Below are 57,285 nucleotides of genomic sequence, written 5' to 3'. Positions count from 1 at the left end.
CTAACTATCCTTGGTGCAACCGGCTCAATTGGTGCAAGTACACTGAAAGTCGTTGAGCAAAACCCAGATCTCTATTCAGTGGTTGCACTGGCTGCTGGTTCGAATGTTGAAAAGATGCTGGCGCTAGTTGAAAAGTGGAAACCAAGCTATGTTGCTATGGCTTGTCCTGATGCAGCCTCTCAACTGACTGAGGTGTTGTCCGCCAGTTATCCTAACGTAAAAGTACTTTCAGGCACTGAAGGCATGTGTCTGGTTGCTTCTCTAGAGGAAGTGGACACGGTAATGGCTGCTATTGTTGGTGCCGCAGGTTTACTTCCTACTATGTCTGCGGTAAAGGCTGGGAAGCGTATCTTGCTTGCAAATAAAGAAGCCTTAGTGATGTCAGGACAGTTGTTCATCGACGCAGTAGAAAAATATGGCGCTGAGCTACTTCCTGTTGATAGTGAGCACAATGCTATCTTTCAATGCTTACCGAAAAATGTACAAACCCATCTAGGTCGTTGTAATCTGGAAGATAGTGGTATCAACCATATTCTCTTGACGGGTTCTGGCGGTCCTTTCCGCTATACCGATGTTACAGAGCTTGAATCCGTTACTCCTGAGCGCGCTATCGCACACCCTAATTGGTCTATGGGTCCTAAGATCTCGGTCGATTCAGCAACTATGATGAATAAGGGCTTAGAGTACATTGAGGCGAAATGGTTATTTAATGCCTCTCAAGAACAGTTGAAAGTGATTATCCATCCTCAGTCTGTGATTCATTCTATGGTCCAGTACAAAGATGGCTCTGTGCTTGCTCAAATGGGCGAACCTGATATGGCGACGCCAATTGCTTTGACGATGTCTTACCCTGAGCGCACAGAAGCGGGTGTTAAGCCTCTGGATTTCACCAAAGTGGGCGAGCTTACTTTCCTAGAACCAGATTTTAGCCGTTATCCATGTTTAAGATTAGCAATTGAAGCTTGCTACCTAGGACAGCATGCTACAACAGCAATTAACGCGGCAAACGAAATTGCAGTCGATGCTTTCTTGAACAATCGAGTGAAGTTTACCGATATTGCTATTATTAACGAGCATGTTATGAGCAAAGTATGTGAACAACATAACTCTGAGGGCTTAGATAGCTTGGAAAGCCTTCTCGAGCTCGATAATATGTCTCGTCAAATAGCCATTCAATTTATTAAAGAGCAGCTAGCATGACTGGAATTCTGTGGAACTTCGCATCCTTTATTGTAGCGCTTGGTATTCTGGTCGCTGTTCATGAATTTGGACACTTCTGGGTTGCTCGCCGCTGTGGTGTAAAAGTTGAGAAATTCTCGATTGGTTTTGGTAAATCAATCTGGAGTAAAGTTGGCCGTGATGGCACAGAGTACAGCTTGTCTGTCATTCCATTAGGCGGTTACGTTAAGATGCTTGATGGTCGTGTAGACGATCTTTCTGAAGAAGAACAACAATACGCTTTTGATAAGAAGCCATTGTGGAAAAGAACTGCAATAGTTGGGGCAGGTCCTGCGTTTAATTTTATCTTTGCCGTTTTTGCGTATTGGCTAGTATTTTTGATTGGCGTACCGGCAGTTAAACCCGTAATTGGTGAAGTTACTCCGCAATCTATTGCTGCACAAGCCGGAATTGAAACTGGAATGGAACTTAAATCTATTTCAGGAATCAAAACCGCAGATTGGGAATCAGTCAATATGGGTTTGATATCGCATATTGGTGACCAATCGATGACTGTAACGGTTGCCTCTCAAGACGATATCGGCTTTGAACAACAGATGATATTGGATATTTCAGACTGGTCGTTTAACCCAGAAACTGAATCTGCAATGACAACGCTGGGTTTTAGACCGTATTCTCCAGAGATATCGACAGTGCTTGCTCAAGTCATTGATGACGGTGCGGCATACGATGCCGGAGTAGAGGCTGGCGACAAAATTGTTGAGATTAATGGGCAGCCTATTGAACAGTGGCAGTCGGTTGTTGAGTTAATCCGTTCGAATCCGATGACATCCTTGGACCTTGTGGTCTTACGAAATGGTACTGAACAGTCATTAGTTATGACGCCAAAAAGCCGCGAGCTTTCTGATGGTTCCACAATCGGCTATGCAGGTATTGCTCCAGAAGTCGCAGAATGGCCAGAAGATTATCGCTTTGAGTTACAATTTGGTGTAATTGAGTCTGTAGGAAAAGCATTTGATAAAACAGGTCAGATCATTGGGTTGACGCTGACAATGCTTAAGAAGCTCATTGTTGGTGATGTTGGCTTGAATAACTTAAGTGGCCCGATTTCAATAGCTAAAGGTGCAGGGACAACCGCCGATTACGGTTTGGTTTATTTCTTAGGCTTTTTGGCTCTGATTAGTGTTAACTTAGGGATTATTAATTTGGTTCCGCTGCCTATGCTTGATGGCGGACATTTGCTGTTTTTCGCTATTGAGGCTGTTACTCGTAAACCTGTTCCTGAAAAAATTCAGGAAATTGGATACAGAGTGGGAGGTGCAATCCTCTTCTCTTTGATGGCTCTGGCAATATTTAATGACTTTACTCGTCTGTGAATGGTTTCTCACAGGAATTGGTAGTAGCAAGGAATAATTAGAATAAGTATGGCGATTAAGCAAATTCTGTTCGCAAGTCTATTGGCCACTAGCGTGGCTGCGAACGGAGCACAAAACTTTGTGGTTCAAGATATCAAGATCGAAGGTTTACAGCGTGTTGCACTTGGTGCTGCTCTACTCAAAATGCCAGTGCGTATTGGCGATGAAGTGGATGAAAGCGATGTGTCTGAGATCATTCGTGCATTGTATGCTTCAGGTAACTTTGAGGACGTTAAAGTCCTTCGCGATGAAGGTGTTTTAGTTGTTCAAGTGAAAGAACGACCGACTATCGCGAGCATTTCATTCTCGGGTAACAAAGCGATCAAAGAAGAGCAACTTCAGCAGAACCTAGATGCGTCTGGTGTTCGTGAAGGTGAAGCCCTTGACCGCACTACACTGAGTAACATTGAGAAAGGCCTTGAAGATTTTTACTACAGTGTTGGTAAGTACAACGCGACAGTAAAAGCGGTTGTGACGCCTTTGCCTCGCAACCGTTCTGACCTTAAATTTGTGTTTACTGAAGGCGTATCAGCTAAGATCCAGCAAATCAACTTTATCGGTAACGAAGTTTTCTCTGACGCTGAACTCCTAAGTCGTTTCAACCTGAATGTTGATGTTGCATGGTGGAATTTCCTGGCGGATGAAAAATACCAGAAGCAAGTATTAGCCGGTGATATTGAAGCGCTGAAATCTTACTACCTTGATCGTGGTTACCTTAAGTTTAAGGTGGACTCAACTCAGGTGGCGATCTCTCCAGACAAGAAAGGTGTTTACATCACACTTGGCCTTGATGAAGGCGAAGCTTACACCGTTAAAGATGTCTCTTTCCGTGGTGAGCTAATCGGCCGAGAGGCTGATTTCGAAGCGTTAGTGCCATTTGAAGACGGCGATACTTATAACGGCTCCTCGGTAACGTCTTTGGAAGAGAATGTAAAACGAATTCTTGGTGAATCTGGCTATGCCTACCCACAAGTTCGCACTATTCCAGAATTTGATGATGAAACCAAAGAAGTTTCGTTAGTGATCAATGTAGAAGCGGGGAGTCGTATCTACGTTCGTGATATTCGTTTTACGGGTAACAACTCAACCAAAGATGAAGTGTTACGTCGCGAGATGCGTCAGATGGAAGGAAGTTGGCTTAACTCGAGATCGATTGATACCGGTAAGAGTCGCCTGAACCGTTTAGGTTACTTTGAAACTGTGGATGTACAAACCGTACGAGTCCCAGGTAGTGAAGATCAAGTTGATTTGGTTTACAACGTTAAGGAAGCAAACTCGGGCAGCATCAACTTTGGTGTTGGCTACGGTACTGAATCAGGTGTCAGCTTCCAAGTTGGTTTACAGCAAGATAACTTTGCGGGTTCAGGTAATCGTGTTGGCGTAAGTGCCATGATGAACGACTACCAAAAGAACGTGAGCTTAGACTACCGTGACCCATACTGGAACCTTGATGGTGTGAGTTTAGGCGGTAAGATCTTCTACAACGAATTTGAAGCATCTGAAGCGGGCATTGTCGACTATACCAACCAAAGTTACGGTACTAGCCTAACATGGGGTTTCCCTATGGATGAGCTGAACCGTCTTGAGTTTGGTGTTGGCTATACGCACAACAAGATCGGTAACGTTCCGACCTATATCCAAGTTGAACAATTCGCGAGAAGTATTAACCAATATGGTGACGAACACATCCTAACCAATGACTTCGATATCAATATCTCTTGGACTCGTAACAATCTTAACCGTGGTTTCTTCCCAACCGAGGGTAACCACCAACGTGCTTTCGCTAAAATGACAGTACCAGGCTCTGATGCTCAGTACTTCAAAATGCAGTACGATGTAAAACATTACATCCCGCTGACCAAAAAGCATGAGTTCACACTATTGATGCGTGGCCGATTAGGCTATGGTAATGGTTATGGTCAAACGGATGGTAATGATAACTTGTTCCCATTCTACGAGAACTACTACGCGGGTGGTTTTACTACTCTACGTGGTTTTGGTTCTAACTCGGCAGGCCCGAAAGCTGTTTACGGAAGCAGTACGGGTAACAACCCAACCTACGATACCGCTACGGATGATTCTGTAGGTGGTAACGCGGTTGCCTTAGCAAGTTTAGAGTTAATCGTACCTACGCCGTTTGCTTCTGATGAAGCGCGTAGCCAAATTCGAACCAGCGTCTTCTTCGACATGGCAAGTGTATGGGATACCGAGTTCGTAGATCGTGGCGCACCTAACAGTGGCAGCAAGTACTACTACGATTATTCTGATCCAACCAATTATCGCTCATCTTATGGTGCCGCTCTTCAATGGATGTCACCAATGGGCCCACTGGTTTTCTCTCTAGCGAAACCAATTAAAGTTTACGAAGGTGATGATGAGGAATTCTTCACATTTACCATTGGTAGAACTTTCTAATATTTAAAGGACAATATTTTGAAAAATATGATTAAAGCAGCAGGTTTAGGCCTTGTAGTTCTTAGCTCTTCTTTTTTTGCAACAGCTGCCGAAGCTGCGCAAAAAGTGGGTTATGTAAACACTGCACAAGTATTCCAGGCTTTACCTCAGCGTGAAGTTGTTCTTCAAAAAATGCAGGAAGAGTTCAAAGATAAAGCGGCTGAACTACAGAGTATTCAAGCTGAAGCAAAGACTAAGATTGAAAAGCTTAAGCGTGATGGCGAACTACTAGGCCCTGACGAAGTTGAGAAGCTACGTATCGAAGTAGGCCAGCTAGACAGCAAATACAAGATCAAAGCTCAAGCACTAGAAAAAGCAAGCCAACGTCGTGAAGCACAAGAGAAGCAGAAGCTATTCAAAGTGATTCAAGATGCTGTAACGAAAGTTGCAGAGAAAGAAGGCTACGACATGATCGTTGATATTCAAGCTCTGCAATACGGCAAGCCAGAATACAACATCTCTGAGAAAGTAATTAAAGCACTGAAATAAGTTTTATGAAGAATCTGACTTTAGCCGAATTGGCAACGATTACCGGGGGAGAGCTACACGGAGATGGTACTATTACCGTTTCAGCAGTCGCTCCTATGGATAAAGCGCAAGAAGGTAACATTACGTTCATTTCTAACGTGAAGTACAGCAAGCACTTAGGTGACTGTAAAGCATCCGCTATTATGGTTAAAGAGAGTGAGCGTGAACTGTGTAAGACTAACGTGATTGTGGTTAATGACCCTTACGTTGCTTTTGCTAAAGTTGCTCAAGCGCTTGATACTACTCCAGCACCCGCTGCGGCTATTGCTGATTCAGCTTCAATTGCAGGCGATGCAACTATTGGACAAAACGTGTCTATTGGTGCAAACGCTGTGATTGAGTCTGGTGTTGTTCTTGGTGACGATGTAATCATCGGTGCAGGTTGCTTTATTGGTAAAAACGCAAAGATTGGCTCCGGCACTAAGTTGTGGGCAAATGTAAGCATTTACCATGAAGTTGTTATTGGCGATGCTTGTTTGATCCAATCAAGCACTGTCGTTGGCTCTGATGGCTTTGGCTATGCAAACGAGAAAGGCGAGTGGGTTAAGATTCCACAAGTCGGTTCAGTTCGTATTGGTAATCGCGTAGAAATTGGCGCGTGTACAACCATCGATCGTGGCGCGTTAGACGATACTGTGATTGAAGATAATGTTATCTTAGATAACCAACTTCAAATTGCTCACAACGTTCACATCGGATATGGTTCTGCCCTTGCAGGTGGTACTATTGTGGCTGGCAGCACAACGATAGGTAAGTACTGTATTATTGGTGGTGGCTGTGTGATTAATGGTCACATTGAAATCGTTGACGGTGTTACGATTACCGGTATGGGTATGGTAATGCGCAGCATCACTGAGAAAGGCATGTACTCTTCGGGTATTCCTTTACAGCCGAACAAAGATTGGCGTAAAACAGCAACGCGTGTTCATCGTATTGATGAAATGAACAAGCGTTTGAAAACCGTTGAAAAACTTATTGAGAAGAGCGCGGAATCATAATTCCAGCATTTCTAATAAAAGGCTCGCGTACAGCGAGTCTTTTTCGTTTATAATCCTTCTAATTAAATAAAGAATATACATAGGAATACGACTTTGACTACTGAACAGACAACGATGAACATTACTGAAATTCAGGAACTATTACCTCATCGCTACCCATTCTTAATGGTTGATCGTGTGACTAGCTTTGAAAAAGAAAAAACACTGACCGCGATTAAGAATGTCTCTGTTAACGAACCTCAGTTCACAGGCCACTTCCCTCAACTTCCTGTATTCCCAGGCGTGCTGATCTTAGAAGCAATGGCACAAGCCACGGGCCTTCTAGCATTTAAATCTTTCGGTGCGCCTTCTGGTAACGAGTTGTACTACTTTGCTAGCGTAGATAAAGCTAAATTCCGTAAGCCAGTGGTACCTGGTGACCAACTGGTTATCGAAGTTGAATTCTTAAAAGAGCGTCGTGGCATCGCATCGTTTAACGGCGTTGCTAAAGTTGACGGCGTGGTTGTATGTTCAGCTGAACTTAAATGTGCTCGTAGAGAGTTTTAATATGATTCATGAAACAGCGAAAATTCACCCGGCAGCAGTAATCGAAGGTGATGTAACTATCGGTGCTAACGTGACGGTTGGGCCTTTCACTTACATTGCTGGTAACGTGACAATTGGTGACGACACTGAAGTGATGTCGCATGTTGTGATCAAAGGTCATACAACCATTGGTAAAGAAAATCGCATCTTCCCACACGCTGTTATTGGTGAAGAAAATCAAGACAAGAAATACGGCGGTGAAGAGACAACCGTTGTGATCGGTGATCGCAACGTGATCCGTGAAGCGGTTCAAATCCATCGTGGTACGGTTCAAGACAAAGCAACCACAGTGATTGGTGATGACAACTTACTTTGTGTTAATGCTCACGTAGCGCACGATGTTATTGTTGGTAACCACACTCACATTGGTAACAACGCTATCCTTGGCGGTCACGTAACTGTTGGCGACTACGCTGGTGTAATGGCACTTTCTGCGATTCACCCGTTCTGTTCGATTGGTGCTTACGCTTACATTGGTGGCTGTTCAGCTGTTGTTCAAGATGTACTGCCGTACGTGCTTGCACAGGGTAACCACGCTGCTCCATTCGGTCTTAACTTAGTAGGCTTGAAGCGTAACGGATTTGAGAAACCTGAAATTCGTGCACTACAGAAAGCGTACAAAGAATTATACCGTTCAGGTAAAACACTTGAAGAAGCGAAAGCGGCTTTAGTTGAAATGGCAAAAGAGTTTACTTCGGTAGCGCCTATGCTAGAAATGCTAGAGAACTCTGAGCGCGGTATTATTCGTTAATACTTGATGTGGTTATGTACCAATCAATGTGAGTATGACAATCATTACTTCATCAGAATGGTATAACAAAAAGATCGCTACTTGTTAGGCGGTCTTTTTTGTTTTAGGCAACAAGGGAATTGAAAAATATGGCACAGCAAGAAACACAAACCAATAGCTCGGACTTTGTTTCGAATGAACCTCTGCGCGTAGGTATCGTTGTCGGAGAACTCTCTGGTGACACGCTTGGCGAAGGTTTTATCAAAGCAATCAAATCACAATACCCGAATGTTGAATTTGTCGGTATTGGCGGACCAAAAATGAAGGCGCTTGGTTGTGAGTCTCTTTTTGAGATGGAAGAGCTGGCTGTCATGGGCTTAGTTGAAGTACTTGGTCGTTTACCTCGCTTATTAAAAGTGAAAGCGGAGCTGGTGAAGTATTTCACTCAAAACCCGCCAGATGTTTTTGTGGGTATCGATGCACCTGACTTCAACCTAAGACTTGAGTTAGACCTTAAGAAAGCCGGCATCAAAACGGTGCATTACGTGAGTCCTTCAGTATGGGCTTGGCGTCCAAAGCGTATCTTTAAAATTGACAAAGCAACCGACTTAGTCCTAGCTTTCTTGCCGTTCGAAAAAGCGTTTTACGATAAATATAACGTTGCCTGTGAGTTTGTTGGCCACACGCTGGCAGACGCGATTCCTTTAGAACCAAGTAAACAAGATGCTCGAGAGTTTTTAGGTCTTGATCAAGACAAGCAGTGGTTAGCAGTATTGCCGGGCAGTCGTGGTGGTGAGATGGGTTTGATTGCTCAACCATTTATCGAAACTTGCCAGCGTATTAAACAGAAGTATCCGGACATCAATTTTGTTGTTGCGCTCGTTAATGAGCAGCGTAAAAAGCAGTTTACTGAAATCTGGCAATCGACCGCACCTGAGCTTGAATTCACGTTAGTCGAAGATACGGCAACCAACGTGATTACCGCTGCTGATTCTGTGCTTTTGGCTTCAGGTACCGTGGCTCTTGAATGTATGTTACTTAAACGCCCTATGGTGGTTGGTTACAAAGTAAATAAGCTGACGGGTTACATTGTTAAGAAATTGGCGATCACTGAGTTTGTGTCACTGCCGAATATTTTGGCTGGTGAGGAGATCGTGAAAGAGCATATTCTTGAAGAGTGCCACCCAGACTTTTTGTTCCCGTCTGTCGATAAGATGCTATCAGCCGATAACAGTGCCTTGATCGAACGCTTTACCGAGATGCATCATTGGATCCGCAAAGACGCAGACAAACAAGCCGCTAACGCAGTATTGAAATTGATTGACCGACCTTTTGTTGAAGCATAAAGCGCTTACTTACAGAACATTAAGAGATTAGTTATGGCAGTAAAAGAGAAAAAAGAGCTTCCTCCATTTGAATACCCGCAAGGCTACCACTTGTTTGCTGGCGTGGATGAAGTCGGACGTGGTCCTTTGGTTGGCGACGTGGTCACTGCTGCAGTTATCCTCGATCCAAACAATCCTATCGAAGGTTTGAACGACTCAAAGAAACTGTCTGAGAAAAAGCGTCTTGCGTTGCTTCCTGAAATCAAAGAGAAAGCTTTGGCGTGGTCTGTGGGCCGTTGTTCCCCACAAGAAATCGATGAGTTAAATATTCTACAAGCAACCATGGTAGCGATGCAGCGTGCTATTGCAGGACTTAGCATTCAGCCAGATATGGCTCTGATCGATGGTAACCGTGTTCCAGAATTACCTATGGATGGTTTGGCAATTGTAAAAGGGGATTTGCGAGTTGCTGAAATCAGCGCAGCGTCTATCATCGCTAAAGTGGTTCGTGACCAAGAGATGGAAGATCTTGATAAACTTCATCCAGAGTTTGGTTTTGCTAAACATAAAGGTTACCCGACCAAGGCGCATTTCGAAGCGATTGAAAAACATGGTGTAACTGAGCATTACCGTAAGAGCTTTAAGCCAGTAAAACGTGTTCTTGGTATAGATTAGAGCTTTATATTAACTAGAGTTTGGCAGCGAATAAAGTTGCTAACTTGCGGTAGAAAAAAATAGAATACACACAGTTGTAATCCTAGGCTAAAACCTAGAAATCAGGAAAAATAATGTCAGATCCAAAATTTGTTCACCTACGCGTACACAGTGACTTTTCGATGGTGGATGGCCTCTCTAAGGTGCCGCCATTAGTTAAAAAAGTTGCTGAAATGGGTATGCCTGCTCTAGCATTGACCGACTTTACCAACCTGTGTGGTTTGGTGAAGTTTTACGGTACTGCCCATGGGTGTGGGGTTAAACCTATTATTGGTGCTGACTTCTTGATGCAGTCTCCGGAGTTCGGTGACGAGTTGACTAAGCTCACCGTTATCGCAACGGATAATAAAGGTTATAACAACCTAACGTTGCTTATCTCGAAAGCTTACCTTCGTGGTCATGTTCAACATCAGCCTGTTATTGATAAAGAGTGGTTGATTGAACATGCTGAAGGCCTGATTCTTTTATCGGGTGCGAAAGAAGGTGAGGTTGGTAAGGCGTTGCTAAAAGGCAACCATGAGTTGGTTGCAAGTAGTGTCGAGTTTTACAAAACACACTTTGCCGACCGTTTTTATTTGGAACTGATCCGTACAGGACGTCCTGATGAAGAGTCTTATCTGCACTTTGCGCTAGAACTGGCCGAGCAAGAAGACCTGCCAGTTGTCGCGACCAACGAAGTGGTATTTATTTCTGAAGATCTTTTTGATGCTCATGAAATCCGTGTAGCGATTCACGACGGCTTCACGATGGTTGATCCACGTCGACCAAAAAACTACAGCCCACAACAGTACCTACGTAGCGAAGAAGAGATGTGTGAGCTGTTCTCAGACATCCCTGAAGCATTGGAAAACAGTGTTGAGATTGCCAAGCGTTGTAATGTAACCGTTCGATTAGGCGAATACTTCCTGCCTAACTTCCCAACGGAAGGTTTGGCGATTGAAGACTTCTTGATCAAGAAGTCAGAAGAAGGCCTTGAGCGACGTCTAGCGTTCCTATTTCCAGATGAAAAAGTGCGTGCAGAGCGCAGGCCGGAATACGATGAGCGACTCAAGATCGAGCTCGAAGTTGTCAATAACATGGGGTTCCCGGGCTACTTCTTGATCGTAATGGAGTTCATCCAGTGGTCAAAAGACAACGATGTGCCCGTAGGTCCTGGGCGTGGTTCTGGTGCCGGTTCTTTGGTGGCTTACGCACTTGATATCACCGATCTTGATCCACTTGAATACGATCTCCTTTTCGAACGTTTCTTGAACCCAGAACGTGTATCCATGCCCGATTTCGATATCGACTTCTGTATGGATAAGCGTGATCAAGTTATTGATCACGTTGCTGAGATGTACGGTCGTGATGCCGTTTCTCAGATTATCACCTTTGGTACTATGGCGGCAAAAGCGGTAATCCGCGACGTAGGCCGTGTACTGGGTCACCCGTTTGGTTTCGTCGATCGAATTTCAAAGCTTGTACCGCCAGATCCGGGTATGACGCTAGAGAAAGCATTCCTTGCTGAACCTGCATTGCCAGAGCTTTACGATGGCGATGAAGAAGTTCGTGAGCTGATTGATAAGTGTCGCATCCTTGAAGGTTGTACGCGAAATGCCGGTAAGCACGCAGGTGGTGTTGTTATCTCACCCACCACGATCACTGATTTTGCGCCAATCTATGCCGACGCAGAAGGTAACTTCCCGGTAACGCAATTCGATAAGAATGACGTTGAAACCGCTGGTTTGGTTAAGTTCGACTTCTTGGGTCTACGTACTCTGACCATCATCGATTGGGCGTTAGGCCTCGTAAACCCTCGCCTGAAGAAAGAGGGTAAAGAGCCGGTTCGTATCGAGTCGATTCCTCTTGATGACCAAGCGTCATTTAACCTATTACAAAATTCTGAAACCACCGCGGTATTCCAGCTGGAATCGCGTGGTATGAAAGACCTGATCAAACGTCTACAACCGGACTGTTTTGAAGATATTATCGCATTGGTAGCCCTGTTCCGTCCGGGCCCTCTGCAATCAGGCATGGTAGATAACTTTATCGACCGTAAACACGGCCGAGAAGCGGTTTCTTACCCTGATGAAACGTGGCAGCACGAATCGCTTAAAGAGACACTAGAACCTACCTACGGCATCATCCTGTATCAAGAACAGGTAATGCAAATCGCACAGATCCTTGCTGGCTATACGCTTGGCGGAGCGGATATGTTGCGTCGTGCGATGGGTAAGAAAAAGCCAGAAGAGATGGCAAAGCAGCGTGGTACCTTTAAAGAGGGTGCTGAAGCCAATGGTGTTGATGGTGAACTAGCCATGAAGATCTTTGACTTGGTAGAGAAATTTGCGGGCTACGGCTTTAACAAATCTCACTCCGCAGCATACGCACTGGTTTCTTATCAAACGCTATGGCTGAAAACGCACTACCCAGCGGAATTTATGGCTGCGGTAATGACGGCGGATATGGATAACACTGAGAAGGTTATCGGCCTTGTTGATGAATGTTTCCGTATGAAGCTCAAGCTTTTACCACCAGATATCAACTCGGGTCTGTACCGCTTTAACGTCGATGAAGATGGCGCGATTGTTTATGGCATCGGTGCGATCAAAGGGGTCGGTGAAGGCCCTATTGAAGCGATCATTGAAGCGCGAAACAAAGGCGGTTACTTTAAAGACTTATTCGACTTCTGTGCACGCCTTGACCTGAAGAAGGTTAATAAACGTGTTATCGAAAAGTTGATTCTATCCGGAGCCTTAGATAGATTAGGTCCTCACCGAGCGGCAATGATGGCATCTTTGAAAGATGCGGTGAAGGCGGCGAGCCAACATCACCATGCCGAGTCTTTTGGTCAATCTGATATGTTTGGTGTGTTGACCGACGCTCCGGAAGAGGTTGAGCACAAGTATACCCAAGTGCCTAAATGGCCTGAGAAGGTTTGGCTTGAGGGTGAACGTGAAACGCTTGGCTTGTATTTAACGGGTCACCCGGTTAACGCTTACATCAAAGAGTTAGCGAAATACACCAGCTGTCGCTTAAAAGATGCGACGCCAACGCGTCGTGACCAATCACTAACAATTGCGGGCTTGGTGATTGCTGCTAGAGTGATGACGACGAAGCGCGGTACGCGAATCGGTTTGATGACACTTGATGACCGTTCGGGCCGAATGGAAGTGATGTTGTTCTCAGATGCGCTCGATCGCTACGCAGAATTGCTCGAAAAAGACAAAATTGTGGTCGTTTCCGGACAGGTCAGCTTTGATGATTTCAATGGCGGGCTTAAAATGTCCGCGCGCGAGGTCATGGACTTAGGAAGCGCCCGTGAGAAATATGCTCGTGGGGTGTCGATATCTATCGACCAATCCCAAATTAACGGTCAATTTTTTGAACGCTTTAGTCAAATCTTAGAACCTTATAGAGCCGGAACGGTCCCAGTCAATGTATACTACCAGCGTGCCGACGCTAGAGCGCGGTTAACATTGGGCACAGAATGGCGTGTGACGCCAAGTGATACATTACTAGACGAATTAAAACAGCTGCTTGGAAATCGCCAAGTAGAACTCGAATTTAACTAAAATTTAGCTTCGCGAATGCGGAGCTGAATCAACAAGGATTCATAGATGAGCCTGAACTTTCTAGAATTTGAAAAGCCTATCGCTGAACTTGAAGCAAAAATCGAAGCGCTACGTGACGTTTCGCGTCACGGTGGTGACACAGCGGTAGATCTAGACAAAGAAATCGAACAACTAGAGAAAAAAAGCTTAGAGCTTAAACAGAAAATCTTTAGTGACTTAGGTGCATGGCAGGTAGCTCAACTTGCTCGTCACCCTCAGCGTCCTTACACCAAAGATTACCTGGAGCATGCATTCACAGAGTTTGAAGAGATGGCGGGCGATCGCGCTTACGCTGACGACAAAGCTATTGTGGGTGGTATGGCTCGTCTAAATGGCCGTCCTGTTATGGTTATTGGTCACCAGAAAGGTCGTGAGACAAAAGAGAAAGTGATCCGTAACTTTGGTATGCCAAAGCCAGAAGGTTACCGTAAGGCGCTACGTCTAATGGAAACCGCTGAGCGTTTCAACATGCCTATCATTACTTTCATCGACACAGCGGGCGCATACCCAGGTGTTGGTGCTGAAGAGCGTGGTCAATCTGAAGCTATCGCGAAAAACCTAAAGGTTATGGCTGGTCTTTCTGTTCCAGTTATCTGTAACGTTGTAGGTGAAGGCGGTTCTGGTGGTGCACTAGCGATTGGTGTTGGTGACTACGTGAACATGCTTCAGTACTCTACGTACTCAGTAATCTCTCCAGAAGGTTGTGCTTCAATCTTATGGCGTGATTCAGACAAAGCACCACAAGCAGCAGAAGCGATGGGCCTAATTGCTCCTCGTCTTAAAGAGCTTGAGCTTATCGACGAAATCATTCCTGAGCCTCTAGGTGGCGCGCACCGTGACCCAGTACAGACTGCTCAGAACATGAAAGACATGCTAGTTAAACAGCTAGAAGAGCTAGAGCAGTTTGATAACGAAACGCTTCTTGAGCGTCGTTACCAGCGTCTAATGAGCTACGGCTACTGCTGATAGGCTGCCTTATCAATAAGGCCTGCTTAACGTAACAAGTTGATGAAAGGGTTGGACTCAGTGCCAACCCTTTTTTATTATTAAAACATTATCCCTTCACACACGACCTCTTGGTTTATTCGCCTCATGACGCACCTAATCGAAACCTTCACATCCGTACTTAACCAAAGCTCACTTAAGCCTCGTAGGTTGGTGGTCGCTTTCAGTGGTGGTGTTGATTCACGAGTGTTGTTGGAGTTATCCGCTCAATATGCTCAAGCGCACGAGATTGAGTGCCATGCGGTTCATGTTCATCATGGCCTAAGCAAGAATGCAGATCTCTGGGTAGAACAATGCCAAATATGGTGTAATGCTTTGTCTATTCCACTAGCTATTGAGCGAGTGTCGCTGGATGTTAACTGTGGGGAAAGCATAGAAAAGCTTGCCAGAGATGCTCGATACCAGGCCTTCAAACAACACATTCAATACGGCGATGTACTTGTCACTGGTCAACACATCGATGACCAAGTAGAAACTTTCCTGTTAGCGTTAAAGCGCGGCAGTGGTCCGAAAGGCCTCTCTTCAATGGCTGAAGTCATGCCGTTTACTGATGCTCATATTGTTCGCCCTATGCTATCGGTAACCCGAACCGAGATTGAAGCAGCCGCTCATGACATGGGCTTAACTTGGGTCGAAGATGAAAGTAATCAGGATGTGCGTTTCGACCGTAACTTTATTCGCCACCAAGTGACTCCGGTGCTGACCGAGCGTTGGCCGAGCTTTCGTGAGTCGGTCAGTCGCAGTGCTCGGCTTTGTGCGGAGCAAGAGTTATTGCTCGATGAGTTGCTTGAATCACACTTTCAGCAAGCTTTGGGAGATAGCCAGAGCTTAAACATTGAGGCGTTATCTCAACACTCAGACTTGTTACGAGCACGACTGCTAAGAATGTGGTTGAGTCATTGTAATCAAGCAATGCCGAGTCAAAAGCAGCTCAAGCTTATCTGGAATGAAGTAGCGTGTGCTCAGGCGGATGCCAACCCTAAACTGGTGTTGAGTGATGTTGAGGTTAGGCGTTTTAATCATCAGCTCTACATAGTGAAAGAGACTAAAGACTTGTCTAGTTGGCAAGCTGATGTTGGGCTTGGTGATAGCTTGGAACTGCCCGATGGTTTAGGGGATTTACAATTAATGCCATCACAGAGTGATGCTGTATCGAATGGTAGCGATTCACAAAACTTCAGTTTGAAGGACTCAAGCGGAGCGCTACGAGTGATCTTCAGCCCTGAAGGATTATCTGCGCATCCTGTTGGGCGCGGTCATAGCAGGAAGCTGAAGAAGTTGTTTCAAGAGTACCAAGTACCCAGTTGGTTAAGACGCAGAACGCCGATACTAATGGATGGCGATCGAGTGATCGCTGTTTTAGGCTTATTCGTAGATAAAAACTACGAAGGTCAAGATTGTGAAGCGCTTTGGAGCAAGTAGAAAAAGTTTGTGTCACAATTCGACGTCACTTTAATAAAAATAATTAATGGAATATGCAATGAAGAAAATTACACTAGGATTAGTTCTTGGATTTGGACTATTGAGTGGTAACGCTCTGGCGGCTGATGTTGCTGCGGGTCAAGCTAAAGCAGCAATCTGTGCGGCATGTCATGGTGCAGACGGTATCGCAGTGATCCCAGGCTATCCAAACCTTAAAGGTCAAAACGAGCAATACATCGCTTCATCAATTAAGGCATACAAGACCAACCAGCGCACTGGTGGTTTGGCCGCTGTAATGCAGGCTCAAGCTTCAATGCTGAGTGATGAAGACATCGCGAATCTAGCCGCTTACTACGCAAGCCTTAAGTAAAACCTTCTCAAAGCGCTGATTAAACAAGATGATAAATTTCGAGCCAGAGCTTTAAAGCTCTGGCTTTTTTCATTGAATGTTTACTATAGCTAACCGATAATGAGCCATTCGCACAGTTTAAGGGATGAACATGAAAAAGATTGAAGCCATTATCAAGCCATTCAAACTTGATGATGTACGTGAAGCACTTGCAGAAGTGGGTATTACGGGTATGACAGTATCTGAAGTTAAAGGCTTTGGACGTCAAAAAGGTCATACTGAGCTATACCGCGGCGCAGAGTACATGGTCGACTTTTTACCTAAAGTGAAACTAGAAATCGTTGTGACCGACGAAGTGGCTGACCAATGTGTTGATACCATCATCGAGACGGCTCAAACAGGTAAAATTGGTGACGGTAAGATCTTCATTACTGAAGTTGAACGTGTGGTACGTATTCGTACTGGCGAAGAAGACGAAGACGCCGTATAAAAAAACTATTACCCTAAAAGGAGCGTTTATCGCTCCTTTTTCATTTCTGGTAGGGTGTTGTATGTTTAAGAGAACCATCGTTGTTATCACGCTATTGATAACGCTTGCTGTCGTTAGTTTTCATTTTATCTTCGTGATCCCGAATAAACCCAACCTGATCACTTCCTCTCAAAGTACCAGTAACGACATCTACAGCTGCTACCAAAACTCTGCACCGAAAGCGATTGATGTGTCTGATGGCTTAGACATTACGGTGTGGAATATCTATAAGCAAAACCGAAATAATTGGCAGAGTGAGTTAAATAAGCTGTCGGCAGGTAGCGATTTAGTCTTGCTGCAAGAAGCGAGTATGACAGAAGGACTTCGCCAATGGGTAACGAGCGGACAGTGGGGTAGCACTCGTGTGAATGCGTTTGAAGCCTTTGAGCAAAGTGCTGGGGTACTCAACCTAGCAACTCATTTACCGATTGAAGCTTGTGCTTATACTCATGAAGAACCTTGGCTTCAACTGCCTAAATCCGCGCTTTGGTCGCGTTACCAACTAAGCAATGGCGAAGAGCTGGCTGTGATTAATATCCATGCTGTGAACTTTACCTTTGGTACGGAAGATTACGAGGCTCAGCTCAAGAGCTTAACCGACAATCTGCAAAAGTATCGTGGGCCTGTTATTTTTGCTGGGGACTTTAATAGCTGGAGTGAAGCTCGCTTTGCTGTATTGAAAGATGCGTTGGAGAAGGTTGGTTTGACGGAAGTTGCCTTTGAGCCAGATAACAGAACTCAGTTCATTACAGGGCTAGTGCTCGACCACGTATTCTATCGAGGGCTAGAGGTAGAAAAAGCAAAAGCGCCTATTACGGACGCTTCTGATCATAACCCTATGCGAGTGACCTTTAAGGCTAAATAGTTATTAGCTATTGGAGCTTAACTATTCGCACGGTGGTTACGTTGGGTAATCTAACGGAGCAAATAGGCTAGAGAGTTTTCGCTAGCCTTATCTCTTCAACTTAAAAGATTAAAATGTAGAGCGCCCAGATTAGGTAGTAGCCAACCCATGGTAAGCCTGAAATCACAAGCGCTTGCCCGCGTTCAAACTCAGTCCACGTTAATACCGCAGCATAACCTAGCACGATGTACCATGGCAGAAGCAGTGGTAATGAGCTAGAAAACTGTGACCAATCATTGGTTAGCGGTAACTTGATTAAGCCATTTAAGCTGTTCAAGTCGGCAGCGTAGTTCATCACATGTCCATGCTTGAGTATCAGGCTTGCGTAGCTTGCTACATCACCTAAAACAGCTGGGAATATAACAACCGATGCCGCTGCAAACCATCGCCAAAAGCTGTGCTGATGTTGGCTTGGCTTGGTTGCTAGGTTAAACCAGAATGCCAATAGAACGATGGTTAATGTTCGGCCAAATACGTCGCTGATGATTTCACTTGCGAGTAAGGTATTGCTGTCAAGTAACGCCAATTGGTCAGGGTTCGTTTGAGCCAGTTGCTGCGATAGCTCTGCACTTAACCATGCAAAATCTACATTCGAAAAATAGGCACCCCAAAATAAAAATGGGCTGAGCATTAATACGACGTAGGGTTGCCATCCCCAAGCACTTCGCTGATAAAGCGCTAAGAAACAAGCTGTTGGCGAACGGAATATATCCAACAGCATGACGAGTGGGTTACTTGACGGGTTCATACACTTACCTTAGTTACATCAACATACAGCTTCAGTTTTTGTCCTGGCTGTAAGTATTTCTTGTTCTGCAAAGTGTTCCATTTTACAACATCTGCACTTTTAACTTTGAACTTTGATGCAATACCGCTGACTGTGTCACCCGATCTTACGTTATAGAAGATCGTACGGATGATGGCGCCGTCTGAACCATTCTTCCAAATGACCAGTTCTTGACCAACTCTAAGCGTGTCGCGTGGTCCCATGCCATTCCACTTAGCCAGTGATTGGTGAGATACCTTATTTGCGCGCGCAATCGTCCACAGGCTGTCACCACTTTTTACCGTATGATTAAGCTTATATTGGCCTCGACTCTTCGACTGTGTGCTTGCTAGGCGGTTTGAAGCGCTTAGTGCGTACGTTTTGTCGTCTTTGGTTGAGGTTGGGATAAGTAGGTGCTGACCAATACGGATATTGTTGTTGCTCATCCCGTTTGCAGAACGAATCACTTTGCTGGTGGTGTTGTATTTACTCGCCAGTACGCTGATGCTATCGCCAGATTGCACTTTATAACGCACCAACTTCATGCCTTTGCCTTTATTGGCCGCCACTTCTTTGTTGAACTTCTCAACAGAGCTTAGAGGAAGCAATAATTGCTGATGCTTTTCTGGTGCCGTCGCCCATTGGTTATAAGCTGGGTTGTAGCCTTGCAGCTCTTTTACCGGAATGCCTGCGTAGTTTGCCGCAATCGCCAGATCAAGTTGTTCGTCCGGGTTAACCAGAGTCAATACCGGCTTGTTAGGGATTGCAGGAATGTCGATGCCATACTTTTCTTGGTTGGCAATCACGTCAGCCAGTGCAAGTAGCTTAGGTACGTAGCTGCTGGTCTCTTTTGGTAAATCCAAAGAGAAGAAGTCGATTGGCTTACCCAGCTTCTTGTTCTTGCGGATAGCACTGCTTACACGACCACCGCCACTGTTATAGGCAGCAATGGCATGATTCCAATCGCCATCGAAACGTCTGTTGAGGTCTGATAGGAAATCCAATGCAGCATCGGTAGAGGCGGCGACATCACGACGACCGTCGTACCAGAAGTTCTGTTCTAGTCCGTAATCTTTGCCTGTGCCAGAAATAAATTGCCATAGACCTGCAGCGCTGCCATGAGAGTAGGCGAACGCATCGAAAGAACTTTCTACAACCGGCAACAAGGCCAATTCTAGTGGTAAGCCTTTTTCTTCAATCTTAGTGGTGATCAAATAAAGGAAGGGTTCAGCACGTTGTGAGACGGTTTTTAGATGACTAGGGTGCTTTAGATACCAAGTTCGGTAGTAATCGACCTTCTTTTGGTCGGGTACTTCCATTTCAAGTTGCATCGCAATACGTTTCCAAACATCTTCTTGTGTTTGTGGAGTAACGACAGGTGCTTCAACCTTTGGTTCTTCTTTGGTCGCTTCTGATGAAACGTTCGTTTGAGAAACTTCTTTAGTAGGAGATGTGTTGGTTTGCTCGGAAGCTTGGTCTGGATTCTCTGACTGAGTTAATTGGCAACCAGAAAGTAGTAGTACCAAAGCCCAGCTGTACTTAACTCGCATGTTACAGCCTTTTTAATAAACGGCCGATGATAATACTTGCCACCCCCTATGAGTGACAAGTCTGGATTTGTTAAAATTCGTTCTTCCACGTACGTAAAGCGGTGAACACTGACAGAGGATCGGTGTTTTCGGTGCGATTAGACACTGATTTCATTACACTTGGCTCGGTATAGCGCAGGAAGGGGTTCACAAACTTCTCTTGTCTCAAATTTGTGGGGATGGTCGACTTATTTTGAGCGCGAAGTCGGTTCACTTGGTCGCGATATTGCTGTAAATGTTGGTTATCAGGCTCAACCGCTAATGCGAAAGCGATATTGGCTGCAGTGTACTCATGTGCACAATACACTTCGGTTTCTTGAGGGAGCGCTGTGATCTTATTCAGCGCATCGAACATCTGTTGTGGCGTGCCTTCCATGATTCGGCCACAACCCGCAGAGAACAGCACATCACCACAAAACAGTTTGGCATCACCCACATAACCAATGTGACCCGCGGTGTGGCCACTCAGCCCAAGTACTAGAAAGACTTCGCCAAACAGCTCTAACTGGTCACCATCGTCGACAGGGTGAGTCAACGTTGGGATCGGTTCGTTCTTTGGGCCCACTACATCAACGCCAGGGTGTTGCCTTACTAATTCTGGAACGCCACCAATGTGATCATGGTGGTGGTGTGTAATCAAGATTGCATCTAAAGTTAGCTCATGATGTGCCAAGTACTCTAATACTGGAGCCGCATCACCAGGGTCGACGACAGCACAACGGCGATCGCTATTTTGAATCAGCCAGATGTAATTGTCGTTAAATGCAGGTATGCTTTTGATATGTAACATTATTGGTTCTCCAGTCACTTTTAGTGCGACAGAATAAGTGAGACAGATTATTGATGAAGCCAGCACGTAGCAGAAAGAAGTTTGAACGTCCTTACACTTGGGCGCAATTGCACAATGGGGACTGGTTGAGAGAATCTATTCAAACTCGACTCGATGAGTGGTGCCCAAAGCTATTTGGTTACCATATGCTCAAGCTCGGTGGCCTCAGTAGTGAGATTTCTAGCTGCACATGCAACATTCAACATCAAGTAAACCTAGATATCCAGAACCCATTACATAATGTGATAGCGGATGGCTATAATTTACCCTTTTTGGAGAAAAGCTTTGATGTTGTAGTACTGAGTCATCAGCTAGATTATAGCAATGACCCGCATCGATTATTGAGAGAAGTCGATCGAGTGATGATGGACGATGGCTATATCATTATCACTGGCTTCAACCCAATCAGTGTCACTGGGCTTGCCAGTTTGATGCCTTGGCGAAAGAACAGCTTACCCTGGAGTGGGCGTATGTACACGCCAAGTCGAATTAAAGACTGGTTAGGTGTACTTAACTATGAAGTAATTCATTGTGACACCTACGCACTGTTTCCGATGAGTAAGTATCAAGCGATGTGGACGTGGTTGGAGAACAGCTTAGGTGGTTGTGCATCCTTCGCCGGAAGCCAATACTTTATTGTTGCTCGTAAACGTACTTACCCGCTAAAACCCATCAAACCACATTGGCACCTTAAGCGACGTTTCTCGCCTGTTGGAGCCAGTTTTAGAACCAATACGCGCCGTACAATGGATTCAGCCAAAGCGTCATATCCGCTAAAAACAGAAAAAGCCGACTAGTTGTCGGCTTTTCATCTATCAATTCGATTGAGAAATTATAAATCGCTTTCTGAAATGTGCGTCTAATTTAAAAAGCGGTTAGCTTGGTTGATAGCCCGTATCTTCTTGAGTCGGATTCTCCGCTGCATTTCGCGCTAAATCATCACACATTTCGTTTTCTCTGTGTCCCGCGTGTCCTTTTACCCAGCGCCAATCAACGCTATGGCGAGCGGTTTCTTTATCGAGCCTTTGCCACAGATCGGCATTTTTAACCGGTTTCTTGTCGGCTGTTTTCCAGTCACGCTTTTTCCAGTTATGAATCCACTGTGTGATGCCTTGACGCACGTATTGGCTATCTGTGGTCAGAATCACAGAGCAAGGTTCTTTGAGGGCTTGGAGAGCCACGACAGCGGCGAGCATTTCCATGCGGTTATTGGTTGTTAGCGTGAAGCCTTCTGCTAGCGTCTTCTCGACTTTCTTGTAGCGAAGTACGATGCCATAGCCACCGGGACCAGGGTTGCCCAAACAAGAACCATCAGTGAAAATTTCAACTTGTTTCGTCATGATTTGATACTATTACCTCAAGCACATTATCGGCATAGTCTGACACAGTTATCCTTATGAATACCAGTAGCACTCCAGAACAAAGCACGAACGAAAAAAACAGTTCGAACGAAAATAAGCGCATTGTTGTACTCGATACCGAAACCACCGGTATGAATACAGAGGGTGGCCCTCACTATATGGGCCACCGCATCGTTGAAATTGGTGCAGTAGAGATCATCAACCGTAGGTTGACCGGGCGTCATTTCCACGTCTACATCAAGCCCGATCGTGCGATTCAAGAAGAGGCGATTGGCGTTCACGGTATTACCGATGAATTCTTGATTGATAAGCCTGAATACCAAGATATACATAAAGAGTTTCTCGACTTTATCAAAGGTGCGGAGCTGGTGGCTCATAATGCGCCCTTCGATACGGGCTTTATGGACTATGAGTTTGAGAAGCTTAATCCAGCGATAGGTAAAACGGATGACTACTGCAAAGTCACCGATACCTTGGCAATGGCGAAGAAGATATTCCCAGGTAAAAGAAACAACCTAGATATCTTATGTGACCGTTATGGTATTGATAACTCGCACCGTACTCTCCACGGCGCATTGCTCGATGCGGAGATCCTAGCCGACGTCTACTTATTGATGACGGGTGGACAAACTTCGCTGCAATTTAACGCTGGCCAACAAGAAGGCGAAGCAGAAAGTATACGAAGAGTAGAAAGTGGTCGAAAATCCCTAAAGGTTTTACGAGCTACGGCCGATGAAGTAGAAGCGCATCAAAATCGTTTAGACCTCGTCGAGAAAAGCGGAAGCTGCCTTTGGCGTCAGTAGGGAGAAAGTATGTTAAGGGTATTGGCTACCGGTTACTTATTGCTGTTAAGTTTTAGTCTACATGCAGCAACGGAATCTGTAATGAGTTTATTGGACAACCGTTTTCGAGTTGACCCCAGTATTGAACAAGTCACCTTTGTGATTTATCGAGCCGATAACTCTAAACCTGTCGTTTTGGTTCGCCCTGATGGCAAGAAATACTACTCTTGGCGCAATGCTGATAATGTCCGTTGGTACGAAGAATCGTCCATGGACATTATCTCTATCGACAATCCGATGCCCGGCCCTTGGCAAGCGATAGGTAAAGTTTCCCCTAAGAACAATATCAAGCTGCTGTCTCATCTTGTTTTGGATGCTAATGAGTTCCCAGATAAGTTGTATCAAACCGAACATATCAAATTTACCGCTCGTTTGACCTCAGATGGAAAGCCTCTTGTGCTGCGTGATTTTCTGGATCGCGTGAAGCTCAAGGTGACATTTACTAAGTTTGTCGAAAACGAAGAGTCTTTAGTGAGAGAAGCACGCCCAGTGCCTGTTGTTATGGGCGAGTTTGCCGATGATGGCGCTGATCTTGATGAAAAAGCCGGAGATGGTGTGTTCACTGTCTCTTTGCCAATTGATATCGAGCCTGGCAAATACCGCGCGCGTATTACTTCTGGCAATGGCGTGTTTTTGCGAGCGCAAGAACAGGAAGTCTTAGTTTACCCAACACCGATCACCACTACTTTCATTCAGTCTCGAAAAGAGGGCTTACCTCACACTATTGTGGTGTCTGGTGAGCAAGGCATGATCGCACCGAGCTCTTTAGCGGTTCACGTTGAGCATAAAGCACCTGATGATTATGTAACGTACAGGCAGGGCCAAGCTGAAGTCGACGCAATGAAAGTCGCTCTAGAGGTGCCTTACAATGGCGATTTGGGGATTTATAATTGGTCAGGAATGGTTTACGCCACTGATGCTTCAAGTCAGCGCCCGCTGATCTTTCCAATTACCGAGCAGTCGTACAGCGTTGTTGAAGATATCGACTTAGCAGAATCACGACGTCTTCAAGAAGAAGCACTTGCTGAACAGAAGCGTATCGCAACAGAGTTGATGATCCTCCAAAAACGTGAAGATGACAGACAGCGCAGTATGATCATTATTGCGGTGGGGAATGTGGTCGCGATTCTATTGGGCTTATTGATTTGGTTTGTGGTTCGTAAGGTTAAGGCGAAGAAAAAAGCTCAACCAGAGATGCAGCTCAAGGCGCCCAAGTAACTCGCTTAAATGATTATGCTGGCTAGAGAGAATAAGCCGCTAGATAAAGCATTGGAATTTGTGTCAGCGAAATCATGAACAAAAAAACGGGACTCATAGGAGTCCCGTTTTTATTTCTTTTTCTGGTCTTAAGCGACGTTATCAATCGATTGGTCTGGGTACTGCGACTTTGCTGCAAGCTCCTCTGGTGAGAAGTCATCCACGTTAATCGTGTACAGTCTATGTTCCTCAGCGCTAATCAAAAGGTTTGCCTCTTCTTGCGTTAAGATACCTTTCTCAAGCCCCAATTGAGCGACAAGATCAAGTCGTAAGAAGGCACGTTTTTGATGCGTCTCTTTACAAACTTTCTCGAACAGTGGCTCAGCTTGAAGAATCACTTCGAGTGCTTTCTCAATCTTACCTACTGGGTTATGTTCAGTTGCTTCTAAGTATTGACCACGGCCGATACGTGAACGTGTTTCGCTCGGCGTTTGAATAATATGCGCTACTTGGCTATCTAGCTTGTCGTTTGGTGCACGGCGAATGCGACCAAATGGCATTAATACAACACGTAACAGACGACCAACTACTGGATTAGGGAAGTTCGCCAAGAACTCATCAATCGCCACCTCAGTTTGACGTAAGCTATCTTGCATCCCCCAATGTACTAGCGGTAGATCTTCAGCGTGGCTGCCTTCGCTTTCAAAGCGTTTCAGTGTTGCTGAACCTAAATACAATTGACTCAGGATGTCGCCCAGCCTTGCAGATAGGCGCTCTCTGCGTTTCAGTGAACCGCCTAATACAGCCATTGAAATATCAGACAATAGCGCTAGGTTTGCACTGTAGCGGTTCAGTTGTTGGTAGTAACGTTGTGTTTGCTTGTCAGTTTTATTGGCTGGCGTTGGCGTATCTGAACCACGGCCATCGGTTAAACCAAACCACAAGCTGCGGACTAGGTTACTCATAGTAAAGCTAACGTGTCCTGCTAACGCAGAATCAAACTTATCAAGCGCATCGCTGCTTTCAGAATAAGCCGCTTCCATTTCGTTCAGTACGTAAGGGTGGCAGCGAATCGCACCTTGACCATAGATGATCATTGAACGAGTCAGGATGTTTGCGCCTTCAACCGTTATCGCGATAGGTGAGCCTTGGTAGCCACGAGCTAGGAAGTTTGATGGGCCTAAGCAAATGCCTTTACCGCCGACGATATCCATCGCATCAATGATGCTGCGTTGGCCACGGTGAGTACAGTGGTACTTAACGATTGCAGAGATAACCGAAGGCTTTTCGCCAAGGTCGATGCCCGCAACGGTTAGGTTACTCGCAGCGTCCATTACATAAGCGTTACCGGCCAGGCGTGCAAGTGGCTCTTCAACCCCTTCCATACGACCAATTGGTTGTTTGAACTGACGGCGGATACGAGCGTAAGCGCCAGTTGCCAGCGCAGCCGACTTGATACCACCTGTCGAGTTTGAAGGCAGTGTGATACCACGGCCAACCGACAAACACTCAACCAGCATGCGCCAGCCTTGACCTGCCATTTTCTGGCCACCAATGATGAAGTCTATAGGCACAAAAAGGTCATCGCCTTGCGTTGGGCCATTTTGGAACGGAACGTTAAGCGGAAAGTGACGGTTGCCAATCTCAACGCCTTTTAAATCCGTTGGAATCAACGCACAAGTAATACCAAGATCTTGTTTGTCTCCAAGCAGACCATCAGGATCACGTAGTTTAAAGGCTAACCCTAAAACGGTCGCGACAGGAGCAAGAGTGATATAACGCTTGTTCCATGTTAAACGCATTCCAAGTACTTCTTCGCCTTGCCAATCTCCTTTACATACAATGCCGTAATCAGGGATTGAGCCTGCATCTGAGCCAGCTTCCGGGCTAGTTAGAGCAAAACAAGGGATCTCTTTACCTTCCGCTAGGCGCGGCAGGTAGTGGTTTCTTTGTTCTTCTGTTCCATAGTGTTGCAATAGCTCACCAGGGCCTAATGAGTTAGGTACGCCAACCGTCGATGACAATACACTAGAAACACCCGTTAGCTTCTGTAGAACCAAAGATTGAGCGTAAGCTGAGAACTCTAAGCCGCCGTACTTTTTCTTGATGATCATGGCGAAGAATTTATGGCCTTTCAGGTATTGCCATACTTCTGGTGGCAAATCAGCAAGCTCATGAGTGACTTGGTAATCGTTGACCATTTCGCACACTTCATTAACTGGGCCATCTAAAAACGCTTGCTCAGCTTCAGATAGCTTCGGGTCAGCAATGTTCTGAAGCTTCTTCCATTCAGGTTTGCCTTTGAACAGCTCTGCTTCCCACCATACCGTACCCGCTTCTAGTGCTTCTTTTTCTGTCTGAGACATCGCTGGTAGAACTTTCTTAAATAAAGAGAGTGCTTTTTGGCTGATTAAGGTCTGACGAATGGTAGGTACAGCAAAGATCGCAACGGCTAACACGTAGCAAAGCCAGCCAGTGACTGCCACGCCGCCAAACAGTGTTAATGCTACCATTGCGCCAGTTAATACAATTAATGCACGTACCAGACTAACTCTATGGTAAAGACAGACGCCTAAGATGGCGGTCATGCCGAGTAGGGAGAGCAATATGTTCATGATCGATTTCCTTTTCAGAGATCACTTATTGTTATTAAGTTTTAGGTAAGAGGTCTAACCAGTTAAGTGTAAACAAAATATTAAATATTTGTAAAACTCCAAGGTGAATAAAAAGTGATCTCAATAGAGTTAAAATTCTAATTGTGAGAGGTTGGTGGCGAATATTTGGACGGATCGGCAGTGAGACCCTAATAAAGGTGGCAATCTTTGGGCTTAAGTGTCGACACTATTTCATGTTTGTGGGTAAACTCAGCTATAAAGAGGGGAAAACCCTCAGTTCTCATTTCACGCGCTTTAAGTTGCGTCAAAAAAATAAGAGATAAGCCTTATGTACCAAGACCTAATCAAAAGTGAATTAAACGAAGCTGCTGATGTTCTGAACAAGTTTTTGAGTGATGACCATAACATCGCTCAAATTGAAGCGGCGGCAAAACTAATTGCTGACTCATTCAAGCAAGAGGGCAAAGTGCTTTCTTGTGGTAATGGTGGTTCACACTGTGATGCAATGCACTTCGCTGAAGAGCTTACTGGCCGATACCGTGAAAACCGTCCAGGTTACGCTGGCATTGCGATTTCAGATCCAAGCCACCTGTCTTGTGTGAGTAATGACTTTGGTTACGACCACGTATTTTCTCGTTATGTGGAAGCAGTAGGTCGTAAAGGTGATGTGTTGTTTGGTCTGTCGACTTCAGGTAACTCTGCCAATATTCTAAAAGCAATTGAAGCCGCTCAAGCGAAAGGCATGAAGACGATTGCATTGACGGGTAAAGATGGCGGTAAAATGGCGGGTTGTGCGGATATCGAAATCCGAGTGCCACACTTTGGTTACGCAGACCGTATCCAAGAGATTCACATTAAGATCATTCATATTGTGATTCAGCTTGTCGAAAAAGAGATGGAATAATAGTTTTACAGATATTTGGAGCTCAGGTTTGTGGCTCCATTGGTTTTAATAGGGAGTAGATTAAACCATGTGTGAATTGCTCGGTATGAGCGCGAATGTGCCAACTGATATTTGTTTTAGCTTTACTGGTCTTATGCAGCGTGGAGGCAATACTGGCCCGCATCGTGATGGCTGGGGTATCACCTTCTATGAAGGAAAGGGTTTTCGTACATTTAAAGATCCTAACCCTAGCTGTGAATCTAAGATCGCTGAGTTGGTTCAAAACTACCCAATTAAAAGCCAAGCTGTTGTCAGTCATATCCGTCAAGCTAACCGTGGTGGCGTTAATCTAGAAAATACACACCCTTTTACCCGTGAGCTTTGGGGGCGATACTGGACCTTTGCTCACAATGGTCAATTATCCGATTACGATGATCTGGTGAGTGGGCGTTTTAGACCTGTCGGTGAAACGGACAGTGAACTCTCTTTTTGTTGGCTACTGAAACAACTTGAAGAGCGTTTTCCTGAGCCACCTCAAGACATGGAAGGTATGTTTCGTTTCGTGGCTGAGTGTTGCGACAAGCTACGCGAGAAAGGCGTGTTTAACATGTTGTTGAGTGATGGAGAGTACGTGATGACTTACTGTACTAACCATTTGTACTGGATAACCAGACGTGCACCTTTTGGTAAAGCGAGCTTAATTGATGAAGATGTTGAGATTAACTTCCAAGAAGAGACCACACCGAATGATGTGGTGACGGTCGTCGCAACTCAACCTCTTACCGACAATGAAAAGTGGTTTAGGATGAAGCCGGGTGAATACGCACTGTTTCATTTTGGTGAACTGATTGGCAACAACCATCAGGCGTTGCAAGATGTTGCTTACGCACCTAAAAAGGTCGCGAGCCAAGCTCCTACTGAACCATTAAGCTAAACATCTGTTTACTGATAAAAGAAAGGCCGTTTACTGTACTCAATTAGTTAACGGCCTTTTTTGTCCTATATTCTTGGCACTACTCTTCTGCGTAACCGTGCTTACCTAATACCTTATCGTCTAAGACAGCTTGCCCGTTTAGCATTGACAAACGTTCTTCCGCGAACCATTTGCAGACCATAGGGTAAATGCAGTGTTCTTGAGTAAGCACGCGGCTTGCCAGAATATCAGCATCATCATCTTCAAATACCGGAACCTTAGCCTGTAAGATCACTGGGCCACCATCTAGTTCCTCGGTAACAAAGTGAACGCTAGTCCCGTGCTCTTTATCTTGTGCATCAATGGCACGCTGGTGGGTGTGTAGGCCTGGGTATTTCGGTAACAGGGAAGGGTGGATGTTGACCATTTTCCCTGCATAGTGACGAACAAACTCTGAACTCAGGATTCGCATGTAGCCAGCGAGTACGATTAAATCTGGCTGGTAAGCATCGATCTGAACCATCAATTCATGGTCAAACTCTTCACGTGAACCAAAGTCTTTTGGATTCACTGAATGAGCGTCAACACCTGCGGTTTTCGCTCGTTCTAATCCAAAAGCCTCTGCTTTGTTTGAGAAGACAGCTTTAACCGATGCATCAATCATATCGCTATCGCAGGCATCCAAAATTGCCTGTAAGTTGCTTCCGCTTCCTGAAACTAACACAACGATGTTTTTCTTAGAGTGACTGTTTTTATTTGAGTGATTGTTTTTCATAGAGTGGGTCATACGATTGATTAACTGGAGTTTATACCAATCACAGTAAGTAAGTGCTCATAAATAGCGCAGGAAAAAGGCTTGAGAACGAGGCAGAGATTTTAGATAAGTAGTTATCCTACAATCAAAATTTCTAACGACGTGATCGAGCGTTTTAACAAGCTAGGATGACCAGTTACTTACTACGATTGGTATCTATATTACCTACATAAACTAAGGTTTTCTGCGGGCTAAATAGCAAAATGAGGACCATTAGGTCCTCATTGATTAACTAAGTAAGTGAACGTATCACTTATTTGATTTCAACTTGCTCTTCGCCAGCTTCAGCGTTTGCGATCTCACCGATAACCCAAGCGTTTTCGCCTTCAGCTTTCAGTAGTTCAACAGCAGCGTCTGCTTGATCTTTAGGTAGGGCAACAACTAGACCTACACCACAGTTGAAAGTGCGGTACATTTCAAATGTCTCCACGTTACCTTTCTCTTGTAGCCAGTTGAAGATAGCAGGCCATTCCCAGCTCTTGCCATCAATGACTGCTTTAGTCCCTTCAGGAAGTACGCGTGGGATGTTTTCCCAGAAACCACCACCTGTGATGTGCGAGATAGCATGGATGTCATGCTCTGCAATCATCTTAAGCGCTGATTTGATGTAAATCTTAGTTGGTTCGAGTAGGTGCTCACCGATAGTGCGACCTTCTAGTTCTTCACTCTTATCAGCACCAGAAACTTCTAGAACTTTACGAATTAAAGAGTAACCATTTGAGTGTGGGCCACTTGAACCAACAGCGATAAGTGCGTCGCCTGCTGCTACTTTAGTACCGTCGATGATGTCAGCTTTTTCTACAACACCAACACAGAAGCCAGCTACGTCGTAGTCGTCGCCTTCGTACATGCCCGGCATTTCAGCAGTTTCACCACCGATGAGTGCGCAGCCAGCTTGAACACAGCCTTCAGCAATACCAGAAACAACGTCTGCTGCTGTATCTACGTCTAGCTTACCCGTTGCGTAGTAGTCTAGGAAGAATAGCGGCTCACCACCTTGAACGATTAAGTCGTTCACACACATTGCCACTAGGTCGATACCAATGGTGTCGTGTTTTTTCAGATCCAAAGCAAGGCGAAGTTTAGTACCAACACCATCAGTACCTGAAACAAGTACCGGCTCTTTGTATTTCGTTGGAAGTTCACATAGGGCGCCAAAGCCACCAATACCGCCCATTACTTCAGGGCGACGAGTGCGTTTAACAGCACCTTTAATACGGTCTACTAGTGCATTACCTGCGTCGATATCAACACCAGCGTCTTTGTAGCTTAGAGAAGAAGTATTACCACTCACGGGATAGTCCTCGAACTTAAGTTGGATGTGAAAACGGCGCTATTCTAACAGGGCTTGATTACCAAGAGCAAACGTTTGCGCGGTTTTTTTTATTAGAATAAAGATTCTGAAATAACCTTAGAGTTCGTGTATAATCTACAGGTTTGTTTAAATATTGCCGGAGTTGGAAATGAAAGTTGTTGAAGTGAAACACCCGCTAGTAAAACATAAAATTGGCCTGATGCGTGAAGGTGAGATTAGCACTAAGCGTTTTCGTGAGCTAGCGACAGAAGTGGGTAGCCTTCTAACATACGAAGCGACATCAGACTTTGAAACTGAGCGTGTGACGATTAACGGTTGGAACGGTCCAGTAGAAGTTGACCAAATTAAAGGTAAAAAAGTAACTGTAGTGCCAATCCTACGTGCTGGTCTAGGCATGATGGACGGTGTTCTTGAGCACATCCCAAGTGCACGTATCAGCGTTGTTGGTATCTACCGCGACGAAGAAACACTTGAGCCAGTACCATACTTCAACAAGCTTGCATCTAACATCGATGAGCGTATCGCTCTAGTGGTAGACCCAATGCTTGCGACTGGTGGTTCTATGATCGCAACTATCGACCTGATGAAAGAGAAAGGTTGTAAGCACTTTAAGATTCTTGTGCTTGTAGCGGCTCCTGAAGGTATCGCTGCTCTAGAAAAAGCGCACCCAGACGTAGAGCTATACACGGCTGCAATCGATGAGAAGCTAAACGACAAGGGCTACATTGTTCCTGGTCTTGGCGATGCTGGTGATAAGATCTTCGGTACTAAGTAATTCGGCTCCAGCTTAAGAGACTCTGAACAGTATCTTAAATCGCTGAATTAGTTGTATTAATAAAAAGGGAGAGCATTCGATGCTCTCCCTTTTTTGATCTTGTTGGTTTGTGATTCTTTTGAATCTAGCCTTATCGATTGATTAATCGATTTGAGCTTTATCTACCACAGTGTTATCACCTAGCTCATCTGGAAGAACTAGGTTCAGTAGAATCGCTACGATGCCACATAAGCTTACGCCTTGTAGGCTAAAGTCGCCGATGCCAAATGCCATGCCGCCGATACCAAATACTAACGTAATGCCCACAATCACAAGGTTGCGTGATTTGTGTAGGTCAACTTTGTTCTGAATTAGAGTATTCAAGCCTACGGTTGCGATAGAGCCAAACAGTAGAATCATGATGCCGCCCATCACAGGAACTGGGATCGTTTGAAGCAGTGCGCCTAGCTTGCCAACCAATGCAAGAACGATGGCAGTGACCGCAGCCCAAGTCATGATTACAGGGTTGAATGCTTTGGTCAGCATTACTGCGCCTGTTACTTCACTGTAAGTCGTGTTTGGTGGCGCGCCCAGCATAGAAGCTGCAATTGTTGCTACACCGTCGCCAGTGATAGTGCGATGTAAGCCAGGCTTCTTAAGGTAGTCTTTGCCGGTTACGTTAGAGATAGCAAGCATGTCACCAACGTGCTCAACAGCAGGTGCAATCGCAACAAATACCATGAAGAAGATAGCGTTGATGTTGAACTCAGGTGCTGTGAAGTTAGGCAGTGCTAGCCAAGATGCTTGAGCTACTGGCGTGAAATCTACTGCGCCATACACCAAGCTGGTGATGTAACCTGCAACAATACCACCGAAGATTGGTAGTAGTTTAAGGAAGCCTTTTGAGAACACACTGATGACAATCGTTACTAGCAGTGAAATCGAAGAGATCCACAGTGCTGCGTCTGCATCAACAAGCTGAACCGCACCATCACCAGTCTTACCTAGTGCCATGTTAACCGCAACAGGCGCAAGCCCTAAACCGATAACCATGATCACTGGGCCAACCACGACAGGTGGAAGCAGTTTATGGATGAAGCCAACACCACGAACTTTTATTAATGCGCCCATTAGTACATACACAACACCTGCCGCCATAAGGCCGCCCATGGTTGCACCTACACCCCAAGTTTGAATACCAAACATGATAGGCGCGATGAATGCGAAAGAAGACGCTAAGAAGATTGGCACTGAACGGCGTGTAATAAGTTGGAATAAAAGGGTACCGATACCCGCGCCAAAGAGTGCAACGTTAGGATCAAGTCCTGTTAGCAGCGGCACAAGTACAAGCGCACCAAAAGCTACGAACAGCATTTGCGCACCTTGCAAAGCATTTTTCATGATATGTCCTTAAAATGGTCGTTATATGAAAAGTGAAAAATAAAATTCGCGGGATTCTATCACTTAGCAATCGATTGCTACACCAGATAGATCAAATTTATTTATCTTAGTGATGTTTTATAGCCATCTAAGCCCGAAAAATTCCGTTGATAAGTGAGCGATTTATCATGGCCAGGTGATATTTTGTGGTTATTAAACACAGTGGGCGCTATCGACCTTGCCCCACAATCCATAGTTGCTTATCATCTAGGCACAAGATTTGAATATTAGGATCAGTATGCGCTACATAGCATTGTTGTTGATGGGACTATTAGCCTCTCCGAGTTATGCCTTAACTCAAGTAGATATTTTTAGTGCTGAAGTTGCGATTAACGCTGAAGACAAACAGCCAGAACAAGTGGCAAGAAATACAGGTATGGAGCAGGTATTGATACGTGCGACTGGCCAAACTGATGTCGCTTCGAATGAGACGATTCAAAAGGCGATGCGCAAGAGTTCGCAGTACATGTCTCAAATGAGTTTTGGCGAAAGCAATGACCAATCAACATTGCGTATGCGTTTTAACGGCGCTCAAATCCGTTCTCTACTGACTCAAGCACAGTTACCTTACTGGCCTGACACGCGTTCAAACATCCTTGTTTGGCTGGTGGAAGAGGACAACTACGACAAGAACATCGTATGGGAACACTCTAACTCACAGTTGGCCGCAGGCTTACAAGCAAACGCAAAAGAGCGTGGCTTGCCTCTAACGCTGCCTGTGGGTGATTTTGACGATATTACCGGTATTGCGACTTCTGATTTGTGGGGCAGCTTTGTTACGCCAATCAGTAAAGCGAGTCAGCGTTATCCTGTTGATGCTGTGTTGGTGATAAAGGCTCAATCTTCAGGTCTACGTTGGGCTCTATACGATCAAAAACCAAGTCAATTGACGAGTTCACCAACATCGCCTGTAAGTGGTTCGCTATCGGGTAACAGCGCTACGACTTCTAAGAAGTTAGTCGACCAAATCAGTAACTACTACGCAGGCAAAAGTGCTGTGACGGTAGCGAGTGAGTCATCAGAATCGATTTTAACGCAGTTTATTAGCCTGAATAATGCTCAGGACTTCTTCCAGTTGGAGAACGCACTTAAGCGTCTAAACTCGGTGGCAAGCCTAGATATCCTCAAGATTCAGAACAACGAAGTCACTTTCCGAATTCACTTATTGTCGACTCAACAAGAGTTTGAGCAAGAAGTAGCAAGTATTCGCCAAGTTGCGAAGGTTGAAGAATCTTACATTGAACCTGAAGTGAGCCCTGAATTTGAAACGCAAGACAACACCATGTCTGTAGGCGATGATTCAGCAGCTGCTACAGCTAACGAAGCGGACTCAAGTGTTCAAGTCATCAAAGGTAGCGAGTTATCAACTGAAGCGGATGTTGAGCTAACGAACACGTCTGACGTAACGCTAGAAGAATCTGACGCTGTAGAACTAACAGCTACTGCACCAGTGCATGCTAAGCCAAGCTTAGTATACGAATGGGTTCGCTAGTGATTGTCTTCTGACATGACCGATTGAAATGAATTTATGAAAAAAGCCCTGCCAGAGCAATCTCGCAGGGCTTTTTGTTTGTTGTCACTTTTTCTATTGGTACTAGAACAGGACAACTTAATCTAGGTTACTGTTCGAACTTAGCTTTCTCTGTCTTTTCTACTTCAGAAAGGCGCTTAAGCTTGATACCCAACTCTTTGGCTCGAAAGCGGGTAAATAAAATATTACCCGCGAAGCCTAAAGTCGTCAGAAGCAGTTCTACAGCAGCTAATAAGCGCTCGCCACCGTCTACATACAAAATAGTTAATGCGTGTAGGAAGTAGAGCATTAAGACAAAGTTCGCCCAAGCATGCGTATAGGGTTTGCCCGCTAAAATCCCCGGTAATGGCAATAAAAGAGGAACAGCCCAAGCAATAGCAAGTGTTACATTACTCAGGTGAGGGTGTGGTGAAAGCGTCATCTGCCAAGCAACCACCCACAGTAAAAGCAACAAGTTGCCCGCTAATGCAAGGTAGCGAAACAGCTTAGTTTTGGGAGACATCGCCTTCTCTGGCATATACATCATTGAGAGATCCCTTTCTGGTTGATGGCGATACGTGCTAAGCGTTTGCCTAGGTTCTGCGCCAACTCAATCTCTTCTTTGCTAAGCGAAGCGCTCTCTCCTGTACTGCTGGCACCGTAAGGTGTGCCACCAGTTTGAGTGGTGTGCAGCGCAGGTTCTGAGTAGGGAATCCCCACGACTAACATGCCATGGTGAAGTAGAGGTAACATCATGCTTTGCTGTGTCGTCTCTTGACCACCATGCAGTGATGAAGAAGAGGTAAAAACACAAGCGGGCTTATCGATAAGATCGCCATTGACCCAAAGTGATGTCGTGCTATCCCAAAAATGCTTCATTGGCCCGGCCATATTGCCAAACCAAACTGGACTGCCCAGCGCCAAACCATCACAAGAGCGTAACTCTTGTAATGTTGCAATAGGATCGGTTGGTTGATAGCGCGAATCAGGCTGCTCCTCTACCGTGTACACGTGGTTCACCGTTCTTAGCATGGCTTCGCAGTTCGGGGTGGATTCAACCCCTCGTGCAATCTGCCTTGCTAGAGCTTGTGTGTTGCCGTGGCGGCTGTAGTAAAGGACAAGAATGTTAATGCTCATATTGGATTACAGAATCTCTAGCACTTGCTCTGGTGGACGACCAATCTTCGCTTTGTTGTTCGCGACAACGACTGGGCGCTCAAACAGTTTTGGATTGGTTGCCATCGCGGCGAAAAGATCTTCATCGGTAACCGAAGCATCACCAAGGTTTGCTTCTTTGTAATCCGCTTCTTTGGTACGCATCATGTCACGAACACTCTCAAAACCAAGCTGAGTGAACAGTACTTTCAGCTGTTCAACTGTTAATGGAGTCTCTAGGTATTTGATTACCTCTGGCTGTACGCCGTTTTCCTGAAGCACTTCTAGAGTTTGACGGCTCTTTGAGCAGCGTGGGTTATGATAAATCACGACAGACATGGTTCTTCCTCATTATTATTTTTGATTTAATTGTTTAGCTGAAGCCACCAGAGGTGACTTCTTTTTTGTGTAACGTTGAGCTTTCTTTTTATTCTGGTAACGAGCTGTTACCAGTAAACATACTATTGTAGCGATAAGAATCGTTCTCTCTGAATCATTAGCTGATCAATTCGAGCGTCGTAGCGTGCTTGTTTTAGGCTTCCTAATTCTGCGATTTGGCTTGCTTGCGTGTAGTACTGAATCGCTTTGTTCCAGTTGGCTTGCAGAGCCAAAATTTCTGCACGAGCAGCCAGTTCTTCGTCGCTATTACCAAGGCTCGTATTGACTTTTGAAAGAAGGTGCCAGCCATTGGTGTCGTTCGGATTATCGTGCGTGTAACGTTGCAATACGCGAACGGCTTCCTGTAGGTCTTCATTTTCAATCATTGCGTTGGCGTAGTTAATGGTCAGAACCGGGTTGTTTGGTTGACGAACCAGTGCTGATTTAAGTTCTTTAATCGCAATCTCAGGCTTTTTCTGTTCAATGTGCAGATCCGAAATAGCATCTAGATAAAACAGGTTGGTTGGGTCGCTGTTAATCAGCTTGTTCAGAATGGGCTCCGCTTTGTCTAATTTTTTAGAATCTAGGTAAACCAGTGCTTGACCATACTCTAATGACGGAACCAAAGCTTTAGGGGCTTTTTTCAGCTGACGCTCAAACCAATCAAGAGCAGCATCATTATTAATGCCAGCATAGCGCGCGACAATGCGGGCTCTTGCTAAGTGGTAGTCCAGCGATGGGGCCAGTTTCAGTGGCGGATAGCTGCGAGCACGAGCGCGTGAATCGGTAATTCGGTCTTCTGGTAGTGGGTGAGTTAGTAGCATTGGCGGTGGTGTGCTCGCATAGCGATATTCATCAGCCAAACGGCCAAAGAAACGTGGCATGGCATTCACATCAAACCCAGCTTTTGCAAGCGTGTTGATACCAAAGCGATCGGCTTCTTTTTCATTACTACGTGTGTAGTTGATTTGGCTTTGCATATTACCCGCAGTCGTTGCCGTTAGGGCTGCAATACCCGCTTCTGGAGCTGCAATCGCTAGCAATACAGAAGCTGCAAGTGCTGCAATGGTTGCAGGAGAACGGCGAGCTTGATCTTCCATACTACGTGCTAAGTGACGTTGGGTAACGTGCGCGATTTCGTGCGCTAATACAGAAGCGAGCTCACTCTCAGATTGCGCGTGTAGGAACAGCCCTGAGTGCAAAGCAACGTAACCACCAAAGAATGCGAAGGCGTTGATGTTGCGATCACGGATCATAAAGAACTGGAAAGGTGTCTTTACATCATTCGCGTTCGCGACCAAACGGTGACCTAACGTATCGATATATAGGTTTAGAACCGGGTCATTAACGATAGGCTGGCTGCTTCTGATGATGCGCATGTAGGCATCACCATAGATAAGTTCTTGGTCAATAGATAGTGTGCCGCCAGCAGCGGTACCGATATCTGGTAGCTCCAAACTGTTGGTATTCGCCAAAGTTGGGGTGCTTAATGTAGCTGCGATGCATAAGCAAGCAATTGAGCGAGCGCGTTTAAACATATTAGTCAGTAATACTCCGTTTCTTCTGACAGTAAGACAAGTGCGATGCAAATTGGTTCTTTATCTGATTTAACCTTTGCCAAGTGCGTGCGCTATCATGAAGGAAGATGAATGAATGATGGCGCGTTTTCAAAAACAGATTACAATACGACCCTTATAATAAGCATCGAGCTCAAGAATGACACCTAATATTCTAGATTTACGCCAAGAGCGCTGTCCAATGGCGCTATTATTAGCCAAGCGTCACAGTGTAAAGTTAGAAGTAGGGCAAACATTGTCAATTTATGTCTCTGACATCAGCTCGATGAAAGATATTGTTACGTTTTTATCTAAGCAAACCTATGTCGTCGTCACTGAGGTTTGTTCTAATTACCACCATCTCCTCGTCACTAAAAAGGAATTGCAGTCAAATGCTTGAAATGGTCAATCGTTGGTATAAACGACGTTTCTCTGATCCCCACGCTGTCAGTTTGGTTGCCATCATTCTATTCGGCTTTATTACCATCTACTTCTTTGGTCACCTTATTGCGCCATTATTAGTGGCCATTGTGTTGGCTTACTTACTTGAGTGGCCTGTTACCCAACTTCAAAGACTTGGTGTTCCAAGAACCCCATCGGTGATGTTGGTGATCATGATGTTCTTTAGCGTGATGTTACTTGCGCTGTTTGGTCTAGTACCAACGATTTGGGAACAAGTAGGTAACCTTATCAATGATATTCCAAGCATGTATGGTGGCTTACAGAAGTTCATCGCAACCATTCCTGAGCGTTACCCTGAATTAGCAAACCTGCAGATCGTTGAATCGATTGTGTCTAACGCGAAAAACAAAGCGCTAGGCTTTGGTGAAAGTGTAGTGAAAGGCTCTTTAGCTTCATTAGTGAGCTTGGCAACGTTAGCGGTTTACCTAATTCTTGTACCACTGCTTATCTTCTTCCTTTTGAAAGACAAAGAAGAGATGATCAGAATGGCAAGTGGTGTTCTACCTAAGAATCGACGTCTAGCGACCAAGGTTTGGGTAGAGATGAATCAACAAATCTCGAACTACATTCGAGGGAAAGTGTTAGAAATTCTAATCGTTGGTGGCGTGAGCTACGTGACCTTTGCGATTCTGGATTTACGTTACTCAGCACTACTGGCTGTCGCGGTCGGTTTCTCGGTTCTAATCCCGTATATCGGTGCTGCGGCTGTGACGGTTCCAGTGGCAATTGTTGGTTTGTTCCAATGGGGACTAGAGCCTCAGTTCTACTGGCTATTAGTCGCTTATGGCATCATTCAAGCTCTAGACGGTAACGTGTTAGTGCCAGTTTTGTTCTCTGAAGCCGTGAACCTGCACCCAGTCGCGATTATTGTTGCGGTATTGGTGTTTGGTGGACTATGGGGGTTCTGGGGCGTGTTCTTTGCAATCCCACTGGCAACGCTAGTGAAAGCGGTTTGGAATGCCTTACCGAGTCATGCATTAGACGATGACCCTGAGCACTCGCATTAATTAGTGTCTTCGTTTAAGCATTAACGAATACCCATTACGAAGAAGGCCGAATCTCACTAAGATTCGGCCTTTTTAATTTGGTGTGTTTCTGAAGTTTATTTGGTCAAAAGCTTTCTGCAACTTAGTGCCTTAACCGAAACAGACTATTAAGCTTCTTGATTGAAGTAATCGAGAACCACTTCGTGGTGAGTCTTAGTCTTGAACTTATTGAAGACGTGTTCAATCTGACCTTCTTCATCAATGAGGAAGCTAATACGGTGCAGACCATCGTATACTTTACCCATGAATTTCTTCTCACCCCAAACGCCAAACTGTTCAGCAACGCTGTGGTCTTCGTCAGACAGCAGTGTGAAGTTTAGAGATTTCTTCGCAACAAAGTTTGGTAGGCGTTTTACTGGGTCAACACTCACACCCAAAACAACCACATTTAGGTCATCAAGCTGTGCTTTGATATCACGCAGGCCTTCCGCTTGCACAATACAACCTGGAGTCATTGCTTTTGGGTAGAAGTAGAAAAGTACTTTTTTACCTTTGAAGTCACCAAGAGATACGATATTGCCATCTTGATCTGGAAGAGAAAAAGCAGGTGCTGGAACTCCAGCCGTTAGCGTATTCATGACATTTCCTTTTTAAAGACTGTTTTTGATAAAGTTGAGCGAGCCTTGGACTGATAGGCTCTGACACAGCGAATTGAATTCTTCTTGTAGCTGCATCAAATTACATTCTGATTGCACAGAAGCGGTAATAGAGATATGGAATTGGTCGTTATCGAGCTGAACCTTGGACTTATTGATGGTTTGCGCGCTAAGCGAGTCGAGGCCGATGTTTCGGTCTGCGAAGAACTGAGTGAACTGCTCGGTTAGGCCGAGTTTGTCGTCTGACTCAACGAAAACTTCTAGCGTGTAGGAGTTCTCAATAACATCATGAGGCGAGGTTCGCTTCATAATCGTAATCAAGTCGTGCTCTTGGCCAAGCAAGGGCAGGGTGGTTTCAACGCGGGTAATGTTATTTGCCTTTCCAGACAGTAGCATGATAAGCGTAAATTCTTCGCCAAACAGAGCGATACGGCTATCAATAATGTTACAGCCTGATTGGGTGACTAAATGAACCACTTGGTTGCATACACCTGGGCGATCAGTGCCCACAGCTGTGATTACTAGATGTTGAGTCATAAAATCACGTCTCTATATATTCCATTGATGCTTGCATGTTAGCACAGTTAGCCTGAGGAATAAGCGTATGGGCGGGGCTTTTTATGAGGCACCTTGCGTCTAATTGGTAACAAATGATAGGAATATTGAGAACGTTAAAAACAGAGATGACAAAGTGAGGCGACAGCTTACTTGTTACTGACATCCAGTGATGCGCTATCCGCTAGATTGAGCGCAGGTTACCCAAATTTCAGGTATAACGCCGTTAGAAGTCGTTTTACCTCAAACATACGACAATATTTACTGCAGATGTTGCCGCTAAGCCACTTTAATGTCTTGTGTTTATTGATTGGCTTACAGTAACATGCAAAAAGAATAAATTAAGGGAGATAGACATGTTTTCAGGAAGTATCGTTGCGCTAGTTACGCCATTTAACGCAGATGGCGAAGTGGATTTCGACAGCCTTAAAAAGTTGGTTGATCACCATGTTGCTGCAGGTAGTGATGGTCTGGTTGCGGTTGGCACAACAGGTGAGTCTTCAACACTCACAATTGAAGAGCATGTCAAAGTCGTCAATAAGATCGTTGAATTTGCTGATGGTCGTATTCCTGTTATCGCTGGTACGGGTGCAAACGCAACTCACGAGTCTGTGCTATTCAGCCGTTTGCTAAATGGTTCTGGCATTGCTGGTTGCTTGAGCGTAACGCCTTACTACAACAAACCGACTCAAGAAGGTTTGTACCAACACTACAAAGCGATTGCTGAAGTAAGTGACGTTCCTCAAATCCTATACAATGTACCGGGTCGTACTGCTGTAGACTTGTTACCAGAGACGGTTGCTCGCCTTGCTGAGATCGAAAACATCGTTGCACTTAAAGATGCGACGGGTGATCTCGACAGAATTGCAATTCACCGTGAACTTTGTGGCGAAGACTTTATCTTACTAAGTGGTGATGACTTAACAGGTCTAGAATTTGTTAAGCGTGGTGGCGATGGCGTGATCTCTGTAACTAACAACGTTGCAGCCGCTGATATGGCAACCATGTTCAAACTGGCGAAAGAAGGTAAGTTTGAAGAAGCAGAAGCGATCAATGAGCGTTTGATGCCTCTACACAAGAATTTGTTCGTTGAGTCTAACCCTATTCCCGTAAAATGGGCGGTTCATAAAATGGGTCTGATTGCTGAAGGTGGCTTACGTCTACCGCTGACTGAACTGTCAGAACCAGCTCAACCTGTTGTTGCTCAAGCAATGACTGAAGCGTGCATTTACTAAAACGTATGAAGTGATGCCGAAGCGAACCTTCGGCATTTAGGAGTATAAATGAAGTATTCTCACCAGCTAGTGATTGGGTCACTGGCTGTTTTCGTTCTTACAGCATGTTCTGGCAGCCCGACTCAACGTCGCCAAGCCAAAGATGATTTCGAATACTTAGAAACACCTGAGTTTTCACAATGGCAGTTGCCTGAAGATGCTCAGCCTCAGTTCTACCCAAATTTTGACATCCCAAGCGGTGAATTCAGTGGTGGTACAGGTCGTGAAGTGGATATTCGTCCACCGCAACAAGTGCTTGAGCTGATCCCTGGAGCTCGTGCTGAGCGTCAAAATGGTGAAGTGACACTATGGCTTCTTCGTGCTGAAGAGGCAGACCGTGTATGGCAAACCGCTGTAGACATGCTAACTCAGCGTGGCATCGGCATCCGTGAGCAATCAGAGAATGAGATTGAGACTGATTGGGTAACTTGGGTTTCTGAAGATGAAGATGTAGAGATTGGCAGCCGCTACTCTATCTCTCGCTTCCAAGCAAACAACCGCCATGGCTTCAAGATTAACCTGATTGATTGGCGTGAAGGCTCTGCAGAGAAGCCAGTAACGGCAACCAATAAAGAGCGTTACAACGCGTTCCTAACCAACCTAGTAATGGCTAAGTACGATGAAAACCTTCGTGCTGAAGCGGCGCTGAAAGCGCAAGAGTTGGTTAAGCGTATTCCGATCTCAATGGGTGCTGACCGTAGTGGTTTCCCTGTGATTATTGCTCGTACTCCATACAATGTATTTTGGCAGCGTCTGCCAAGCTTGTTGCCTGCTATGGGCTTTGAGCTTGAAGAGCGCAACCAGTCTCAAGGTACAGTGAAAGCTAAGTACGCCGCGCCAGATGATGAATTCTGGGAAGAAATTGGCCTACAGCCTATCGACTTAGCGCCAGGCACTTACAACTTCCTATTTGGTGACCTTGGCAACCGTACGTCGATCAACGTAACGGATGCGTCAGGTAAACCAGTAGAAGAAGAGCTGCTTAAATCAATGGTTCCTGTACTCGCGCATATCGCAGACCAAACCAAAGATGACAAAGAAGCGAAAGCTGAGTAGTCGAAATTAAGCCGTTTTAGAGCTGAGTAAAATCAGCTCTGTGATGAGCTAAAGCCAATAAAAAAGAGGACACACTGTGTCCTCTTTTTTTGTATTCGTTATCTGCAATCTGTTGGTCAATAAGGCGAGTTTACCAAAGCAAAAAAGCTAAACGTCTTTGCTGTCTTTGGACTCTTCTTTTTGAGCTTTCTCTTGATTCTGCTTATCTAAGCGATTGAGCTTATCTAAGTCTCGCTCTGTTTTACCACGACCAGTCAGATCCATATTGGCGGTCTGCTTAAGAGCTGCGATGTTACCCACCACAACGCTAACTACGATGATGATGATAACCCAAGGGTTTGTAAGCCACTCCAACATAAGCGCTCCTAATGGCTGATGTTCGCTACGAAGCGCGCATAGATCTCGTCTAGCTGCTCCATAATAATCTCATACCCTAATATTGGCTTAGATTGGAGTTGCTTGCCAAGTAAAGTGGGAGATAACTGTGATAAACATGACTCCGAAACGTTACAATGGCTAATATGCCAAGGTTCTATCGCCACACCACCCAAATCTTGGCTGTAAGGAAAGAAGAACCCAAATTGCGCAGCATGAGCCGATAGCCACTCGTAAAACGCTTGCTGGTGGCCAGTAAGGTATTCCCAAGGTTCTAATTGCAGCTGTATGCCTTCAGGTAAGTGGTTGCGAGCAAAGACATCGAAGTCACAACCCCAATGATGACGACTCGCACCGGGAAGTGCAGACCATCTCAGGATAGCCGATAGCTTTTGCTGTTCAGTCAGTGTTGAAGCATCAAGAGGTTGGCTTTCTGAATCTAATATCGGAGCTTCGCCAGAAAACTTACGGTTCCAAATCAGAGATTGCCTTTCATAGTCGCGAAAGCCACTGGCAATCTCCATTTTAAAACCAGCGAGTTGAGCAGCTTCAATCAAATTGTTCAGATCATCTTTAACCTCACTGTGGACCAAGAAGGTCTTGGTGCCGATCAGGCTAGGCTCTAGATGAGAATCTGATTGTCCGGTAAGCTGCTCTGGTGTCATAACGAGTCTCTCAATAATTAGATGCAATGAATCGCTGATGAAAGACTATTTAGCGAACAGGTTCACTAATGTTCTTTCGTACATGTCAGTTAGCTTTTCTAAATCAGCCACTTTCACACATTCGTTAACCTTGTGAATCGTTGCATTCACAGGGCCTAGCTCAACCACTTGCCCGCCCATGCGTGCGATAAAGCGACCATCAGACGTACCGCCAGTCGTTAGCAATGCTGGTTTCACATCATTGACGTGACCCACTGCATCAACAATAGCATCAAGCAGTGAACCTGCGTCTGTTAAGAACGGGTCGCCATTGAATGTCCACTTGAGGTCGTATTCGAAATCATACTTGTCGAGTGTCGTTGTGATGCGCTCAACGATGATGTCGTTGCTTAACTCGGTGCTAAAACGCAGGTTAAACTGAACATTAAACTCACCAGGGATCACGTTTGACGCGCCTGTACCCGCACTTACATTTGGAATCTGGAAGCTCGTTGGTGGGAAGTAATTATTACCTTTGTCCCACTCAGTTGTTGCCAGCTCATTGATAGCAAGCAGAGAGCTGTGTACTGGGTTGTTTGCTAGGTGAGGGTAGGCCACATGACCTTGTGTTCCTTTAATCGTTAGATCGCCTGTGATAGAGCCACGACGGCCGTTCTTTACAACGTCACCCACAAACTCAGTACTTGATGGTTCACCAACAATACACATGTCGATGTTCTCACCGCGTGCCATCAGTGTTTCAACAACACGTACGGTACCGTTGATGAATGGGCCTTCTTCATCCGATGTGATGAGGAAACCGATTGAACCTGTGTGGTCTGGATGCTCCGCAATGAACTGTTCTACCGCAACAATCATTGAAGCCAGAGAGCCTTTCATGTCTGCTGCGCCGCGGCCATGTAGGAAACCGTCTACGATAGTCGGTTCGAATGGTTTAGTGTTCCACTGCTCAATCGGGCCTGCAGGAACAACATCAGTGTGGCCTGCAAAGGCAAACAGAGGTGCTTCGGTACCACGACGAGCCCAAAAGTTGGTAGTATCTTCAAATACCATTACTTCGATTTCAAAACCGAGTGCTTTTAAGCGATTAATCATCAGTTCTTGGCAGCCCGCGTCTTCAGGGGTTACCGATTGACGGCTAATGAGGTCTTTTGCCAGAGCCAAAGTTGGGCTATCTGTCATCCTTGAATTCCTTGTTTAAATAAAACGTCTAGTCATTAATTTCAGGCGTTGAACAGAGGGAAGTTCAACGCTTTGTTATCTGTTCTAATATCGCTGATTACGCAAAAATAGCAGCGTATTGGTCTGCTTTGAAGCCAATATGAAGCTTGCCATCGACTTTCAAGATAGGACGCTTAATCATTGCTGGTTGTTCAACAAGCAGAGCGACGGCTTTTTCTTCCGTTAATGTGTCTTTTTGCTCTTGAGAAAGTTGGCGATAAGTCGTACCACGTTTGTTTAGCACAAGCTCCCAACCAAGCTCTGAACAGAAGCTTGTTACTAACTCTTCTGTGATGCCTTGTTTGCGATAATCGTGAAATTCGAACTCGATACCTTCAGCTTCGAGCCATTTCTTTGCTTTTTTGATGGTGTCGCAATTTGGGATACCAAACATAGTGATAGTCATTATTCTTCCTTTGGGTGATTTTATTTCATTGTTATGAGTTGAATCCTATCAGGAAGCAGCAATTCAGACAAAATAGAGTGAGGAATATTTCATTGAGCGAAAAAAAACAGTAAGAAAATGTCACTATTGGAGACTTATTGATCAGCCTCAACATGTTGTCAGCGAAAAAAGAAATAATTGAGTTGCACATATATAGGAGGTGTCAATGGAGTTGAGTCCTGTTTTTGCAAGGCGGCTATATTTAGCATTGTTAGTCGAAAGCCTTGATAGGCCAAATGTGCCTAAACTCATCGAAAAAACGGGTTGGCCTCGTCGTACTATTCAAGATGTACTCAAGGCGTTACCGGGGATCGGTATCGAACTTATGTTTGTTCAAGATGGGCGACGTCATAATGATGGTTATTACCAGTTATCCGACTGGGGACCATTTGACAGTCAGTGGGTTCTAGAACGTAAAGGCGATATAGCAACAAGCCTTGGATTTAGTGCATAAGCCAGCGAAAGCTGGCTTTCTTTTGGGCTTCATAAAATCGAAGCATACCGATATGCCGATTTAATTGCTTACTCACACAGGTAGGCTGTGCCGAGCATAGTCACGGAAGTGCTGAAATCTTGAGGTAGGGTAAAGATAACGGTGTCTGCGCCTAGCTCAATGGCATTCGACTTAAGTTCATTCACCGCACCTTGAATCAGGGTGTCATTGGGAAAGAACAAGTAGCTGTACCAGTGGCCTTCGCTACCAGTGACTTCCCCTTTATACTCACACTGCTCGATGTTAATCAGGCCATGGTAATCCATTTGTACCTTGTCCGCTTTACTATGAGGCGTTGATGTGGGTGTGGTACACCCGAGTAACATGCTACTCATAGCCAAAGCGGCTAATTCCTTTTTCATACGTTTACCCTGCTATTGCATCAAATAAATCGCGAAGCCTACCCAGCTTGCAATCAGTAGTAACCACGGCAGTTTATTGGCGTGATTTGATGATGTATCAACACTTGTTTCGTTCGTGTCTTCTTGGTTTTGGTTAGCTTGTTGAGTCTGCTTCTCTTTCTGTACGCGCTTCTTCGCTTTATCGGCTTGGCGGCTGCGTTCTTTTTGCTGTTTCTTATACAGTGCGATGCCTTTCTCGATACCCTGCGCAATCAGTTTAGTTTGTTCTTTGGTTTGAGCTGGCTTTTGAGTCGCTTTGGCTATCTTCAGTGCTTCTTGTTGAGATTCAACAGACGGCGTATTAGTTTTCTTTTTCATACTGAGTTCGATAATTAAAACGGATTGGCTACTAAGATAACGCAAAGCTAGTTAAGTATGAATGATTTGCGTTAAAGTGTTGGTTTGAAAATAAGTGAAAGTGAGATTTGTGCGGTACTCCATAGAACAATACGACAAGCACGGCTTTTTGAAAGCCCCAATCTTGCTCTGGTTAGGTTGGCTGTTTCTTGCGAAAGCCTTGGTCGTTTTCATTGTTGCAGGCGCAAGCCGAGAATCGGGAACCGATATCCTTGAGATAATCTACCCAGACCATCAGATGTTTTATGTTGGAATTGCGTTGAGTGTTCCTAGTTTGCTACTGATGTGGTTATTTGGGCTAAGATCTCCAGATAGAAAGCGCCTTAACAAAGTCGTGTCATGGGGGCGTGGGGTGACCATGATGGCTATCTTGGCACAGGGCTCCCATACGATTTATTTAATCTATTTGGATAACGGATGGTTCCGTTGGTCAAATGGCATCACCTTGTTGTTGCTGCTGTGGTTAGCGCTTTATCTAACCAATAGCCATGCTGCAAGGGATTGCTTTAAAGTGGTTGAGCTCGAAGACTGATTCTCATCAAAACATTTGTCCCATTCACAATTATACTTAGAAGCTAAAACTGGAAGGAATAATCTATGCTTAATGTTTCAAATGAGCAGCCTAACGTTCAAAGTGCTATTTTGCCTGAAGCTGGGCCTTTCGCTCTCTACGTTCAACTTAAAGTGAACGCTAATACTGCTAACGTACTAGCAGAAATTCAAAAGCTTCCGACTCTAATCGACGAGCTAAACCAAACTCAACCAGATGCAAACCTAACGGCGTCGGTTGCGTTCTCAAAAGCTTTTTGGGATAAGTTCGAGCAAGCTGCTCCCTCTGATCTAATTGATTTCCCTGCGCTTGGTGAAGGTGATGTTACAGCACCGAGCACACTGTCTGATGTTTTGATTCACTGTCACTCAAACCGACATGATCTGCACTTCTTCATCCTACGTAAATTGCTATCTGAAGTAGCGTCAGACGTGGAAGTGGTTGATGAAACTTACGGCTACCGCTTCCTAGACTCACGTGACATGACTGATTTCGTTGATGGCACTGAAAACCCGAAAGACGCACAGCGCGCTGAAGTGGCGATTGTACCTGAAGGTGAATTCGCGGGTGGTAGCTACGTGATGGTGCAACGTTTTGTGCATAACCTACCTGCTTGGAACCGATTAAACGTATCGGCACAAGAGAAAGTGGTTGGTCGTACTAAGCCAGATTCTATCGAGCTAGATGATGTTCCAGCGGCGTCTCACGTTGGCCGTGTTGATATCAAAGAAGAAGGCAAGGGCCTTAAAATCGTTCGTCATAGCCTGCCTTACGGCACAGCAACGGGCGACCATGGTTTACTGTTCATTGCTTACTGTAACGTTCGTCATAACTTTGATGCGATGTTAGAGAGCATGTACGGCGTAACCGATGGTAAAACAGACCAACTGCTTCGCTTTACTAAAGCTGTTACTGGTGCTTACTACTTTGCTCCTTCAACTGAGATGTTGAGTGCATTAACGATTAAGTAAGTCGTCTCAAAAAGAATAAACAAAGGGAGCCTCAGGGCTCCTTTTTTATTAAAGCTTTATATGAACTGGTCGATATAAGAGCAATCGTGAATTTATTCATCTTTTTGTAAGTGAAGGTCTATGGCTATAACTGTTAATACCAATGTCTCAGCGCTGGTGGCTCAGAGGAATCTCTCTAATGCCAATAACATGCTGAACCAATCTTTGGAGCGCTTGGCTTCAGGGAGTCGTATTAATAGCGCCAAAGACGATGCTGCAGGTCTACAAATCTCCAACCGTCTAGAGGCGCAGATGAGTGGTATTGATGTCGCTGTTCGCAATGCGAATGATGGTATATCCATTATGCAAACTGCCGAAGGCGCGATGAACGAAACCACTAATATCATGCAACGTATGCGTGACTTGTCACTGCAAGCGAGTAATGGTTCGAACAGTCAGTCGGAAAGAACGGCCATTCAAGAAGAGATTACCGCATTAAACGATGAACTAAATCGTATTGCAGAGACCACTTCATTTGGTGGTAAAAAGCTCCTTAACGGTAGTTTTGGTAGTACCTCATTTCAGATAGGTGGCAGTTCTGGTGAAGCTGTGCAAATTGGCCTGAAAAGCATGCGTACCGATGACATCAACATGGGCGGTTTTAGTTATATCGCAAATGGCATGGCCAATGACTCGTGGGAAGTGAAATCCAACCAGAATGATATGACGATGTCGTTTACCGACCGTTTTGGTCAGCCTCAAGAGATCACTATTAATGCTAAAGCGGGTGATGACATTGAAGAGTTGGCGACTTACATCAATGGTCAAACGGATCTTGTTTCGGCTTCGGTTAATGATGATGGGCAACTTCAGATCTACATGTCTGGTGAAGATACCGCAGGCACGATTTCTTTCTCAGGTTCGTTAGCCAGTGAGCTTTCGATGTCGGCGGGTTATTACGAATCAGTCGATGACATCAATGTGACCGATGTGGGTGGTGCGCAACGTGCTGTTTCTATTTTAGACACTGCCATGAAGTATGTGGACAGTCATCGTTCTGAATTAGGCGCAATGCAAAACCGCTTTGATCATGCGATTAATAATCTCGAAAATGTTCATGAGAACTTGGCGACATCAAACAGCAGAATCAAAGATACTGATTACGCCAAAGAAACCACTCAAATGCTTAAGCAACAAATTTTGCAGCAGGTGAGCACCACAATACTGGCTCAAGCAAAGCAGGCGCCGAACCTTGCCTTAACCCTATTAGGCTAATAAATTACCTCAAATCTTATAAAGGTGTTTCAACTTAATCAGTCCATTTGGTTAATTAAAATACAAATTATCGCTCGACCGACTTCTCGGCAACTTTAGCGTTTTTCTCATCTTTTTTTGATAATTTTACTGCCAGTCACGCTTTCTTCTCCTTTATCGCTATTTCTTTAATTTTGTTGTTTTTTTCCTAAAGGTTTCGCCAGTCACGCCGTTATTAAAAGTAACTTAGAGATAACTACTTGGTTTTCCGAGACGTCGGAAACCGCTATACCGGAAAATCAATTGGAGAAGTCACCATGGCAGTGAATGTAAATACAAACGTTTCAGCGATGACAGCGCAACGTTACCTAAACAACGCAAACAGCGCACAACAAACATCAATGGAGCGTCTAGCTTCAGGTTCTAAAATCAACAGCGCAAAAGATGACGCTGCAGGCCTACAAATCTCTAACCGTTTGAACGTTCAGAGTCGTGGTCTTGATGTTGCTGTACGTAACGCGAACGACGGTATCTCTATTGCACAAACTGCTGAAGGTGCAATGAATGAGACAACGAACATCCTGCAACGTATGCGTGATTTGTCTCTACAATCTTCAAACGGCTCAAACTCAAAATCTGAGCGTGTAGCGATTCAAGAAGAAGTAACAGCACTGAACGACGAACTAAACCGTATCGCGGAAACGACGTCTTTTGGTGGTAACAAACTGCTTAACGGTACTCACGGTACTAAATCATTCCAAATCGGTGCAGACAACGGTGAAGCGGTAATGCTTCAACTGAAAGACATGCGCTCTGATAACGCTCAGATGGGTGGTAAGAGCTACCAAACAGAGAACGCGAAAGACAAAGACTGGAACGTTCAAGCGGGCTCTAACGACCTAAAACTGTCGTTCACTGATAACTTTGGTCAAGCACAAGAGATCGACATCAGCGCAAAAGCGGGTGACGATATCGAAGAGCTAGCGACTTACATCAACGGTCAACAAGACTCTGTTAAAGCGTCTGTTACTGAAGATGGCAAGCTGCAAATGTTCACAGGCAACAACAAAGTGAGCGGCGATGTGTCTTTCTCTGGCGGTCTTGCTGGTGAGCTAGGTATTCAAGCGGCTAAAGACGTAACGGTTGATACTATCGATGTAACATCTGTTGGCGGCGCACAAGAGTCTGTAGCAGTCATCGATGCGGCACTTAAGTACGTAGACAGCCACCGTGCTGAGCTAGGTGCTTTCCAAAACCGTTTCGACCACGCAATCAGCAACTTAGACAACATTAACGAAAACGTTAATGCATCTAAGAGCCGTATTAAAGATACCGACTTCGCGAAAGAAACGACTCAGATGACTAAGTCTCAGATCCTTTCTCAAGCTTCAAGCTCGATTCTTGCTCAAGCGAAGCAAGCACCGAACTCGGCACTTAGCCTACTAGGTTAATCGATTGAAAAGCCACGTTGACCAATAGTGTTGACGCAAGGCTTCCACAAATTAGCTCGTGGTGAGAGATGAGCGCTAAACAGACCCAGCTTCGGCTGGGTTTTTTATTGCCTGTAATTTGGCGAAGTAGAGAATTTAGGGCAGTGGTAAAGGCCAAAAGCGAGATTCCCTATCACGTTCGTTCCTCACTGTAGGGAATGACGGTGATAGGGAGATGCTGATCCCATTGCTTTGTAGAATAAGTACGGTTGGTTTGAGTAAGTAACAGCTCAATTAGAATAAAGGCTTTTATCGTCATTCCAGAACCGAGTATAACGAGGTATCAGGAATCTCGCTTTTAAAGAGAGGTTGGTATTCCAGGTTTATTTTTCGTATTCGCGAAGTTTTTATAAGTTAGTTGAGCGCTATCCGTCATCCCAGAATCGAGTCGAGCGAGATATCAGAGATCTGTTGTCTGCTTGAAGTCATAACGCGTGATTTAACATGCGGGATCTGTGCCTAGAATGGCGTTTAACTTGGTTCAATAACAAAGTAGGGTGGTTAGTTGGCAATCAAGGATTGGGATTGCTGTGGCTTATTGAGGAGTTGTCTACAATGAGGTGAAGAGTGGTAGTTAGAACTGTTGTTTAAGGAACTTGAGCAATATAGCAGGCACAAAAAACGCCACCCTTAGGTAGCGTTTTAATTAAAGCAGTTAAGTAATCGAAATTACTTAGTTACTTTAAGAACTGGAGTTTCGCCAACAGTTACAGAACCAGAAAGCTTGTTCAGCTCCTTGATTTCGTCCATGTTAGAGATAACAACTGGAGTAAGCGTAGATTTCGCTTTCTCTTCTAGAAGCGCTAGGTCGAAAGTGATGATAGTGTCACCAGCTTTAACAGATTGACCTTCTTCAGCTACGCGAGTGAAGCCTTCGCCTTTAAGTTCAACAGTATCGATACCGAAGTGAACGAAAAGCTCAACACCGTCGTCAGACTCGATAGAGAATGCGTGGTTAGTTTCGAAGATCTTACCGATAGTACCGTTAACTGGAGCTACCATTTTGTCGCCAGCTGGTTTGATCGCGATGCCGTCACCAACGATTTTCTCAGCGAAAACTACATCTGGCACATCTTCGATGTTTACGATTTCACCAGAAAGAGGTGCGATGATTTCGATTGCACCAGCATCAGCGCTGTCATCAGATACAAGCTTTTTCAGTTTGTCAAACAGACCCATTGTGTCATGCTCCTAACGTTTAGTTTTATTCTGTAGAATATACTATACCAATCTAACAAATTAGACGACTATTTTTAGCCGTCTAACGTTATTAAGCGATTGGCGATTACTGAGTTTTCTCAGCGATGAACTTTTCTACGCAAGCTTCAATTTCAGCCGCTGTTGGTAGAGATAGTGCTTCGTCAGCCATAGCTTTAACTTCAGCGAAGTTAGAGTTACGGATTACTTTCTTAACTTTAGGGATAGAGATACCGCTCATAGAGAACTCATCTAGACCCATACCAAGAAGAAGTAGCGTTGCACGCTCATCACCAGCAAGCTCACCACACATACCAGTCCACTTACCTTCAGCGTGTGATGCGTCGATCACTTGCTTGATTACTGTAAGAACAGCAGGAGATAGTGGGTTGTATAGGTGAGAAATCATTTCGTTACCACGGTCTACCGCAAGAGTGTATTGCGTTAGGTCGTTAGTACCGATAGAGAAGAAAGATACTTCTTTCGCTAGGTGGTGTGCGATTGCAGCAGCTGCTGGAGTCTCAACCATTACGCCGATTTCGATTTCTTCATCGAAAGCTAGGCCTTCAGCGCGAAGTTCAACTTTGTACTCTTCGATTGCTTTTTTCAGTTCACGGATCTCTTCAACAGAAATGATCATTGGGAACATGATACGTAGTTTACCGTGTGCAGATGCACGTAGGATACCACGTAGTTGGTCACGTAGGATTTCACGACGATCCAAGCTGATACGTACTGCACGCCAGCCTAGGAAAGGGTTCATCTCTTGTGGAAGGTCCATGTATGGTAGGTCTTTGTCGCCACCGATATCCATAGTACGGATAATCACTGACTCGCCTTCCATTGCTTCGGCTACTTCTTTGTAAGCAACGTATTGCTCTTCTTCAGTAGGAAGCGCGTCACGGTCCATAAACAGGAATTCAGTACGGTACAGACCAACGCCTTCACCGCCGTTACGCAGGATACCGTCACAGTCTTTTACTGTACCGATGTTGCCGCAAACTTCTACACGGTGACCGTCTAGAGTTTCAGCATGCAAATCTTTTAGTTTTGCTAGTTCAGCCGCTTCTGCTTCGAAATCTGCTTTGATTTTCTTAGCTTCTGCTAGTTCAGCTTCAGAAGGGTTGATGATGATCTTGTTGTTCATCGCGTCTAGCACAAGCATGTCGCCGTTCTTAACTTGCTTAGTGATATCGTTAGTACCAACGATAGCTGGAAGCTCAAGAGAACGTGCCATGATTGAAGTATGAGATGTACGACCGCCGATGTCACAAGCGAAACCAAGAACGTAGTCTAGGTTGATTTGTGCAGTTTCTGATGGCGTTAGGTCGTAAGCAACTAGGATAACTTCTTCATTGATGTCTGCTAGAGAAACAATGTTGATGCCTAGTGCATTTTTAACGAAACGAGTACCGATATCACGGATATCAGTTGCACGTTCTTTTAGGTACTCATCATCAAGAGACTCTAGTGCAACAGCTTGCTCTTCGATCACAGTGTGGATCGCGTTGTCTGCGTGCATCTTGTCTTTCTTGATGAGTGCTAAAATCTCTTCTTCTAGCTCTTCATCTTCAAGCAGCATGATGTGGCCTTCAAAGATTGCTTCTTTTTCTTCGCCAAAAGTTTCAAGTGCTTTTTGCTTAACAACTTCAAGTTGTTGAGAAGATTTGTTACGAGCGTCAAAGAAACGCTGTACTTCTGCTTCAACTTGGTCGTCAGAGATAGATTGAGTGTTTAGGACAATTTCATCTTCTTGAAGTAGTAGTGCTTTACCGAAAGCAATACCAGGAGATGCTAGGATGCCTGAAATCATAGCCTTACCTTAGTTGTTCAACTGTAAACGGGAGAGTGTGTGACTTTAAGTCGTCGACTAATGTCGCGCTTATTCCTATCTATTTCGAACAAAGCCACTTTGCTGTGCAAAATGGCTTTGAAAGAAGGAGACCGTATTAGTGTAGTTGATCCATAAGAGCAACTAGGTGGTCTACTGCTTGCTGAGCTTGAGGACCTTCAGCTGAAATAGTAACGTTAGTACCTTTTACTAGGCCTAAAGTTTGTAGTTTGAACAGGCTTTTCGCGCTAGCGCTTTTGCCGTTAGAAGTCACTGTGATGTCAGCGTCGAAAGATTTTGCTTCTTTAACGAACTGTGCAGCTGGACGAGTGTGAAGACCGTTTTCTGCTGTGATTTCTACTTGCTTCTCGTACATTTTATATACCCCAATTAATTTATTTTTTGTAAGTTTGTAACCAGATTAGCTTAACTGCTTTAGCCCAAATGCGCTAGAGGCTAGTACGCCATGTTCGTGTTAGAACTTAGACTGGTTATAAATTTTTATCCAGCCATGGTCGTCTTTTGTTGAGTACTCATGACTTTCAGAATTTGTTTATTGCTTCTTTTATTTTGAAGCGAAAAATAAAACAGACCCGATATTACCAAAGGTGGGGCAGGGATCAACAAAAAAGCCCCTAAACGGGGCTTTTTTGGACGAAAAATTGATTTGACCACATATTATTGTTGGTTCTCTTTTTCCGTAAAGATGCCAGCAAATAGGGCTGTACTTAGGTAACGTTCACCAGAGCTTGGTAGTACCGTTACAATAGTTTTTCCTGCAAATTCAGGGAGTTCTGCGATTCTGTTAGCGGCTACTACAGCTGCACCAGATGAGATACCAGCAAGGATACCTTCTTCTTTCATTAGGCGTTGAGCCATCTCAATCGCTTCTTCAGAAGTTACCGATTCTACGCGGTCAATAATTTCTAAATCTAGGTTTCCAGGGATAAAACCTGCACCGATACCTTGAATTTTGTGCGGAGCTGGCTTGATTTCTTCACCTGCAAGCGCTTGTGCAATAACTGGAGACTCAGCCGGCTCAACCGCGACTGAAGTAATCGCTTTGCCTTTTTCACCTTTAATGTAACGACTTGTACCAGTGATAGTACCGCCCGTACCAACACCCGCTACAAACACGTCGATTTCGCCGTCTGTTGCTTCCCAAATTTCAGGACCAGTCGTCTGCTCGTGAATCTGTGGGTTAGCTGGGTTGTTGAACTGTTGAAGTAGTAGGTACTTGTCTGGGTCTGAAGCAACAATCTCTTCTGCTTTAGCAATCGCGCCGTTCATGCCTTTTGGTGCTTCAGTTAGCACTAGGTTTGCGCCAAGCGCTTTAAGCAGCTTACGACGTTCTAGGCTCATTGACTCAGGCATAGTTAGCGTTAGCTTGTAACCGCGCGCTGCGGCTACGAATGCAAGAGCAACACCAGTGTTACCACTAGTAGGTTCAACAAGCTCGATACCTGGCTTCAGCGTACCTGCTTTTTCCGCTTCCCAGATCATGTTTGAACCGATACGGCACTTAACACTGAAGCTTGGGTTACGAGCTTCGATCTTAGCTAGGACGTTACCTTTGCTTACTTTGTTAAGGCGGACTAGAGGTGTGTTACCAATCGTTAGGGTGTTGTCTTCGTAGATCTTGCTCATGCGATATTCCTTCATTTAATGACAGAACTAAACGTAGTATATCAATCACTTTACCGTCTAGTGTCTTTCGATGTTTGTTCAGCTTGAATTTAGATTAAACAAGTTGAAAAAAAGGTAAAAGGATTAAAAAGTTATATCATATAGATATGTAGCAGAATTGACGCCTATCTTTATTGAAATCAGAACTTCAAAAAGATAGGCGAAACTAGGAAGTATAGGCAGGGTTAGAGACGAGAACTTATAGACGTGAGCGTAGAGCTTGGTCTTTAAACTCAGCAACCCACATTGCTGTCGCGCCACAAACGGCAACGGGCATCACAATCAGGTTTAAAATTGGAATAGTAGTGAACACAGAAACAAGCGCGCCAAAGCTGTAGCTCTTACCTTGTTTTTGTTTCAAATTGTTTCTCATGTCATCGAACTTGATTTTATGATTATCGAATGGGTAATCGGCGTATTGAATTGCTAACATCCATGCTGTGAAGATGAACCATAAAAACGGTGCAACGGTTTGTCCTAGTGCTGGAATTAACAAAAGTAGGAATAAACCGATCGCTTTTGGCAGAACGTAGACAAGTTTGCGCCATTCTCTCGCTAATATACGTGGGGTATCTTTGAGAACATCAAGTAAACCATCGTCATTGACTTTTTTACCGCTCAGCAACTCTTCCACTTTTTCTGCGAGTAAACCGTTGAACGGTGCGGCAATGAAGTTAGCGAGCGTACTAAAGAAATACGAGAACGTGGCCAAGACGGTTAAGACAAGTAACGGCCATAAAATGTATGACAACCAAGACAAGAAGCTTGGCAATGCACCAATCCAACCTTCAATCCAAGTGTTTAGATTGGAGAAGATATAAAACAAGGCACCACCAACAAGCAACACGTTAGCGATCAAAGGAAGTAGTACAAACTTGCGAATGCTCGGTGATAAAGCGATTTTTATTCCGAAAATAAAATAGCCAAAGCCTGAGCGTGGAACAGATTCAATAGTCATATTTAAATTAGGTCACATGTGAATTTGATTAAATAGCAAACATGTCTAGTGTACTCGACCGAAATTAAGAAAAAAAGCGTGGCGAAAATCACACCATGTAAGGAACTAATTGTATTAAGTTGTTCTAAAACAGTGGCTACTTTTGATAGAGTAGTGAGATTGGCCAAATTAACCCAACTTAGTGACAGCGTCTTTATCGCTAGTTGACTAAGAAAGCTGAGAGCGAAAAATGCAGGAATTGCGATTTGTACTCATTATTGTTGGCGCACTAGCTATCGCCGCATTATTGTTCCACGGTCTGTGGACGAGTAAAAAAGAAGGGAAAGCAAAGTTTGGTGATAAGCCGCTTGGTAAGCTTGATAACGATAGCTTAGATGAAGCAGAAACTATCCCAAATCGTTCATTCGCCCCAGAAGATGATTTTGAGATAATCCGAAAAGAACGTAAAGAACCGGATTTTGCTGTTTCGCCATCTGCGACTGATCCTCTGATCGATTCAGATCCACTTACAGCGCCACAAATGAAAGAAGCTCACGAAGACGACATCGAATTGAATGATCTTCCTTCTTTCAGTGTTGAAGACCCAATCAAGGTTGAAAGTGAGCCGGAAGAGCTTGAAGAAGAGAAGGTTGTTGAGCCTGAAGTTCCAAGCTTTGAGTTGACCGACGAACAAAAAGAAAACCATGCAGGCTTTAAAGAGCAGTACGGTTCGTTTGAAGAAACTTCTGAGACGGTTGATGATCCACTTGTTCCAAACGAAACGTTCACTCAAAGTG

At 44.8% G+C, this 57,285-nt stretch carries 57 protein-coding genes (2 of these 57 running past the window's edge); 32 read left to right on the top strand and 25 right to left on the bottom strand.

The window, feature by feature from the left end:
- From ispC to OQJ75_RS00470, 15 genes are all read left to right on the top strand, one after another.
- Positions 1-1,200, top strand: partial view of a 1-deoxy-D-xylulose-5-phosphate reductoisomerase gene (ispC, locus tag OQJ75_RS00540; RefSeq protein WP_265970486.1) — the 3' portion only. The gene continues 9 nt to the left of window position 1, outside the view; only the last 1,200 of its 1,209 coding nucleotides appear in the window; its start codon lies beyond the left edge, outside the window; the stop codon is at positions 1,198-1,200.
- A complete protein-coding gene (gene rseP, locus OQJ75_RS00535; RefSeq protein ID WP_265970485.1) occupies positions 1,197-2,555 on the top strand; it encodes a sigma E protease regulator RseP in 1,359 nt (452 codons plus the stop codon). The genes ispC and rseP overlap by 4 nt, the downstream gene beginning before the upstream one ends.
- A gap of 48 nt (positions 2,556-2,603) precedes the next feature.
- Positions 2,604-5,009, top strand: a complete 2,406-nt coding sequence (gene bamA / locus OQJ75_RS00530) for an outer membrane protein assembly factor BamA (protein ID WP_248397538.1) — start codon at positions 2,604-2,606, stop codon at positions 5,007-5,009.
- Between the two features lie 27 nt (positions 5,010-5,036).
- On the top strand, positions 5,037-5,537 hold the full coding sequence (locus OQJ75_RS00525; RefSeq protein ID WP_017056311.1) for an OmpH family outer membrane protein: 501 nt from the start codon (positions 5,037-5,039) through the stop codon (positions 5,535-5,537).
- 5 nt (positions 5,538-5,542) lie between these two features.
- Positions 5,543-6,574 (top strand): UDP-3-O-(3-hydroxymyristoyl)glucosamine N-acyltransferase, encoded by a 1,032-nt coding sequence (gene lpxD, locus OQJ75_RS00520; protein WP_265970484.1) that lies wholly within the window; start codon positions 5,543-5,545, stop codon positions 6,572-6,574.
- 93 nt (positions 6,575-6,667) lie between these two features.
- Positions 6,668-7,120 carry a 3-hydroxyacyl-ACP dehydratase FabZ gene (fabZ, locus tag OQJ75_RS00515; protein WP_009847408.1) on the top strand — a complete coding sequence of 151 codons (453 nt, stop codon included), beginning with the start codon at positions 6,668-6,670 and terminating at the stop codon, positions 7,118-7,120.
- Between the two features lies 1 nt (position 7,121).
- On the top strand, positions 7,122-7,910 hold the full coding sequence (gene lpxA, locus OQJ75_RS00510) for an acyl-ACP--UDP-N-acetylglucosamine O-acyltransferase (RefSeq protein ID WP_048606664.1): 789 nt from the start codon (positions 7,122-7,124) through the stop codon (positions 7,908-7,910).
- Positions 7,911-8,038: 128 nt separating this feature from the next.
- A complete protein-coding gene (gene lpxB / locus OQJ75_RS00505) occupies positions 8,039-9,235 on the top strand; it encodes a lipid-A-disaccharide synthase (protein ID WP_265970483.1) in 1,197 nt (398 codons plus the stop codon).
- 33 nt (positions 9,236-9,268) lie between these two features.
- A complete protein-coding gene (gene rnhB, locus OQJ75_RS00500) occupies positions 9,269-9,889 on the top strand; it encodes a ribonuclease HII (RefSeq protein ID WP_265970482.1) in 621 nt (206 codons plus the stop codon).
- Positions 9,890-10,002: 113 nt separating this feature from the next.
- Positions 10,003-13,482: a DNA polymerase III subunit alpha gene (gene dnaE, locus OQJ75_RS00495; RefSeq protein ID WP_265970481.1), complete on the top strand. Its 3,480-nt coding sequence runs from the start codon at positions 10,003-10,005 to the stop codon at positions 13,480-13,482.
- Positions 13,483-13,527: 45 nt separating this feature from the next.
- Positions 13,528-14,487, top strand: coding sequence for an acetyl-CoA carboxylase carboxyl transferase subunit alpha (gene accA, locus OQJ75_RS00490; protein ID WP_008224015.1), 960 nt, complete (start codon positions 13,528-13,530; stop codon positions 14,485-14,487).
- 126 nt (positions 14,488-14,613) lie between these two features.
- Positions 14,614-15,948, top strand: a complete 1,335-nt coding sequence (gene tilS / locus OQJ75_RS00485) for a tRNA lysidine(34) synthetase TilS (RefSeq protein ID WP_265970480.1) — start codon at positions 14,614-14,616, stop codon at positions 15,946-15,948.
- A gap of 46 nt (positions 15,949-15,994) precedes the next feature.
- Positions 15,995-16,318 (top strand): c-type cytochrome, encoded by a 324-nt coding sequence (locus OQJ75_RS00480; RefSeq protein ID WP_265970479.1) that lies wholly within the window; start codon positions 15,995-15,997, stop codon positions 16,316-16,318.
- A gap of 130 nt (positions 16,319-16,448) precedes the next feature.
- Positions 16,449-16,787, top strand: a complete 339-nt coding sequence (gene glnB, locus OQJ75_RS00475; protein WP_017063373.1) for a nitrogen regulatory protein P-II — start codon at positions 16,449-16,451, stop codon at positions 16,785-16,787.
- Between the two features lie 61 nt (positions 16,788-16,848).
- On the top strand, positions 16,849-17,691 hold the full coding sequence (locus OQJ75_RS00470; protein WP_265970478.1) for an endonuclease/exonuclease/phosphatase family protein: 843 nt from the start codon (positions 16,849-16,851) through the stop codon (positions 17,689-17,691).
- 100 nt (positions 17,692-17,791) lie between these two features.
- On the opposite strand, the gene OQJ75_RS00465 is transcribed toward OQJ75_RS00470, so the two are convergent.
- From OQJ75_RS00465 to gloB, 3 genes are all read right to left on the bottom strand, one after another.
- Positions 17,792-18,478, bottom strand: a complete 687-nt coding sequence (locus OQJ75_RS00465) for a YIP1 family protein (RefSeq protein ID WP_265970477.1) — start codon at positions 18,476-18,478, stop codon at positions 17,792-17,794.
- Positions 18,475-20,046 carry a LysM peptidoglycan-binding domain-containing protein gene (locus tag OQJ75_RS00460; protein ID WP_265970476.1) on the bottom strand — a complete coding sequence of 524 codons (1,572 nt, stop codon included), beginning with the start codon at positions 20,044-20,046 and terminating at the stop codon, positions 18,475-18,477. Before OQJ75_RS00460 ends, OQJ75_RS00465 begins: the two co-directional genes overlap by 4 nt.
- 70 nt (positions 20,047-20,116) lie before the next feature.
- Positions 20,117-20,875, bottom strand: coding sequence for a hydroxyacylglutathione hydrolase (gloB, locus tag OQJ75_RS00455; protein ID WP_265970475.1), 759 nt, complete (start codon positions 20,873-20,875; stop codon positions 20,117-20,119).
- A gap of 53 nt (positions 20,876-20,928) precedes the next feature.
- Here gloB and OQJ75_RS00450 point away from each other — a divergent pair, with 53 nt between their 5' ends.
- Positions 20,929-21,711 (top strand): class I SAM-dependent methyltransferase, encoded by a 783-nt coding sequence (locus tag OQJ75_RS00450; protein ID WP_017060724.1) that lies wholly within the window; start codon positions 20,929-20,931, stop codon positions 21,709-21,711.
- 78 nt (positions 21,712-21,789) lie between these two features.
- On the opposite strand, the gene rnhA is transcribed toward OQJ75_RS00450, so the two are convergent.
- Positions 21,790-22,254, bottom strand: coding sequence for a ribonuclease HI (rnhA, locus tag OQJ75_RS00445; RefSeq protein ID WP_017069372.1), 465 nt, complete (start codon positions 22,252-22,254; stop codon positions 21,790-21,792).
- Between the two features lie 56 nt (positions 22,255-22,310).
- Between rnhA and dnaQ the strand changes: the two genes are divergently transcribed.
- Both dnaQ and OQJ75_RS00435 read left to right on the top strand, forming a co-directional pair.
- Entirely contained in the window at positions 22,311-23,078 is a 768-nt protein-coding gene (gene dnaQ / locus OQJ75_RS00440) for a DNA polymerase III subunit epsilon (protein WP_010436546.1), read from the top strand.
- Between the two features lie 9 nt (positions 23,079-23,087).
- Entirely contained in the window at positions 23,088-24,335 is a 1,248-nt protein-coding gene (locus OQJ75_RS00435) for a TIGR03503 family protein (protein ID WP_265970474.1), read from the top strand.
- A gap of 128 nt (positions 24,336-24,463) precedes the next feature.
- Here the strand turns inward: OQJ75_RS00435 and fadE are convergent, their stop codons facing one another.
- Positions 24,464-26,929, bottom strand: a complete 2,466-nt coding sequence (fadE, locus tag OQJ75_RS00430) for an acyl-CoA dehydrogenase FadE (RefSeq protein WP_265970473.1) — start codon at positions 26,927-26,929, stop codon at positions 24,464-24,466.
- 328 nt (positions 26,930-27,257) lie between these two features.
- On the opposite strand from fadE, the gene lpcA reads away from it, so the two are divergent.
- Positions 27,258-27,833 (top strand): D-sedoheptulose 7-phosphate isomerase, encoded by a 576-nt coding sequence (gene lpcA / locus OQJ75_RS00425; RefSeq protein ID WP_017063379.1) that lies wholly within the window; start codon positions 27,258-27,260, stop codon positions 27,831-27,833.
- 67 nt (positions 27,834-27,900) lie between these two features.
- Entirely contained in the window at positions 27,901-28,746 is an 846-nt protein-coding gene (locus OQJ75_RS00420) for a class II glutamine amidotransferase (protein WP_265970472.1), read from the top strand.
- 79 nt (positions 28,747-28,825) lie between these two features.
- Here OQJ75_RS00420 and purN read toward each other — a convergent pair whose 3' ends face one another.
- Together purN and purM are read right to left on the bottom strand one after the other, a co-directional pair.
- Positions 28,826-29,500 carry a phosphoribosylglycinamide formyltransferase gene (gene purN / locus OQJ75_RS00415; RefSeq protein ID WP_265970471.1) on the bottom strand — a complete coding sequence of 225 codons (675 nt, stop codon included), beginning with the start codon at positions 29,498-29,500 and terminating at the stop codon, positions 28,826-28,828.
- A gap of 292 nt (positions 29,501-29,792) precedes the next feature.
- A complete protein-coding gene (purM, locus tag OQJ75_RS00410) occupies positions 29,793-30,833 on the bottom strand; it encodes a phosphoribosylformylglycinamidine cyclo-ligase (protein ID WP_008222945.1) in 1,041 nt (346 codons plus the stop codon).
- Positions 30,834-31,002: 169 nt separating this feature from the next.
- Between purM and upp the strand changes: the two genes are divergently transcribed.
- Entirely contained in the window at positions 31,003-31,629 is a 627-nt protein-coding gene (gene upp / locus OQJ75_RS00405; protein WP_017060716.1) for a uracil phosphoribosyltransferase, read from the top strand.
- Between the two features lie 141 nt (positions 31,630-31,770).
- On the opposite strand, the gene OQJ75_RS00400 is transcribed toward upp, so the two are convergent.
- Positions 31,771-33,009 carry a uracil-xanthine permease family protein gene (locus OQJ75_RS00400; RefSeq protein ID WP_050619933.1) on the bottom strand — a complete coding sequence of 413 codons (1,239 nt, stop codon included), beginning with the start codon at positions 33,007-33,009 and terminating at the stop codon, positions 31,771-31,773.
- Between the two features lie 277 nt (positions 33,010-33,286).
- Between OQJ75_RS00400 and OQJ75_RS00395 the strand changes: the two genes are divergently transcribed.
- A complete protein-coding gene (locus OQJ75_RS00395; RefSeq protein WP_265970470.1) occupies positions 33,287-34,540 on the top strand; it encodes a DUF2066 domain-containing protein in 1,254 nt (417 codons plus the stop codon).
- Positions 34,541-34,667: 127 nt separating this feature from the next.
- Here the strand turns inward: OQJ75_RS00395 and OQJ75_RS00390 are convergent, their stop codons facing one another.
- The 4 genes from OQJ75_RS00390 to OQJ75_RS00375 form a co-directional block, all read right to left on the bottom strand.
- Positions 34,668-35,105: a DUF2069 domain-containing protein gene (locus OQJ75_RS00390; protein WP_017072638.1), complete on the bottom strand. Its 438-nt coding sequence runs from the start codon at positions 35,103-35,105 to the stop codon at positions 34,668-34,670.
- Positions 35,102-35,695 (bottom strand): NAD(P)H:quinone oxidoreductase, encoded by a 594-nt coding sequence (wrbA, locus tag OQJ75_RS00385; protein ID WP_265970469.1) that lies wholly within the window; start codon positions 35,693-35,695, stop codon positions 35,102-35,104. Before wrbA ends, OQJ75_RS00390 begins: the two co-directional genes overlap by 4 nt.
- Positions 35,696-35,701: 6 nt before the next feature.
- The gene (gene arsC, locus OQJ75_RS00380; protein ID WP_050619930.1) at positions 35,702-36,052 is read right to left on the bottom strand and encodes an arsenate reductase (glutaredoxin); all 351 of its coding nucleotides are present in this window, start codon (positions 36,050-36,052) and stop codon (positions 35,702-35,704) included.
- Positions 36,053-36,174: 122 nt separating this feature from the next.
- Entirely contained in the window at positions 36,175-37,629 is a 1,455-nt protein-coding gene (locus OQJ75_RS00375; RefSeq protein ID WP_265970468.1) for a tetratricopeptide repeat protein, read from the bottom strand.
- A gap of 178 nt (positions 37,630-37,807) precedes the next feature.
- On the opposite strand from OQJ75_RS00375, the gene OQJ75_RS00370 reads away from it, so the two are divergent.
- A complete protein-coding gene (locus tag OQJ75_RS00370; RefSeq protein ID WP_265970467.1) occupies positions 37,808-38,047 on the top strand; it encodes a sulfurtransferase TusA family protein in 240 nt (79 codons plus the stop codon).
- Positions 38,040-39,116, top strand: coding sequence for an AI-2E family transporter (locus OQJ75_RS00365; protein WP_017629427.1), 1,077 nt, complete (start codon positions 38,040-38,042; stop codon positions 39,114-39,116). The genes OQJ75_RS00370 and OQJ75_RS00365 overlap by 8 nt, the downstream gene beginning before the upstream one ends.
- Positions 39,117-39,262: 146 nt before the next feature.
- Here OQJ75_RS00365 and bcp read toward each other — a convergent pair whose 3' ends face one another.
- Both bcp and OQJ75_RS00355 read right to left on the bottom strand, forming a co-directional pair.
- Entirely contained in the window at positions 39,263-39,733 is a 471-nt protein-coding gene (bcp, locus tag OQJ75_RS00360) for a thioredoxin-dependent thiol peroxidase (RefSeq protein ID WP_176680276.1), read from the bottom strand.
- 12 nt (positions 39,734-39,745) lie between these two features.
- Positions 39,746-40,288 carry a glycine cleavage system protein R gene (locus OQJ75_RS00355; RefSeq protein WP_017632494.1) on the bottom strand — a complete coding sequence of 181 codons (543 nt, stop codon included), beginning with the start codon at positions 40,286-40,288 and terminating at the stop codon, positions 39,746-39,748.
- Between the two features lie 374 nt (positions 40,289-40,662).
- On the opposite strand from OQJ75_RS00355, the gene dapA reads away from it, so the two are divergent.
- Both dapA and bamC read left to right on the top strand, forming a co-directional pair.
- A complete protein-coding gene (dapA, locus tag OQJ75_RS00350) occupies positions 40,663-41,541 on the top strand; it encodes a 4-hydroxy-tetrahydrodipicolinate synthase (RefSeq protein ID WP_017632493.1) in 879 nt (292 codons plus the stop codon).
- A 48-nt stretch (positions 41,542-41,589) separates the two neighbouring features.
- On the top strand, positions 41,590-42,636 hold the full coding sequence (gene bamC, locus OQJ75_RS00345) for an outer membrane protein assembly factor BamC (protein WP_017632492.1): 1,047 nt from the start codon (positions 41,590-41,592) through the stop codon (positions 42,634-42,636).
- Between the two features lie 147 nt (positions 42,637-42,783).
- On the opposite strand, the gene OQJ75_RS00340 is transcribed toward bamC, so the two are convergent.
- The 4 genes from OQJ75_RS00340 to OQJ75_RS00325 all read right to left on the bottom strand — a co-directional run bounded on the left by OQJ75_RS00340 (position 42,784) and on the right by OQJ75_RS00325 (position 45,303).
- Positions 42,784-42,993, bottom strand: coding sequence for a DUF2897 family protein (locus OQJ75_RS00340; protein WP_132941891.1), 210 nt, complete (start codon positions 42,991-42,993; stop codon positions 42,784-42,786).
- An 8-nt stretch (positions 42,994-43,001) separates the two neighbouring features.
- Positions 43,002-43,676 (bottom strand): M15 family metallopeptidase, encoded by a 675-nt coding sequence (locus tag OQJ75_RS00335; RefSeq protein ID WP_265970466.1) that lies wholly within the window; start codon positions 43,674-43,676, stop codon positions 43,002-43,004.
- Positions 43,677-43,721: 45 nt separating this feature from the next.
- Entirely contained in the window at positions 43,722-44,858 is a 1,137-nt protein-coding gene (gene dapE, locus OQJ75_RS00330) for a succinyl-diaminopimelate desuccinylase (protein WP_265970465.1), read from the bottom strand.
- 97 nt (positions 44,859-44,955) lie between these two features.
- A complete protein-coding gene (locus OQJ75_RS00325; protein ID WP_017096839.1) occupies positions 44,956-45,303 on the bottom strand; it encodes an ArsC family reductase in 348 nt (115 codons plus the stop codon).
- 205 nt (positions 45,304-45,508) lie between these two features.
- Here OQJ75_RS00325 and OQJ75_RS00320 point away from each other — a divergent pair, with 205 nt between their 5' ends.
- The gene (locus OQJ75_RS00320; RefSeq protein WP_004741665.1) at positions 45,509-45,796 is read left to right on the top strand and encodes a winged helix-turn-helix domain-containing protein; all 288 of its coding nucleotides are present in this window, start codon (positions 45,509-45,511) and stop codon (positions 45,794-45,796) included.
- Between the two features lie 68 nt (positions 45,797-45,864).
- Here OQJ75_RS00320 and OQJ75_RS00315 read toward each other — a convergent pair whose 3' ends face one another.
- Entirely contained in the window at positions 45,865-46,197 is a 333-nt protein-coding gene (locus OQJ75_RS00315) for a DUF4156 domain-containing protein (protein ID WP_265970464.1), read from the bottom strand.
- 12 nt (positions 46,198-46,209) lie between these two features.
- Positions 46,210-46,554: a DUF2956 domain-containing protein gene (locus OQJ75_RS00310; protein ID WP_265970463.1), complete on the bottom strand. Its 345-nt coding sequence runs from the start codon at positions 46,552-46,554 to the stop codon at positions 46,210-46,212.
- Between the two features lie 109 nt (positions 46,555-46,663).
- Here OQJ75_RS00310 and OQJ75_RS00305 point away from each other — a divergent pair, with 109 nt between their 5' ends.
- The 4 genes from OQJ75_RS00305 (at position 46,664) to OQJ75_RS00290 (ending at position 50,798) form a co-directional block, all read left to right on the top strand.
- Positions 46,664-47,125 carry a DUF2919 domain-containing protein gene (locus OQJ75_RS00305; RefSeq protein ID WP_017632486.1) on the top strand — a complete coding sequence of 154 codons (462 nt, stop codon included), beginning with the start codon at positions 46,664-46,666 and terminating at the stop codon, positions 47,123-47,125.
- 65 nt (positions 47,126-47,190) lie between these two features.
- Complete coding sequence (locus OQJ75_RS00300; protein WP_265970462.1) at positions 47,191-48,114, top strand: Dyp-type peroxidase; 924 nt, start codon at positions 47,191-47,193, stop codon at positions 48,112-48,114.
- 120 nt (positions 48,115-48,234) lie between these two features.
- Positions 48,235-49,368 (top strand): flagellin, encoded by a 1,134-nt coding sequence (locus OQJ75_RS00295; protein ID WP_265970461.1) that lies wholly within the window; start codon positions 48,235-48,237, stop codon positions 49,366-49,368.
- Positions 49,369-49,664: 296 nt separating this feature from the next.
- A complete protein-coding gene (locus tag OQJ75_RS00290) occupies positions 49,665-50,798 on the top strand; it encodes a flagellin (RefSeq protein ID WP_102300543.1) in 1,134 nt (377 codons plus the stop codon).
- Positions 50,799-51,506: 708 nt separating this feature from the next.
- Here OQJ75_RS00290 and crr read toward each other — a convergent pair.
- From crr to cysZ, 5 genes are all read right to left on the bottom strand, one after another.
- On the bottom strand, positions 51,507-52,016 hold the full coding sequence (crr, locus tag OQJ75_RS00285) for a PTS glucose transporter subunit IIA (RefSeq protein WP_004737851.1): 510 nt from the start codon (positions 52,014-52,016) through the stop codon (positions 51,507-51,509).
- Between the two features lie 106 nt (positions 52,017-52,122).
- Positions 52,123-53,847 carry a phosphoenolpyruvate-protein phosphotransferase PtsI gene (gene ptsI, locus OQJ75_RS00280; protein ID WP_048660880.1) on the bottom strand — a complete coding sequence of 575 codons (1,725 nt, stop codon included), beginning with the start codon at positions 53,845-53,847 and terminating at the stop codon, positions 52,123-52,125.
- Positions 53,848-53,983: 136 nt separating this feature from the next.
- The gene (locus OQJ75_RS00275; protein ID WP_004734263.1) at positions 53,984-54,241 is read right to left on the bottom strand and encodes an HPr family phosphocarrier protein; all 258 of its coding nucleotides are present in this window, start codon (positions 54,239-54,241) and stop codon (positions 53,984-53,986) included.
- A 302-nt stretch (positions 54,242-54,543) separates the two neighbouring features.
- A complete protein-coding gene (gene cysK / locus OQJ75_RS00270; protein WP_017061934.1) occupies positions 54,544-55,512 on the bottom strand; it encodes a cysteine synthase A in 969 nt (322 codons plus the stop codon).
- A gap of 238 nt (positions 55,513-55,750) precedes the next feature.
- Positions 55,751-56,509, bottom strand: a complete 759-nt coding sequence (cysZ, locus tag OQJ75_RS00265) for a sulfate transporter CysZ (RefSeq protein WP_132743161.1) — start codon at positions 56,507-56,509, stop codon at positions 55,751-55,753.
- A gap of 229 nt (positions 56,510-56,738) precedes the next feature.
- On the opposite strand from cysZ, the gene zipA reads away from it, so the two are divergent.
- A protein-coding gene (gene zipA, locus OQJ75_RS00260; RefSeq protein WP_265970460.1) for a cell division protein ZipA crosses the window boundary here: on the top strand, positions 56,739-57,285 show its 5' portion. It continues 497 nt past the right edge of the window; the window shows 547 of its 1,044 coding nt (coding positions 1-547); its start codon is at positions 56,739-56,741; its stop codon lies beyond the right edge, outside the window.

Origin of the sequence: Vibrio sp. 14G-20 (genome assembly GCF_026241515.1) — a bacterium.
GTDB lineage: Bacteria > Pseudomonadota > Gammaproteobacteria > Enterobacterales > Vibrionaceae > Vibrio.
Note: the sequence above shows the minus strand (reverse complement) of the source record. Positions and strands in the feature narration are given on the sequence as shown.

Coding starts and splice junctions, on each gene's coding strand:
- accA (WP_008224015.1), top strand. CDS start 13,528: ATGAGCCTGAACTTTCTAGAATTTGAAAAGCCTATCGCTGAACTTGAA.
- OQJ75_RS00275 (WP_004734263.1), bottom strand. CDS start 54,241: ATGTACGAGAAGCAAGTAGAAATCACAGCAGAAAACGGTCTTCACACT.
- OQJ75_RS00310 (WP_265970463.1), bottom strand. CDS start 46,554: ATGAAAAAGAAAACTAATACGCCGTCTGTTGAATCTCAACAAGAAGCA.
- bamC (WP_017632492.1), top strand. CDS start 41,590: ATGAAGTATTCTCACCAGCTAGTGATTGGGTCACTGGCTGTTTTCGTT.
- cysK (WP_017061934.1), bottom strand. CDS start 55,512: ATGAGCAAGATCTACGAAGACAACACCCTAACGATTGGTAACACACCT.
- OQJ75_RS00420 (WP_265970472.1), top strand. CDS start 27,901: ATGTGTGAATTGCTCGGTATGAGCGCGAATGTGCCAACTGATATTTGT.
- purN (WP_265970471.1), bottom strand. CDS start 29,500: ATGAAAAACAATCACTCAAATAAAAACAGTCACTCTAAGAAAAACATC.
- OQJ75_RS00335 (WP_265970466.1), bottom strand. CDS start 43,676: ATGACACCAGAGCAGCTTACCGGACAATCAGATTCTCATCTAGAGCCT.
- OQJ75_RS00320 (WP_004741665.1), top strand. CDS start 45,509: ATGGAGTTGAGTCCTGTTTTTGCAAGGCGGCTATATTTAGCATTGTTA.
- lpcA (WP_017063379.1), top strand. CDS start 27,258: ATGTACCAAGACCTAATCAAAAGTGAATTAAACGAAGCTGCTGATGTT.
- dnaQ (WP_010436546.1), top strand. CDS start 22,311: ATGAATACCAGTAGCACTCCAGAACAAAGCACGAACGAAAAAAACAGT.
- lpxA (WP_048606664.1), top strand. CDS start 7,122: ATGATTCATGAAACAGCGAAAATTCACCCGGCAGCAGTAATCGAAGGT.
- OQJ75_RS00315 (WP_265970464.1), bottom strand. CDS start 46,197: ATGAAAAAGGAATTAGCCGCTTTGGCTATGAGTAGCATGTTACTCGGG.
- dapA (WP_017632493.1), top strand. CDS start 40,663: ATGTTTTCAGGAAGTATCGTTGCGCTAGTTACGCCATTTAACGCAGAT.
- arsC (WP_050619930.1), bottom strand. CDS start 36,052: ATGTCTGTCGTGATTTATCATAACCCACGCTGCTCAAAGAGCCGTCAA.
- bamA (WP_248397538.1), top strand. CDS start 2,604: ATGGCGATTAAGCAAATTCTGTTCGCAAGTCTATTGGCCACTAGCGTG.
- OQJ75_RS00325 (WP_017096839.1), bottom strand. CDS start 45,303: ATGACTATCACTATGTTTGGTATCCCAAATTGCGACACCATCAAAAAA.
- OQJ75_RS00365 (WP_017629427.1), top strand. CDS start 38,040: ATGCTTGAAATGGTCAATCGTTGGTATAAACGACGTTTCTCTGATCCC.
- OQJ75_RS00470 (WP_265970478.1), top strand. CDS start 16,849: ATGTTTAAGAGAACCATCGTTGTTATCACGCTATTGATAACGCTTGCT.
- lpxD (WP_265970484.1), top strand. CDS start 5,543: ATGAAGAATCTGACTTTAGCCGAATTGGCAACGATTACCGGGGGAGAG.
- rnhA (WP_017069372.1), bottom strand. CDS start 22,254: ATGACGAAACAAGTTGAAATTTTCACTGATGGTTCTTGTTTGGGCAAC.
- OQJ75_RS00295 (WP_265970461.1), top strand. CDS start 48,235: ATGGCTATAACTGTTAATACCAATGTCTCAGCGCTGGTGGCTCAGAGG.
- bcp (WP_176680276.1), bottom strand. CDS start 39,733: ATGAATACGCTAACGGCTGGAGTTCCAGCACCTGCTTTTTCTCTTCCA.
- ptsI (WP_048660880.1), bottom strand. CDS start 53,847: ATGATTTCAGGCATCCTAGCATCTCCTGGTATTGCTTTCGGTAAAGCA.
- cysZ (WP_132743161.1), bottom strand. CDS start 56,509: ATGACTATTGAATCTGTTCCACGCTCAGGCTTTGGCTATTTTATTTTC.
- wrbA (WP_265970469.1), bottom strand. CDS start 35,695: ATGAGCATTAACATTCTTGTCCTTTACTACAGCCGCCACGGCAACACA.
- glnB (WP_017063373.1), top strand. CDS start 16,449: ATGAAAAAGATTGAAGCCATTATCAAGCCATTCAAACTTGATGATGTA.
- OQJ75_RS00400 (WP_050619933.1), bottom strand. CDS start 33,009: ATGAAAAATGCTTTGCAAGGTGCGCAAATGCTGTTCGTAGCTTTTGGT.
- gloB (WP_265970475.1), bottom strand. CDS start 20,875: ATGTTACATATCAAAAGCATACCTGCATTTAACGACAATTACATCTGG.
- OQJ75_RS00300 (WP_265970462.1), top strand. CDS start 47,191: ATGCTTAATGTTTCAAATGAGCAGCCTAACGTTCAAAGTGCTATTTTG.
- dnaE (WP_265970481.1), top strand. CDS start 10,003: ATGTCAGATCCAAAATTTGTTCACCTACGCGTACACAGTGACTTTTCG.
- OQJ75_RS00375 (WP_265970468.1), bottom strand. CDS start 37,629: ATGTTTAAACGCGCTCGCTCAATTGCTTGCTTATGCATCGCAGCTACA.
- OQJ75_RS00450 (WP_017060724.1), top strand. CDS start 20,929: ATGAAGCCAGCACGTAGCAGAAAGAAGTTTGAACGTCCTTACACTTGG.
- OQJ75_RS00290 (WP_102300543.1), top strand. CDS start 49,665: ATGGCAGTGAATGTAAATACAAACGTTTCAGCGATGACAGCGCAACGT.
- rseP (WP_265970485.1), top strand. CDS start 1,197: ATGACTGGAATTCTGTGGAACTTCGCATCCTTTATTGTAGCGCTTGGT.
- OQJ75_RS00340 (WP_132941891.1), bottom strand. CDS start 42,993: ATGTTGGAGTGGCTTACAAACCCTTGGGTTATCATCATCATCGTAGTT.
- lpxB (WP_265970483.1), top strand. CDS start 8,039: ATGGCACAGCAAGAAACACAAACCAATAGCTCGGACTTTGTTTCGAAT.
- dapE (WP_265970465.1), bottom strand. CDS start 44,858: ATGACAGATAGCCCAACTTTGGCTCTGGCAAAAGACCTCATTAGCCGT.
- fadE (WP_265970473.1), bottom strand. CDS start 26,929: ATGAACATATTGCTCTCCCTACTCGGCATGACCGCCATCTTAGGCGTC.
- OQJ75_RS00390 (WP_017072638.1), bottom strand. CDS start 35,105: ATGATGTATATGCCAGAGAAGGCGATGTCTCCCAAAACTAAGCTGTTT.
- tilS (WP_265970480.1), top strand. CDS start 14,614: ATGACGCACCTAATCGAAACCTTCACATCCGTACTTAACCAAAGCTCA.
- OQJ75_RS00525 (WP_017056311.1), top strand. CDS start 5,037: ATGATTAAAGCAGCAGGTTTAGGCCTTGTAGTTCTTAGCTCTTCTTTT.
- OQJ75_RS00355 (WP_017632494.1), bottom strand. CDS start 40,288: ATGACTCAACATCTAGTAATCACAGCTGTGGGCACTGATCGCCCAGGT.
- OQJ75_RS00465 (WP_265970477.1), bottom strand. CDS start 18,478: ATGAACCCGTCAAGTAACCCACTCGTCATGCTGTTGGATATATTCCGT.
- OQJ75_RS00395 (WP_265970470.1), top strand. CDS start 33,287: ATGCGCTACATAGCATTGTTGTTGATGGGACTATTAGCCTCTCCGAGT.
- crr (WP_004737851.1), bottom strand. CDS start 52,016: ATGGGTCTGTTTGACAAACTGAAAAAGCTTGTATCTGATGACAGCGCT.
- OQJ75_RS00480 (WP_265970479.1), top strand. CDS start 15,995: ATGGAATATGCAATGAAGAAAATTACACTAGGATTAGTTCTTGGATTT.
- OQJ75_RS00435 (WP_265970474.1), top strand. CDS start 23,088: ATGTTAAGGGTATTGGCTACCGGTTACTTATTGCTGTTAAGTTTTAGT.
- OQJ75_RS00370 (WP_265970467.1), top strand. CDS start 37,808: ATGACACCTAATATTCTAGATTTACGCCAAGAGCGCTGTCCAATGGCG.
- OQJ75_RS00460 (WP_265970476.1), bottom strand. CDS start 20,046: ATGCGAGTTAAGTACAGCTGGGCTTTGGTACTACTACTTTCTGGTTGC.
- rnhB (WP_265970482.1), top strand. CDS start 9,269: ATGGCAGTAAAAGAGAAAAAAGAGCTTCCTCCATTTGAATACCCGCAA.
- upp (WP_017060716.1), top strand. CDS start 31,003: ATGAAAGTTGTTGAAGTGAAACACCCGCTAGTAAAACATAAAATTGGC.